The organism is Autumnicola aciditolerans, from assembly GCF_041679265.1.
In the GTDB taxonomy this organism is placed as follows: Bacteria; Bacteroidota; Bacteroidia; order Flavobacteriales; family Flavobacteriaceae; genus Autumnicola.
Map to the genome: position 1 here is coordinate 288,067 of NZ_JBGFSM010000002.1, position 57,671 is coordinate 345,737.

The window sequence follows — 57,671 nt, forward strand, 5'->3', positions numbered from 1 at the left end:
ATCTGAAATTGTTGGAGAGGGAAAAGGTATTTTAATAGAAAAAAATGAAGAAGAACTATTTTCCGAAGCAATTCAAAAGTCTATTAAATCCCCTGAAGAATTAGGTATAGACAAGGCTTACCATATGGTTACAAATAATTATATGAATTCGGAAATAGCGTTAAAATTCGTTAATTCTTACAGAAAAATTGCCACCGCCCCGGAATAGCTTAAATTTGCCGCTAATCTTTTCACATTAAAAAAGAAAATTCTTTCAACGCTCATTATGGATAGAATAAAAATCCTTCATATCATAAAGTCTTTGGGTAGAGGAGGAGCAGAGGTTTTACTACCGGAAACCCTTAAATTACATCATCAGGAAAAATTTGAGTTTCATTATATTTATTTCCTGCCTTGGAAAGATCAAATGGTGCAATCTATTGAAGAGGCAGGGGGTATAGTAACATGTATTAAAGCCTCTAACAACTTAAGTTTACTGGGCAAATCTAAAGAAGTGATCCATTACTGTAAAGAGAATAATATAGATATTATACATTGCCATTTACCCTGGTCTGGATTTTTGGGTAGGATTGTAAGCCTTAGAACCACTATTCCGGTTATATATACAGAGCATAATATACAGGAACGTTACCATATAGCCACTAAAATTCTGAATAAGCTGAGTTTTAATTTTCAGAGCATGGCAATTGGAGTTTCTGAAGATTCCTCAAGATCTGTACTAGAAAATATAAAACCAAAGATTCCCGTAAATACTGTATTAAATGGAGTGAATACGGAGTACTTCAGGAGAAATTCAGATAAAAGCGAGAGAATAAGAAAACAGCATAAAATTCCTGAAGATGCATGTGTAATTGGCAATATTGCCGTATTCCGGGAACAAAAGGCTATTCCAGACTGGATAAAAGCCTTTAAGGAAATAAATTTAAAACATCCTGAGGTCTATGGGCTTTTGGTTGGGGCAGGTCCTAAAGAAGATGAAATTAAGGCTTTGGTAAAAGAGCATAAATTGGAGGATAAACTTATCCTTCCCGGCCTTCAAACCGACACTGCAGCTTATTTTTCGGCTATAGATATTTTTATGATGAGTTCTGCATTTGAAGGCTTGCCCATTGCACTTTTAGAAGCTATGAGCATGGAGTGTTGCGTGGTCTCTACAAAGGCCGGGGGAGTGGTTGAAGTAGTCCGGGATGGAGAAAATGGCTCTTTATGCGAGGTAGGGGATTATAGGTGTCTGGCCGGAAAAGCTTCCGCATTAATAGAAGATCCTGTAAAAAGAAAAGAATATCAGGTGGCAGCCAGGAAACGCGTAGTTAATAATTTCAGTTTAAAAAGAATGGTAGACGAACTGGAAGGTATATATTTTGATTTTATGAAAGGTGATCATGGCAATAACAAATAGCCTGCTGCTGTATTTCGCATTCCCGAATTAATTTAGTTAACCTACAGGTTTAAGCATGGCATCTTCATGAAAATTTAATACTTTCTAAAAGTAAAACTTTCTACAATAAATGAACATAAGAAAAGCTACAGAAGAGGATATCCCTGAAATTGTAAGTGTTTTAAAAGCCAGCCTTGGAGAAAAAGAACTGTCCTTGTCTGAGGAGATTTGGAGATATAAGCATGTATTTAATCCTTTTGGAAAGTCTGTTGTTTTAATAGCTGAGGAAGAAGATAAAATTGTAGGGGTTAGGGCATTTATGCGCTGGAAATGGCAGAGCAATAATAAAACATATTCGGCTTTTAGAGCTGTAGATACGGCTACTCATCCTAAGCATCAGGGAAAAGGAATCTTTAAGAGGCTAACTTTGGCAGCAGTAGAACGTGTGAAAAATGAAGGAGATCATTTTATTTTTAACACTCCTAATGAAATGAGCCGTCCCGGTTATCTAAAAATGGGATGGGAGCCGGTGGGTAAAATCTATATAGGCATAAAACCTTCTTTAGGCTTTCTTAATCTAAGAAAGAAGAGTGTGTTCCCAGCAATACAAAAAAATACAACGGCTCAAAAAATCGATGTACTTTGCCACCACTGGAACCACAATCTTCAGAAATCAAAATCGAGTTTTACTCCCAAATCTGCTGACTTTCTGGAGTGGCGGTACGAAAAAAATCCCTTACAGGAATATACCGTAATTGCGGAAGATTTTTACTATTTGGCAGTCTATATAAAAAAAAGAGGAAAATTAAAAGAACTGCGTGTAGCTGAATTTCTTTATAATGAAGATGAATTTAATAGGGAAGAGCGCAAGAAGCTATTAAAGAACATTGAAAAAAAATTTTCAGCGCATTTAATAAGCTTTTCTCCGCAGTTTCTTGAACTGTTTGGTAAAAAGGGTTATTTAGGTCCTCTTCTTGTATTAAATGATCTAAATTTAACCCCAGAAGAAAGGCTTCTATTTAAAGATATTACCAAGTGGTATAACAGTATAGGGGATCTGGAATTATTTTAATTTATGTTAGGGGTTCTCATTTTAATTATATTATTTGCCGGTGTAAATCAAATCATTTTTGGTTTTTATCAAAAAAAACATTCTTTTTTTGATAAAAGGCTTATGAACCTTTTATACCTGTACCACACAATATTCTTTGGGGTCTACTTATGGTACGCGTATAACAACCCCTCCGATTCAAAAGGATATTATAGCTTTTACATAGATAATCCCAATGTAGGCTGGTTTGAGACTTTTGGCACAGATACCAATTTTATTAATTTCTTAGGATATCCCTTCCATTTCCTGGGGTTTTCCTATGAAATGCTTATGCTAACCTTTTCCTGGATGGGATTTGTAGGCTTTATCTATTCTTATTTGTTCTTCCGGGAAAAAATTCCAGTAAAAGTAAAGATATTCAAGTCATTTGATCTTTTAACGCTCCTGCTTTTTCTGCCTAATATGCATTTCTGGACCGCTTCTCTAGGTAAAGGAGCGCCTATTTTTATGGGAGTAATGATATTTGCCTATTCCATTCTTTATCCTAAATCCCGTTTATATACCTTAATTTTAGGATCGCTTATCGTGTTTTACATCAGGCCACATGTATTTCTGTTTTTGGCAGTGGGAGCTGTTGCAGGGTATATTACAGGTAGGGATAAAATTTCATTTGGGAGGAAATTTTTGGTGGTTGCAGGTATGTTGGCAGGATTACTTCTTGTACAGGATCAAATTTTAGCGGTTGTTGATTTGCAAGGTTCAGACAACCTAATTGAAGATTTTGAAGATTTTACCGGTGACAGGGCTGAGAACCTTAGTAAAAAAGCAGGATCTGGGGTAGATATGTCTTCGTATAGTTTACCGTTTAAATTATTCACCTTCTGGTTTAGACCTCTCTTTGTAGATGCGCCAAATGCGTTGGGGTTAATTATTTCTTTTGAAAATCTGATATATCTTCTGCTTTTTCTAAAAATTATCAGAAAGGACTTTTTTCATTTCATTAAGCGGTCCCCCTCTTATGTGAAAATGAGTATGGTTATATTTCTTTTAACCTCTTTTGCCATGACTTTTGTAATGTCTAATCTTGGGATTATAATGAGACAAAAACAAATGGTCATGTATTTTATTTTCTTTGTAATTTATTACTATCTAGCAGAAAAAAAATACAAAAAGGTGAAGCGTAGGCGCAAGTTGAAACTTTCAGGAAATTAAAATGGTAAAAGAAAATATGATAGTAGAAGATCCTGTCTCGGGAACTGTAAAAAATACTTCCATGAGGAATAAAAAGGTGGGGGTGGTTATTCTTACCTACAATCGCCTGCACTTCCTTAAGATTTGTTTGTGTAAAGTACTTGCACAAACCTATGACAAGATGGAAGTTGTGGTGGTAGATAACAATTCTAAAGATGGTACCAGGGAATACCTTAATGAACAGGAAGGAGTTCAAAAGATATTTCTTAAAGAAAATTCTGGTCCTGCAGGAGGATTTTATGCAGGTATTAAATATGTTACAGAAGAACTAGATGTAGATTACTTGTGGTTGATGGATGATGACTTTTTTCCCTTTAATTCCTGCTTAGAAAACCTGATAAAAAATGTTAATGAAGACATGATGGTTTTTCCGTACGTAAGGGAAAAAAATTTTGCCACCCAAAGGAAGCCCGGATGGTGGGGAGTACTGCTTCCTACCCAGATCATAAAAAAGGTTGGATATCCCAGGATGGACCTTTTCTTCTGGTCTGAGGATACCGAATACCTCCAGGCAAGAATTATTCAGAAATTTAAATTTAGGCAAAAATGGGTTGCTTCTGCCAAAGGAGTCCACTTTACAGTAAGAAAAACAAATTACAGGCAACCCTGGCGTTACTATTACGAGATTCGAAATACCATTTATTCCCGACTGTATATTAAAGAGACTACTGGATTACGCATCTACAAACTTTTTAAGACCTGGGTTAAACTTTTTGGTAACATCTTATTGAAGGAAAATGAAAAGATGGAAAAGATGCTTTGGTTTTTCCGGGGTACCAATGATGGAATTTTTAAAAAATTAGGAAAGAGGAAAGAACTTCATAAAGAATAAAAAAGCATTTAGGGAAGTTTCATTCTTTCTGAATAAAACTTCCCCAAAATTTTTAGATAACTTATGGCTTATAAGGAAAGCGGACATTTTGTGATTTCCCTGGATTTTGAATTATTATGGGGGGTTTTTGATTTAGTAGATATTGAAGAAAAAAGAAACTATTTTGAAAAGACACGTCTGGTAATACCAAAAATTCTACATGCTTTTGAACAAAATAATATTCATGCCACCTGGGCAGTTGTGGGAATGCTCTTCAATAAAAACTGGCAGGAATGGGAAAAAAACATTCCCGAAAGTTTGCCCTTATATAACAATCCCAAACTTTCAGCTTATCGTTACGCTAAGAACCTAGGAGCCACTGGGCATGAAGCATTGGTTTTTGCTCCTGAAATTATTAAGGAAATTATCAATGTTAATGGGCAGGAAGTGGGTACCCATACCTATTCCCACTATTACTGTCTTGAACAGGGACAAACCCCGGTGCAATTCAAGGCAGATCTGGAACAGGCTGTGAAACTGGCCAGAGAATTGAATATTACTTTAAGGTCCCTGGTTTTTCCAAGAAATCAGCTTAAACAAGAGTATCTGGAAATTTGCTTTCAGCTTGGGATCCGTAATGTAAGGTCAAATCCTTCATCCTGGTACTGGCAGGATACCCAATCTACTTCTATTTTCACTAAAACTTCTCGTTCTGGAGACGCTTATTTTCCATTAGGTAATAAAACGTATCCCTTTTCAGGGCTTAAAAAAAAGCCGGGAATGCCAGTGGAGCAGAAGGCCAGCAGGTTCTTCAGGCCTGTAGAGGAAAATTCTTTTTTGAGAAATCTAAAACTAAAGCGAATAAAAAGGGAGATGGCATATGCTGCAAAAAATAATAAAATTTACCACTTATGGTGGCACCCTCATAATTTTGGAGATAGGCCTGAAGAGAGTATTCAGGATTTAAAACTGGTCTTGGAGCATTTTAGTATGTTGCAAAAAAAATACAATTTCCAATCTTCTAACATGGAGGAAATTGGGATCTTATAAGTAAGCTAATAATTAATAAAATCTGGCTCCCCACATGCAAAAATTAATACGAGTTACTACGGTGCCTTTATCATTAAACATCCTGCTAAAGGGCCAGCTTTCCTTCTTAAATAAATACTATGAAGTCCTTGCCATATCGGGGAATGGTAAAGATCTGGAAGAAGTTCAGCAAAGGGAAAAGGTTCCCACTGTTGCCATAGAAATGGAAAGGGGCATAAGCGTCTTCAAAGACTTAAAATCCTTTTGGAAACTCTACACATGTTTTAGAAGAGAAAAGCCAAAAATTGTACACTCTATAACACCAAAAGCAGGCCTGTTAAGTATGGCCGCGGCCTATTTTGCCCGCGTGCCTATAAGAATGCACACTTTTACAGGGTTGGTGTTTCCTTCGAAAACCGGCATGTTACAAAACTTATTGATCAATATGGACCGGTGTTTATGTTTTTTTGCCACCCAAATATATCCCGAAGGACAAGGGGTGAAAAGGGATTTAATTAAATATAAAATTACGAAAAAGCCATTGAAGGTACTGGCGAATGGCAATGTTAATGGAATAGACATCTCCCACTTTAATCCAGATGTTTTTAGCCAAGAAGAAAAAGAACAGCTGCGCCATGATTTTGGTCTCCAGCCTGAAGATTTTGTTTTCGTTTTTGTTGGGCGCCTAGTAGGAGATAAAGGTATAAATGAGATGGTGGCCGCTTTTAAAAAACTTGATTCCTGTAGAGGTAAAGCAGATTCCAGAAAGGGAAAAAGTCTTAAGCTCCTTTTAGTGGGGCCATTTGAAGCTGAACTTGATCCATTAATGCCAGACACTCTGGAAGAAATGCAATCTAATCCTAATATTTTGAGTGTAGGTTTTCAGCCTGATGTAAGACCTTATTTTGCTATTAGTGATATTTTGGTTTTTCCCAGTTATCGTGAAGGATTTCCAAACGTCGTGTTACAGGCGGGTGCTATGGGATTAGCTTCTATTGTCACAAATATTAATGGCTCTAATGAGATTATTGAAGAAGGAATTAATGGCATAATTATACCTGTTCAGGATTCTGAAGCTTTGTTTGAAGCCATGAAAAAAATGATTCTTGAGGAAGAATTTCGGAACAAGCTTAGCAAAAATTCCCGCCGAATTATTAAAGATAAGTACGAAAATAAGGAAATCTGGAAAGCGCTTTTGGCCGAGTATAAACAGCTGGAGGAAAATTTAGGTAAAGCATAAAGTGAAAAGTTTGTTTAAAAGGCTTTTCAATAAAAATTGACTAAAGGGTTTGTTGCTATTTGGTCCTGAGGAGGAGCAACCAGGTATTAAGTAAAAACATGATCGCAAAATTGCTCTTACTACTTAATTAGCACCAGTACCACAACTTTCACGCAATATAGAAGCAGCGAAAGGAAAATTCTTTTAGCGTTAATATTAGTACATTTGAGCTGGGACACCTTTAAAATGAACGAAAATCCGCTAATAAAATATTTTTTTAAATATTTCAGTTTCTTCTATAAGTATCTGAATTACCGGATTTTTGTGGCCATTGCTTTGAGCCTGCTGGTTGGGATATTAGATGGCATCGGAATTGCTTTTTTTATTCCCCTGTTCCAGCTAATATCAACAGGGGGAGGAGCAGATGCTTTTGGGAGTACTGCTGGGGAAAGTGATGTTGTGACTAATTTCTTTCTGGATATTCTGCAAATTCAGCCTACCCTGCTCAATATCTTTTTTCTGATTTTTTTATTTTTCAGCCTTAAAGGTATTGCCAGGTTTTTCGAAACCTACGTAAGGATAATTTATCAGCAATATTTTATGCGCAAAATCAGGATTTCCAACATTAACCTGTTTAGCAAGTTTGATTTTGAGCAATTCCTGAAAGCAGATACGGGAAGAATTCAGAATACTTTTAGCGCAGAAGTACAGAGGGTTAATGTGGCCTACAAGCACTATTTAAAATCTATCCAAACCGGTGCCTTGGTCTTTGTTTATGTAAGCCTGGCGCTGAGTTCTGACTGGAAATTTACTTTCCTGGTGCTGTTTGGATCTTTCTTTTTAAATATTCTCTTTCGGTTTTTTTATAAACGAACAAAATATTATTCCCGGCGATATACCAAAAAAGCACACCGGTTTCAAAATTTGCTAATTCAAAAAGTTCATCTGTTTCAATATTTAAAAGCCACGGGCTTAAATGATATTTATGCGGGGAAGTTAAAGGAGAATATTATTGAAGTGGAAGCTGTTCAGAAAAGACAGGGTGTAATAGATTCTATTCTGGCTGGTTTAAGGGAGCCGTTGGTAATTTTTGTGATTTTTCTGGCCATCTTTATCAATATATATTTATTTGAAGAAACACTGGGAACAATTTTACTAAGTTTATTGTTGCTTTACCGGGCAATAACCTTTTTTATAGGCATGCAGGAACAGTGGAATTCTTTTCTAACCGTTTCAGGGTCCTTGGACAATATGGCTCTTTTTACGGCTGAACTGGAAAAAGGTCAGGAGAAAAACGGGGACATCTCTTTTTCAGGATTGAAGAATGGGTTGAGTTTTCAGGATATGACTTTCGGTTTTGGTGAAGGCGCTATTCTTAAAAATATCAATTTAAAAATTGATAAAAATGAAACTGTGGCCATAGTGGGAGAAAGCGGGGCGGGAAAATCTACTTTGCTGAATATTATGTGCGGACTTTTAAAACCTGATGGTGGTTCCTATAAAATAGATGATCAAAATATTGCAGATTTAGACCTGAAAAGTTTTAAAAGAAGAATAGGTTACATAGTGCAGGATGCTGCAGTGTTTAATGACAGCATCTACAATAATGTCACTTTTTGGGCACCCAAGACCGAAGAAAACTTCCGCAGGTTTTTAAAAGCGGTCAATCAGGCTGCAATTGCAGACTTCATCATGGATTTACCAGCTAAAGAAGATACGATCTTAGGTTCTAACGGAATAAATATTAGCGGTGGCCAGAAGCAAAGACTTGCCATAGCCAGGGAACTTTTTAAAAATGTGGACATTCTATTTATGGATGAAGCCACCTCTGCCTTAGATGGGGAGACCGAAGCAGCGGTACAGCAAAATATTCAGCAGCTTCATGGGCAATACACCATTATAATTATTGCTCACCGGCTGGCTACTGTAAAAAATGTTGATCGCATTATTTTGATGCAGAATGGAGAAATTCTATCTACCGGCAACTTTGATGATTTATACAAAAAGTCTGCAGTGTTCAGGGAAATGGTCGAGCTTCAAAATTTATAACTGGCCTTGTAATGGAAAATGAAAAGTTTGCTGCTTTTGTTATCACTTTTGAGCGACCTGTGATTCTGCTGGAAACCCTTTCTATTTTAAAAAAGCAAACATTTCCCCCTCAACATATTTTAATTATAGATAATAGTATTAGTGATAGAACTGAAATTGCTCTTAAAGAACACATTTCAGACTCCCTGGAGTACTACAGAGTGGGCTACAACAGTGGACCCGCCGGAGGAGCCAGGATTGGCCTTGAAAAACTGGCAAATCTGGGTTATGATTGGATTTATTGGGGAGATGATAATAATCCGCCGCGCGACTACAATGTTTTTCAAGAGACTTTCAAAGCTCTAAGGGAATATGTTAATGATGCTCAAATGCCGGGAATATTTGGCGGGAAAGGTGGTAAACTAAACAAGACTACAGGTAGGGTGAGGTCTCTGTCTAATAAAATGCTTAGAGCAAATAAATTTGCTGAAGTAGATGTAATCCCTGGTGGCCACACTATGCTGGTGAATTCCGGGGTGGTTACCGCTGGTTGCCTGCCGGACGAGAAATTATTCTTTGGCTTTGAAGAAATGGATTTTTGCCTAAGCGTAAAAAAAGCCGGTTTTAAGTTAATTGTTGATTCTGAAACCTGGTTGAAGGTGAGAAGAAGGGATAATCATTTAAAAGAAAACTATCGGTGGCAAGATGCTTCTTTTGGCAGGGAGGAAATATTGAACAGGGACTATTACAGCACCAGGAACCTGCTGTATATATTTTTGAAGAATAAGTTATATTCAGCTTTTATTGTGCTTCTTCTTAAGTCGGTTGCAAAAATCTTACTGGGATTTAAATATGGCTGGAAGTATGGTAAAGCTATGGCCGGGGTACAATTTTCAGCATTAGGAGATTTCTTTTCTGGCAAATTTGGAAAACAGCGGGATTTGTAGATTCTGTTTTGCCCCTTTAAATAGTTACCTTTATAAAAATTTTTTTATGCTGAATTTTGGTCAGAAACAGGTCCAGCTTCTTGATTGCACGCTGCGTGACGGGGGCTACTATACCCGCTGGGATTTTGATGAAAAGCTGGTGGAACAGTATTTTCAAACTATGAATAAGCTTCCTGTTGAATATATCGAGATCGGGTACAGGTCTAAGCAGAAAGAGAAATATCAGGGCGCATTTTATTACCTGCCGGAACAAATTCTTAAAAAGTGCGAGAAATTAAGTGCGAAGAAATTAGCGGTAATTTTAAATGAAAAAGAACTGCAGAGTGAAGAAGTTGAAGAAATTCTTTCACCCTGTGTGGGAATAGTAGACATGGTGCGGCTGGCCGTGGCACCAGATAGGTTGGCAAATGCGCTAAAGATTGCTGAAGCAGTTAAAAAGATGGACTTTTTGGTTTCTTTAAACCTGATGTATGCAAGTAAATGGGAGGAGCAGCTATATGCTTCAGAAGATTTGAAACGCCTGGACAACGTGCTGGATTATTTTTACGTGGTAGATTCTTATGGCGGGATGCTTCCTTCAGAAATAAAAAAAACTTTCACCCGGCTAAAAGAAGTGCTTTCTGTAAAATTGTGTTTTCACGGCCACAATAATATAGAAATGGCCCTTGTTAATTCATTAACTGCAATAGAATCCGGAGCAGTAATTATAGATGCAACAGTGTGTGGGATGGGCCGTGGTGCCGGAAATCTAAAAACCGAACTTTTTTTAAGCCTTCTGCATAAAAAGCATAAAATCCCGGTAGATTTTGATATTCTTAATGATCTTGTGGAAAATTTTTTAAGGCTGAAAGGAGAGTACAAATGGGGGACTAATCTGCCTTATATGCTTTCCGGCGCATTCTCTTTACCTCAAAATACGGTGATGGGCCGTGTTAAAAAAAGATTTTTTTCGCTGAATGCTATAGTAAAGGAAGTTTCTGAAACCAATGAGCATTTAGATAATCCCGATTTTCCTTCTTTCACTCCAGATAAGATGCATTGGGAAGCCATTATTGTTGGAGGTGGAAATACACCTCAAAAATATGCAGTCGCTTTAAGGGAATATCTTAAAAAGAACCCTGAAACTTGTGTTATTCATTCCAGTTCAAAAAATGTAAATGCATTTATGGATTTGCCAAATGACCAGTTTCACTGTCTTTCAGGAAAAGAAATAATCAGATTAGAGGAAAAACTGCCTTTACAGGAGGAGGATAAAAGATTTCTACTCATTTCTTCCAGATCAGGAGTGGTAGTTCCAGAGAAATTTTCCTCCAGATTTAAGAAATTGCTAAAAGTTCTTGAAAAAGGGACTTTTCAGGAAAAATTTGAATTATCTACCACAGCAATGGCTATTGATATAGCGCGATTGTTGAATGTTCAGCAGTTACTTTTTACAGGCTACGATGGTTACGCAGGAGGAGTTACTAAGGAGCAGCTTGAGCTTTTTGAAGAAAATCAGGAAATTTTTGAAGAGGCAAAAAAGATAGGGTTTGTGCTTTTTTCACTTACGCCAACCCTGTATATGATCAATTCAAAATCAATATTTTCATTATTGTAAGATGGCAATTTCAGTATTTCTACCGGTACGTAAAGGAAGCGAACGCATTAAGAATAAAAACACAAGAAAATTCTCTGTTTTTGAAGGTGGACTCCTGGAATTAAAACTTTTACAATTAAAGGAAGTAGAAGGAATAGAGGAAATTATTTTATCAACAAACGATGAAGATTGCTGGGAAGTAGGCGAGCGTTTTAAAAATAGTATTCCCAGGCTACGTATTGAGCAGCGTCCAGATGATTTAGGCAGGGCAGAAACTAACCTTCAGGACCTTATAAAACATGCAGGAGAATTGTCAAATTCAGAAGATATTTTGTGGACACATGTCACTTCTCCGCTTTTTAATGCTGCTAATTATGAAAATGCTGTTAAAAAATACGCTAATATCCAGAAACCAGGATATGATTCTTTAATTTCGGGCACAAAGTATCGGGATTTTCTTATCGATAAGGATACGGGAGTTCTGGTAAATAATCACGGCAGATTAGAATGGCCTAGAACCCAGGATCTTGCAGACTGGTTTGAGGTTGATAATGCAGTGTTTATTACCTCGGCAAGCAATTTTAGGAATGGCAAAAGAACTGGTAAAAACCCTTATCTGTTTGAGAATAATAGAATAAATGCCATTGATGTAGATTATGAGGAGGATTTTTTAATAGCTGAAGCTGTTTATGAAAGAATTTATAGGTAAAAAAATAATACTTTGGGATTTTGACGGAGTGATAGTTGATTCTATGGCGGTGAGGGAAAAAGGCTTTTGGGAGACTTTAAGCAATTTTCCGAAAGAACAGGTTGATAAATTAATTACCTACCATAAAAAGAACGGCGGGTTGTCCCGGTATGTCAAGTTCAGGTATTTCTTTGAAGAAATAAGAAAAGAGAAGGCAGATGAAAAAGAAGTAGATAAACTCTCTGCTGAGTTTTCTGAAATTATGCGGAAGCGTTTAGTTGATAAAAACATACTTATAGATGAGGTTGTGAATTTTATCAGGAACAATCATGAAAATTTTAAAATGCATATCGTTTCGGGTTCTGATGGGGAAGAACTAAGGTTTTTGTGCAGGGAACTGGGTATTTCTTCTTATTTTATTTCCATAGAAGGCTCTCCCACTCCTAAAATTGAATTAGTGGAAAACCTTCTCATTAAGTACAAGTATAAGAAGGAAGAGGCGTGTTTAATTGGCGATTCGATTAATGATAAGGAAGCGGCTGAGCGCAATGAAATAGATTTTGTTGGCTATAATAATACAGAATTAGAAAATGAAAATGGCTATATCAAATCTTTCCGATGAGGTTAAAAAAAGATATTAAAGCCTTTTCTTTAATGGCAACTTCTTTAAAAACCTTTAAACCTGAAGAAGAATTTAAAGGAAAAAGAGTAGCCGTAGTTGGTGCTGCAGATTCTGTTTTTAAGGAAAGGAAAGGAGATTTTATTGATGACCATGACGTGGTGGTGCGTATAAATAAAAGTCCGCATACCTGGACCGCAGAGCAATCACCGTTTATAGGGTCTAAATTCACCATTCTATTTCATAGTTTTTTTGAAAATGAAAATAGTGGTGGCGGAAAGATTGACTGGGAAATATTCAGAGAAAAAGGAATATTAAAGGTCATTAATCCCAATCCTACAAGCGCCGGTTTGCTGGCACATTTTAATTATTATAAAAGGCATAATTCCGCCGAGAAAACCTATTTATTGAAAAGGAAAAACTATAATTTTTTTAAAAAGAACCTTAAAGGCTTTACGCCAACTGTGGGATATGCAGCATTAAGTTCTGTATTGCAGGCCGAATGTAAAGAGGTCTATATTACCGGTTTCACCTTTTTTAAAACCCCCTATGCCTCAGGATACCGGCCAAAATTGGAAAAAATGGATGCTAATAGGGAACATATAAAAAATCAGGGGCTTCATAATCCAGATCTTGAACTGGAATCTTTTAGGCATGACTTTGCGCAAACAAGGTGTGAAAATGTGCTTTTGGATAAAGAGTTGGTAAAAGTAATGGAAGGAGAAACGGGATGAGATTTTTATACTACAGCACTTCTTATTATGCCAACCATGGAGGGAGCATTCAATCTATTGAGTTTTATAAAAGTCTCGATGATATTAAATCAATAGATGAAAAATTTATTTTTCCCGAAAAAGGCGGTGGAGAGAATTATAATGGTAAATTCAGAAATCTACTGCGAAGTTTTCTAAGAAAGATTCCCTGGTTACAGGTATTACTATTTTATAGAAGAAATAATTTTCATCTCAAAGGATTAAAAAATAAAATAAGGGAAATTAATCCGGATGTGCTTTTTATACAAATTGATTCCAATTTTCTTCAGATTAAGAGAATTAAAGAAAGTTTTCCAAATCTTTTAATTTGCACACAGGTAAATGGGTCTCCTTTTGACGAACCGTTTAAAAATATTGGTCAGAAGAAAAAATTTTTAAAAATTCAGAGAAATAGTTATGAGTTAACAGATTTGAACATCTTTATCTCAGATTTTTCAAGAAGGCGTATTATGGGAAAATCTTTAAATAAAGCTCGGGATAAGGTTATTCATAATGGCACAAATACAGATAAATTTTATCCCATCCTCAATAAGCAAAGCCTGCGCAGCAAAATGGGATACCCCAATAAATTCAATATCGGTTATTTAGGTACTTTAGATTTCCATAAACAGCTATTAATTCTTATAGAGGTGTTTTATGATTTAAAACAAAAGTATCCAGATTTAAGACTTATAATTATAGGAGATGGCCCTGCTTACTCAAAAATAAGGGAGAAAGTAAAGCAGTATCAACTGGAGGAGTTCGTAGAACTTAAAGGCTGGATTAAACATGATGAAATTAATGATCACATAAATTGTTTTGATGTTGCCGTACATCATTATGCGAACAACTATATGAATCCTTTAAAGGTCTTTGAGTATTTAGCGGCTGGATTACCCGTTTTGGCCCCAGACATTCCTTCAGTTAGAGAGGCTTTTAAAGACGGAGTAGATCTTATAATTACAGGAAGCTCCAAAGAAGAGATTTTAGAAAATCTGGAGGCTTTAATTATTAACCGGCAACTTAGGGAGAGACTCTCACAGAACCAGCATCTAATAAAAAAAATTGCTGAAAATTATACCTGGAAAAGATATAGTGAGCGTATAGTAAATCAAATAGAAACTTTAAGATCGTAATGATGTTCAAATTATTAATTTTCCAAAAAAGCCTTTTATAGAGGGCAACACAATAAGTAAAGCAACAAAATGATAAATAAAAGATCAGGGATCTACAGATGAATATTTACAAAAACTTCTTTAAACCTGTTATAGATGTTGTTATTGCCTTACTGGCATTAATTGTGTTAAGTCCGTTATTAATAATCGTCTTTCTGTTATTAGCTTTGGCCAATAATGGTAAACCACTATTTTTTCAGAAGAGGCCGGGTAAAGATGGTAAAATATACAACATCGTGAAGTTTCGTACCATGAATGAAAAGAGAGATAAAAATCAGGAACTTCTACCAGATGCTGAAAGATTGACAAAGACAGGAAAAATAGTTCGAAAAACATCTATAGATGAAATTCCTCAACTCTGGAATGTTCTTACTGGAGATATGAGTTTAATTGGTCCAAGACCACTTTTGCCCGAATATTTAGCACTTTATGATGAATTCCAGAAAAGGCGACATGAAGTAAAACCTGGGATTACGGGTTGGGCACAGGTAAATGGAAGAAATACGATTACCTGGGAACAAAAGTTTAAGTTGGATGTGTGGTATGTAGACCATATTTCTTTTTTTCTTGACCTAAAAATTATTTTTAAAACCATAAATAAAGTATTGGTTTCAGATGGCATAAATACACAGGGAATGGCAACAACACAACCATTTAAAGGAAGTAAGAAGGCATGAATATTTACGGAGCAAGCGGGCATGCCAGGGTAATCTTAGATATTTTGAAATCTACAAATACCGAGGTTCATTATATTTTTGATGATGATAAGGACATCTGCAAGATTGGGGGTTATCCTGTAGCACATGAGTGGAGTAGTAAAATGCTGAAGCATCCTACCCTTATTGCAATTGGTGAAAATCAGGTAAGGAAAAAGGTGGTAAATAATTTTAAAGGTGAAATTGCCCCGCCCTTAGCTCATCGCTCCTCCATAATTTCAGATTCCGCTGTTTTAAAAGCTGGAACAGTGGTCATGGCCAACGCCGTAATTAATTCTGAAGCACACATCGGGAAACATTGTATAGTGAATACAGCAGCAGTTATTGAGCATGAAGTTGTATTAGGAAACTACGTACATATTTCACCGGGAGCAATTCTTACAGGAAATGTAAAAATTGGAGAGGGCGCTCATATTGGTGCCGGAGTCTCTGTAATTCCTGGAGTCCACATTGGGAAATGGGCGATTATAGGTGCCGGGGCAGTAGTTATAAATGATATTCCGGATTTTGCAGTAGTGGTTGGAAATCCTGGAAGAATAATAAAAAACAGAAGAGTATAATGAAAGAAAAAATATGGCTTTCTTCCCCGCATATGGGAGGAAACGAGCAAAACTACATTAATGAAGCCTTTCAGGAAAACTGGATAGCACCGCTTGGCCCCAATGTTAGTGGATTGGAAAATGACCTTCAAAAATATCTCACTCAGGAGGGTACCGGCAATATTGAAGTTGCAGCTTTAAGTTCTGGTACAGCTGCCCTTCATCTTGCACTCATTTTGTTAGGAGTTGAACGGGGTGACGAGGTAATATGCCAGAGCATGACATTTGCAGCTTCTGCAAATCCAATTGCATATCTTGGAGCAACCCCTGTGTTTATTGATAGCGAGGAAGACACACTTAATTTAAGTCCAGCTTATTTAGAAGAAGCTATAAAGGACAGGATGGCTAAAGGAAAAAAACCTAAAGCCATAATTGCAGTGCATTTATACGGAATGCCCTATAAGGTAGATGAAATCCATAGTATTGCTGGAAAATACGAAATTCCTGTAATTGAAGATAGTGCGGAGGCCCTGGGAAGTTCTTATAAAGGCCGTAAATGTGGTACCTTTGGAGAAATAGCAATATTATCTTTTAATGGGAATAAAATAATCACTACCTCTGGAGGAGGCGCTTTAGTATCTAGGAATGAAGCCATAAAAAAGAAAGCAGTTTTCCTGGCCACCCAGGCAAGAGATGATGCACCACATTATCAGCATAGCGAAATTGGCTATAATTACAGGATGAGTAATATTTGTGCGGGCATAGGCAGAGGGCAGATGGAGGTTCTGGATCAGCGGGTGCAGCAACGTAGAAGCATGAATGCTTTTTATAATCAATTATTTAGTGATTTTGAGGGCTTAACTGTTCATAATGAACCTAATAATAACTATTTTTGTAATCATTGGCTTACAGTAATAAGCTTTGATGCGAATTCTGGTAAATTTTCAGGAGAAGGCTTGCGTAAACATATGGAAAAAGAAAATATTGAAAGTCGGCCGTTGTGGAAACCTATGCATATGCAACCGGTTTTTTCTAATGCACCTTTTTATGGCAGATTAACAGCTGAAAATTTGTTTGAAAATGGTCTCTGTCTCCCTTCCGGATCAAATTTATCTGAAGAAGATAAAGGCCGGATCACAGAATCAATTCAACAATATTTTAAATAGATATCTTTTTATTTAATGTGGAATAAAATACATAATACTTTCAGGAAATTTACCACCGGGCCAGATAATTCGCTAGATCTACGAAATATAAAATACCTCCCAAGATGGGTGGTTTTTTTAATTGACATAGGTCTGGTGACCATTTCTTCTATATGTACTGCTTTTATATTGCTTGATCTCACTTCTAATGTGTACGGCTTAATAGATATGGCGGATAAAGGTGTTATTATCCTGCTCATCAACATTTTCTTCTTTTATGTCTTTAAGACCTATGCCGGTATTATTAGATATTCTTCAAATATTGATGCTTTAAAGTTGCTTCTGGCAACGCTGAGCTCCTTTTTTACGCTTCTTATCATTAACCTGATTACCTCTCTAATTATTAATGAGAAAATCTTTCTGTTTGGTGCGCTGCTTATAAATCTATGGATCTCTTTTTCTCTGCTTTTCCTTTTTAGACTGGCCGTAAAGCAGATTTACGAGTATTTCAAGTTTGTTCAAAAAGATGAAAAATTAATAAAGGCTGTTATCCTGGGAGCAGATGAAAACGCCATCTCTATTGCAGGTGCACTAGACCTGGAGCATCCCCGGCGGTTTAAGATAGTAGGCTTTCTTACAAATGAAAGGCATAATAAAAGCATAAGGCTTCTGGATAAGCCTGTTTTAAGATATGGTCAATATGTTCATGAAGAGGTACAGTCTCTCAAGGCAGATGCTGTGGTTTTTTCAGAAAGTAAATTTTCTGCAGAAGAGAAATTTAGAATTGTGGAAAATTGTCTTGAACATGGAGTAAGTGTTTATAATGCGCCACTTGTTTCTACCTGGGGAGAAGATAAACCTATAGCTCAAAAAGTGCAAAGTCTTCAGATTGAAGATCTTCTGGATAGGGAACCTATTCAGCTTGATGTTCAGAATAAAATAGACCAGCTAACGGGGAAAACGATACTGGTAACAGGAGGCGCTGGCTCTATAGGAAGCGAAATCGTAAGACAGGTGGCAGGTTATAATCCTAAAAGATTAATTATTCTCGATCAGGCAGAAACTCCTTTGCACAACGTTCAATTAGAAATAGAAGCAAAATTTCCTGACTTAGATTACAAATGTATTATCTGTGATGTAGGAAACTTAAAGCGTCTTGAACTTATGTTCATTAATAATAGTATTGATGTAATATATCATGCTGCCGCATATAAGCACGTACCTCTAATGGAGCAAAATCCACATGAAGCGGTATTTGTAAATATTGCCGGGACTAAAAACCTTGCAGATCTTGCTTTAAAATATAATACGGGTCATTTTGTAATGGTTTCTACAGACAAAGCGGTAAACCCCAGTAATGTGATGGGAGCTTCTAAAAGGGCTGCAGAGATGTATGTTCAATCCCTTTACCACAGTCAGCTGTCTAAAGGTATAGAGACAACAAAATTTATTACCACTCGTTTCGGTAATGTCCTGGGCTCAAATGGTTCAGTAGTGCCACTTTTCAAGAAGCAGATTGAAAAGGGAGGCCCTGTTACCATTACTCATCCCGGAATAATCAGGTACTTTATGACGATTCCTGAGGCCTGCCAGCTCGTTTTAGAAGCTGGAGCTATGGGAAAAGGAGGGGAGATATTTGTATTTGACATGGGAGAACCTGTTAAAATTATGGACTTGGCTATAAAGATGATTAAACTAGCCGGGTATGAGCCAAATAAGCATATTAATATTCGTATAACCGGTTTGCGTCCCGGAGAAAAATTATACGAAGAACTTTTAAATGATGAATGTAAAACATTGCCTACCCATCATAAGAAAATTATGATAGGCCAGGATGTGGCAAGAGATTTTGATTTAATAAGTACCAAGATAAAGGAGATAATAAAATCTGCAAATAAGTTGAAGAGCGATAAAGTTGTAGCTAAATTAAAGGAGCTTATTCCTGAATTTATAAGCAATAATTCTTCTTTTCAAAAATTGGATAAAGTAGAGAGTAATTCGAAAACAGATTAGATATTAACAATAATTTACTTTCATTTGCTTACGTATAATTTATATCCTTATATATTTGCATTTTTTGAATATACACCATGAAAAAACTCCTCTTTTTAATTTTTAGCACCATATTTTTATCAAGTTGTTCAACCCGGGATGAAATTGTTTATTTTCAGAATTCTGAGAAACTAGAAGGTATGGAAAACTTATTAGATTATCAGGCAGTTATTCAACCTAATGATGTGCTTTATATAAGGGTTTCTTCACAAATTCCGGAGGTAGTGGAGCCTTTCCAAAGAACTATGGGAAACCAACAAGGTGGAGGAGGCCAAAATATTTCTCTTTCAGGATATTTAGTAGATCCTGAAGGATTTATTCAATATCCGGTTTTAGGGCAGGTACATGTGGCCCAGCTTACCAGGGGAGAGCTGGAGCAGATGCTACAGCAAAAAATAAGAAAATACGTTACTGATGCAGTGGTTAATGTGAGATTTTTAAATTACACCGTCACGGTGTTGGGAGAAGTTAATGCGCGCGTTCCGGTACAGGATGGTCGTATTTCCATGCCACAGTTACTGGCAGAAGCTGGTGGAATTCCTTATACGGGACAACGTGAAAATATTAAAATTATAAGAGAGGTAAATGGCGTTAAATCTGTTGGATATATAGATATGACAGATTCAGATCTTTTTAATAGCCCTTACTATTACCTAAGGCAAAATGATATTGTTTATATTGAACCAACCTACAGGCAGGTAAAATCTGCCGGTTTTTTTACCAGTTATCAGGGTATAATTTCTATAGGGACTACAATTATTAGTCTTTACCTACTTATAAATAGTCTTTAGAATTAATGGAGGAACTAGAGGATTATCAGGAAAATAATCAGCAGGAATCGAGCTTTGATCTTAAGGCCGAGCTTTTTAAATATCTGACTCATTGGAAGTGGTTGTTATTTGGGCTTTTAATGGGCGGCTTAATAGCTTACCTATACAACCGCTATACTATCCCGGAATATTATTCTGAATCTTCCATGATGATCGTAAAAGATCAGGATAAAAGAGTAATGAGTGCTATCCCTTCTGGCGGTAACTCTATACTTTCACTTGAAACTTCAAGTCTGGCCAACCAAATTGTAACCCTTAAATCCAAACAACTTGTTGAAGGAGTGGTAGACGAGTTGGATCATAACATTTCCTATTATGTGGAGGGAAATGTTATTACTGTGGAAGCTTATAAAAGTAGCCCCATAGTATTTAGTTTTCAAACCCCCGACTCCATACTTAATTATGTTTCCAGAAGCTTTTTGGTTAGTCCAAGACAGGGAAACCAGTTTTTGCTGCAGGAAGAAGCAACAGGCTATTCCAAATTGCATGAATTAAATGAAGATATCATAGTTGGCGGGCTTAATTTTTCAGTACAAAGAAGAGGTACAGGTAATGCTCCTGTGGAATGGAACAATCCTGTAATTGTGAAGATTACACCCATTAATGAGGTGGTAAGCAACTACATTAATGAACTCATTATTGGGCAAAAAGGAAAGGCTGAAGATGTACTGGCTTTAGGAGTAATACAGGAATCTCCATTAAAATCTGAGGACTTTCTAAATAAGTTGATGGAGAATTTTAATGAAGAAGGGGTGGCAGATAAACGTGAGGTGGCAGAAAATACGACCGCCTTTATACAAGAGCGCCTGGAAATTATTACTGAAGAACTTGATTCTGTAGAAGGAGGTATGGCCGATTTTAAGCGGGAGAATCAGGTTATGGATGTTTCCAGCGGTGCTCAGGAATTCCGTTCGCGCTACTCTTCTGCTGAACAGGAAATATTTGGATTGGAAACCCAGCTCGAACTTGTGAATTCTGTACAAAACAGGTTACAACGGCAGGAGGAATATTCCCTGCTTCCTTCTGATGTGGGAATTTCAGAAAGTGGTATCTCCAGCCAAATCGAGAATTATAATACTCTTGTCCTTCAACGGAACGACTTATTAAGTACTTCCACAACAGAAAATCCTGTTATTCAAAGGATAGATGATCAATTGGGTTCTATTCGAAATAACCTGCTTAACAATATAGAGAATACAAAAGAATCTTTACGACTAAAAAGAAGTGAATTGCTTAAAAGGGAAAGTACTGCACAAGGACAGTTCAGTAGTTTTCCCGGCCTGGAACGTGGTATAAGAAGTATTGAACGCCAACAGCAAATAAAAGAGCAGCTCTATCTATTTTTACTACAGCGCCGGGAAGAAGCGGCGATATCTTTTGCATCAACTTCTGCCGTAGCCAGGGTAGTAGATCCTGCTTTTACCTATGCAGATCCCGTAGACCCAAAACCAGGTTTAATTTTGGCAGGTGGTTTTCTTATAGGATTATTAATTCCAATATTAGTTATTTTTATAAAGAATTTCCTGGATACTAAAGTCCATCATAAGGGAGATCTGCAAAGCCTCACAAAAAGTGTTCCTTTTATAGGAGAGGTTCCCCGGGTAAATACAGGCCATCACGATGTCATTGAAGTTAATGACCGTTCGCCCCTGGCGGAGTCCTTCAGGATTTTAAGGACAAATATGGCATACCTTATTAATAGGAAGAATAAAGAAAAAGGCGAGATAATATTTGTTACTTCTACTATTAAGGGAGAAGGTAAAACCTTTATTTCATACAATCTTGCACGAACTTTCGCAAGCACCAAAAAGAAAGTTCTGTTAATAGGTGCAGATATAAGAAATCCAAAACTTCACAGGTACACTTCCAGTACGGTGGCAGATAAAGGACTGTCAGATTATTTGTATGACTATGAGATTACAGAAGACGATATAATTGTATCTTCTAAGGAAGATGATATTAAGGTAGATTTAATCCTTTCTGGGGCTATTCCCCCAAACCCGGCAGAACTTTTCATGAATGACAGGATGAAGAAACTTTTAGATGATGCTTCAATTAAATATGATTATGTAATAGTGGATACTGCACCTACTATGATTGTTACAGATACTTTACTTATTAGCCCCCTTGCAGATACCACTATTTATGTAACCAGAGCCGAGTTTACAGAAAAGAAGTTATTGGAATTTCCTAAAGAATTGAAAAAGCAGGGTAAATTAAAAGGCCTTGCTGTTCTTTTAAATGATGTAGATTACTCTAAATTCTCGTATGGTGCAAAATACGGCTATGCCTATGGGTATGGTTATGGATATGGAAAAGATGAAGAAAGCAAGATTAAAAAAATTTTTAAAAATCCTTTCTCCAAGGCTAAAAACAAATAAACTACTGCATTTTTGCAGGTCATTTTCAAACGCTCTTTAGATGGGAATGTTAATGTTACCCCAACCAATTTCCTTAAACTGACATATACTTCGTATTGTTTTAAAAGGTGGATTGATCTTCCTGGTTTAGATTATATATTTAAATGAAGAGGGATTTGCAGTTTGCAATAACCGGTTTTAATAATTCTATTCTTTTTTTTGATAATTTCAGGTGCTGTATCTTGATGAGATGTTCCAGCCTGTGGCAGTCGCTGCTTATAAAATCTATAAATCCATTTTCCAGTAAAGTGTAAGCCATTTTTTCAATTCCTTTACCATAATGGCCGGATAAGGATAGAATATTTATCTGGAATTTGCATCCCCTGGACTTTAGATCTTCATATTTTTTCAATTGCCTGGAATGAAGATAGGGATATCTTTCCGGATGCGCCAGAATAGGTTTGAGGCCTTTATTCTGAATTTTAAAGAGAATTTCATTCAGATTGATGGGAGGTTGAAAAAAGGACATCTCTACCAGGATGTAGGATTGATTTAAAGTAAGAATATCATTAGCTTCTAAAATTTCCACAAAATGCTGATCCATCATATATTCAGCGGCTGCACGTACCTTAATTTCTTCCGGGAGTTCTTTTTTTAGTTGCTTAAGTGCACTGTTTATGGTGCTTGGTGTGTTGGGATAATATTCTCCCATTACATGTGGAGTAGCTACAAAGGAACTAATTCCAATTTCTCGGAATTTTTCTATAAGTTCAAGGCTTTCAGCTATAGAAGAAGCACCATCATCTATTCCCGGAAGAAGATGGTTATGAAAATCTGTAAATCCATCCAGGTAATTTGTGAGATACTCTTTTTTTTGAAAAATTGAAAGCATAGGTTCTTTATTACTGCACAAAATTACATAATTTTGATCGCAACCTATTCCGTATAACGGACTTTTCATTTATTCTATGAAGTTTCATAAAATTGCCCTGAATCTCTTTTTTTCTTTTTTCATATTCCTGGCCTCTGGTCAGGATTTAGAATATGACTTAAGTTTAAATGGTTTTGGGAACGCATACTCAGGTGAAGAATCACCGTTTTGGTTGCATACAAACAAAAGAGGGCGTTTAGATGAAACTGCAAATTTTGCTACCTGGGTTAATGGTATTGCCAGAAACTACTTTAATAATGAGGCTTTTCTGGAAGTAGGGATGGGCTTTTTATTCCAGGATGGATATGTAGACAGGCTGCGGTTTGATGAATCTTATATTCGTTTCCAAAATTCCTGGTTAAAAGCTACTGCTGGAAGAAAACAGGAAGAGGAATTATATCGTGGGCTCAGCGCAACCAATAAAAATATGGCATGGTCCCTGAATTCCAGGCCACTCCTTGGAATTAGCATTGAGACTGCCAGGCCAATATTTATAGCAAATAATAGAGGTCTGGGATTTACAGCTTCTTATGCAGAATATATTATGGACGATGACCGGTTTGTAAAAGATACCAGGGTTCATCATAAAAGTTTCAATTTAATTTATAAATTTTCTGGTAATTTTAAACTTTCTGCCGGTTTACAGCAGTATGTACAATGGGCCGGTACCTCTCCGGAATATGGAAAACTTAACTCCAGCTTTAAAGATTACATAAACGTATTCTTAGGCTTAAAGGACGATGTGGAAGGGCGGGAGGAAAACGCTGCGGGCAACCAAATAGGAGTATATGAAGTAAAACTGGACACCGAAATTGATGAATATCAAATAAAATTAGTCTACAATCATCTTTTTGAAGATGGCTCAGGAAGAATGCTTTACAATACCCCCGATGGCAGGTACGGCGTGTATATTGAAGACACTTATAAACTATCTGAAAAAGCCTGGGTAAAGGCCATTATGTATGAGCTATATTATACTTTAGACCAAAGCAGGGGCAGTGGTACCACGGATGGAGAAGATAATTATTTTGTTCATAACCTTTATAAGTCTGGTTGGACTTACGAGCACAAGGTTATTGGTGTACCCTATATTACAATGAATGAAGAAAGGACAAGGGTTTATAATAATACCCTGGTTGCTCATCATTTAGCCTTAACAGGAATGGCTTTTAATGAATATTTATATAAGCTAGTGATGAGTTACCGTCTCAATTACGGGTATAAAGGAAATCAAGAACTGGATAATACCATCTTCTCAACTTTTCTGGATGCTGAAGTCTATAACTTCAATAACTTTATTATAGATGTGCAGTTGGGAGCCGATTTTATTTCCGATGCTCCCGCAAACATAGGGGCGGGAGTGAAGCTTTCCAAAAAACTTTATTAAACCGCCTTTTCTCGCGGATTGGCATCTTCAATTTTCTCTTCAGCCCATTCTTTTTCCTCTTCTTCAGCCTCAGGTTCTTCCTGGATAAGCTCAGCCCGCGGTTCATAGTTTAGTTTTATGTACATAGGGAAATGATCAGAGCCTATGTTGCGTTCACTGGCAATATCGATTAAAGTAAAATCGTTGCTATGAAAAACATGGTCCAGGGGCCAACGCAACAATTTATAATTAGCATTAAAAGTATTAAAAAAGCCTCTCCCTACCCTTGGATCCAGTAATCGGCTCAATTTCTTAAACAATCTGGTGGTTCGGGACCAGGCGACATCATTTAAATCACCAAAGACCACCACCGGTTCCTTATCTACCCTAATATCCCTTCCAAGCATAAGCAATTCGGCATCCCGGTTGGTAGAGGTATCAGCTTCTGTTGGGCTGGGGGGCATGGGGTGCAGACAGTGAAAGCGTATCCTGCGCTTATTCCTGAGCCTTAAGTAGCCGTCAATAGAAGGGATGTCATCCTGAACAATAAACCTTACCCGCTCTTCTTCAAGCTTTAATTTTGAATACAAATGCATTCCATAGAGGTTATCCTGTGGTACTTTAACCGTATATGGATAATCTTTTTCCAAAACAGCCAGCTCCTTTTCCCATTTTTTGTCAGTTTCAAGGGTGAGCAAAATATCAGGATCCCTTTCTCTTACTAACTTTAAAAGTTCTGAATACTTTTTATTTGGAGTTAGCACATTGCTCACCAAAATAGAGAGGGTGGCATCGGGATCGTCTCCCGCAAATTCCAAAACATCCTTTTTTGCCATTGGGGTAAATGGAAAGATTTTCTTCAGTTGATAAAAAAGGCTGAGAACTAAAATGCCAACAGCTATGAAATGCCAGGTTTCCTCAAAAGAGTAAGAGAATATTGAGAAAACTATTACTATTAATATTAAAAAGCTTATTTGTACCCTGGGAAAATCGAATCCCCGGATCCACCATTGATCAAATCTGGTTAAGGAAGCCAGGCTCGGGATAATCATTAAAAAAGAAAAGAATAATAGGATTATTTCTGTTATTCTCATAGGGGAGATCTTTTTAAAACCGGTATGAAATGCCGAGGCCTCTGGAGTTCATTCCGGAACCATTAATATTAAATTGAACTGTTGGATATACTTCCAAATTTTTATTTTCCTTTTTATGCAGTTGAGGAATAAGAATTCCGCAGGCGGCACCTATTCCTAATCCTATCAAATTATCGGTAAGAAAATGTTTCCCTGCATCTATTCTTAGATATCCAACAAATGCAGGAATAGCTGCTGCACCAGTCCAAATATATGGCAATGCAGCAGAATCAGGATTAAAGTCCTGAAAAACTTTTGCCGCAAAAAAAGTGGCTGCCGCTGTGGCAGCTGTATGCCCGGCAAAAAATGAACGTTGAGCATCACTATCTAACCTGTCTTCTTCAGAAAGCCCTTTGTTATATACCAGTGGGCGGCTTTTTTCTACCAGCGCAGCTGTTATGGTAAACATTGCGCCGGTAGTTGCCATAGTTTCTATAAAAAGTACTGAGATCTGTCCAAAATTGTTCCTTTCATTCCTACTGCTTAAAAACAAAAGGGGAAGGGCAAAGGAACCATAGAATGGAATATAACTAAGTTCATCTGCACTTTTAGAATAATTTCCGGCAGCCCACCGGTCTACAGCCCAAATATCCTCCCTGTTAAGTGCTTCAAGATCAGCCGTGGAAAGATTATCTTTATTCTGAATCATAAGAACTCCCAGGACATTTAATCCAACTCCCCCGGTTACCCATGCTCCATCCTTCCAGAAATCTGTTTTATATGGAGAAGTTCCATTTTGAGCACTTAAGGAAAAACATATAAAGAATACAAGAAGAACGGTTAAATATCTATGCATAAAGATTAATTTTTTCAAATTTCCCTTTAATACTTAAATTTTTAAAGCTTTTAAGAAAATAATAACGTAGGTCCCTCCAGGCCAAATGATAAATTTCTCCTTCTTTAAATTGTAACCGCTTGTTCCGGTTCCATTTGAATAATTTACTATGTTCTACTTCGTTTTTAAAAATAAAGGATTTTCTAAAATATTTTTACTTACTGGTCTTTTTTTTTAAGGATCTTCTGAAATTGTTATGAGAAGAAATCCGATTTTGGGATTAACAAAAAATTAAATCCTGTTCATGAGAATTGTATTTCATCTTCTGTTCAAAATACATTACTTTTAAGACATGAAGAAGAAAAACGAAATGGAAAGGAGAGGGTTCGTTTTCAAAAAATTTGAAGAACCTTCAAAAACCCCTTTTGAAAAGCTTTTTGAGATTTTCAAGGAATTAATCACCCATACTTCGGGAGATTTAGATGAGGCTTTGGACTGGCTTGAACAACTGGACAAGGAGTATAAGCTTACAGATGAGGACTACACCCTGGATGATTTTATAGAAGACCTTAAGAAAAAAGGCTACATAAGGGAAGAAATAGATCCTGATGAAGGAGGCGGCATGGTAATTACTGCCAAAACCGAAAGAGCGATAAGGCAGCAGGCCCTGGATCAGATTTTTGGAAAACTCAAAAAAGGAACCTCTGGAAATCACCGTACAAATCGTACAGGAAGGGGAGATGAGCATACCGGCGACTATAGAGGATACCAGTTTGGCGATTCTCTGGACAGTATTTCTATGACTGAAAGTTTGCGGAATGCCCAGATTAATAATGGCGCCGGAGACTTCAATATGACCCAGGATGATCTTGTGGTTGAAGAAACTCACTATAAATCCCAGATGAGCACCGTGCTCATGATCGATATTAGCCACAGTATGATCCTGTATGGGGAAGACAGAATTACTCCCGCAAAAAAAGTCGCTATGGCTTTAGCTGAACTTATTACTACTAGGTATCCCAAAGATACCCTGGATATTCTGGTTTTTGGGAATGATGCCTGGCCAATATCAATTGCAGATTTGCCTTATTTAAAAGTTGGCCCTTATCATACCAATACCGTGGCTGGCTTGCAGCTGGCTATGGACTTGCTTAGGCGAAAAAGAAATACCAATAAGCAAATTTTTATGATTACCGATGGGAAACCAAGCTGTATAAGGGAAAGAGATGGTTCTTATTATAAAAACAGTATGGGGCTTGATCCTTATATTGTAGACAAGTGTTATAATGCAGCAAGGCAGGCGAGAAAATTGCACGTTCCCATTACCACTTTTATGATTGCCCAGGATCCATATCTTACGCAATTTGTGCGGGAATTTACCCAGGCAAACCAGGGAAAAGCCTTCTATACCGGATTAAAAGGCCTTGGTGAAATGATCTTTGAAGATTATGAGGCAAACCGAAAAAAAAGAATCAGAGGATAAAAAAGAAAAAGCATGAATATTGAAAATATAAAAACACTCGGCGCATTAAAAGATGCCGGATACAAGAGTAAAAGCATAAAAGAAGAACTCAGGCAGAATCTTATTTCAAAAATTAAAAATGATGAATCTGCTTTTGAAGGAATCCATGGCTATACCAATACCGTAATTCCTGAACTGGAGCGCGCAATCCTCTCAAAGCACAATATCAATCTATTGGGCTTGCGCGGCCAGGCTAAAACCCGTCTTGCCAGATTAATGGTAAACCTGCTGGATGAGTACATTCCGGTGGTGGAAGGTTCTGAAATTAATGACGATCCGTTAAACCCCGTGTCGCGCTATTCCAAAGAGCTCATTAAAGAAAAAGGAGCAGATACTCCTGTTTCATGGATACATAGGGAAGAACGATTTTATGAAAAACTGGCCACCCCAGACGTTACGGTAGCCGATCTTATAGGGGACGTAGACCCCATAAAAGCGGCAAATTTAAAGCTTAGTTATGCTGATGACCGGGTAATCCACTTCGGAATGATCCCAAGGGCTAACCGAAGTATTTTTGTAATTAATGAGCTGCCAGATTTGCAGGCACGCATCCAGGTGGCCTTGTTTAATATTCTGCAGGAAGGGGATATCCAGATTAGGGGATTTAAGTTAAGGCTTCCACTGGACCTTCAATTTGTTTTTACGGCGAATCCTGAAGATTATACCAACAGGGGAAGCATTGTGACGCCGTTAAAAGACAGGATTGGTTCCCAGATTCTCACTCATTATCCTGAAACTATTGAAATTGCGAAAACCATCACCCAGCAGGAAGCAAAACTGGATAGCCGGCAGGCAGAGCTGGTGTACGTTCCGGAACTTGCAAAAGACTTGCTGGAACAAATAAGCTTTGAAGCTCGTGACAGCGAATTTATAGACGAGAAAAGTGGGATAAGTGCGCGTATGAGTATTACTGCTTATGAAAATTTGCTAAGCGCGGCGGAAAGACGCAGCCTGAAAGCTGAAGATGATAAAACACTACTTAGGTTTGGCGATTTCCTTGGAGTAATTCCATCTATTACCGGTAAAGTAGAACTGGTTTATGAGGGAGAACAGGAAGGAGCTGCCGCTGTAGCGATGGAACTTATAGGAGATGCGGTGAAAACCCTCTTTCCAAATTATTTTCCGAAGATCGAAAAGCTTCAAAAAGCAGAAGATAAGAGTCCTTACGATGATTTAGTAGAATGGTTTTTTGAACAGAGCGGTTTTGAACTGCCAGATGATCTTCCCGATGAGGAATACAAGGAAAAACTTGATTCTATCAGGCCACTTAATGATTTAATGAAAAAGTATCAGCCGGAAATTAGCAAAGAAGATAGTTACTTCTATAAAGAATTTTTGCTTTGGGGGCTTGTGGAGTACAAAAAGCTTAGCAAACACAGGTTTTCACAGGGCGTACAATTTAAAGATCTCTACGGAAGCTATATTAGTGGCCTTTAATATCTTATTCCGAATAAATTACAGAATACCTGATCTCGTTGCAGATCAGGTATTTTTTTTTGCTCATAATGAGAAAATCATAATAATGAATCAAATTATTTAATTTTGTTTTTTTTACATCTAAAATTATATACTTTTATCAGCAGTTTAGCCAAAATAATGCGAACCATAAAAGCACATAGTATTCTTTCTATTTTCACCGCAATCTCTGCACACGGTATTTTTACTATGATTATTATTACTGGCATTACCCCTTTGGGGTAATTGTATATAAACTTCCGTCCGTACCTGTACCTGGTAAATTAAAATTCATTTTTCAAAATAAATACATATTCAAAAAATATGAATATCTTAAAATTTGGAGGTTCTTCTTTAGCATCTCCCGAGCGTATTAAATTAGTAGCTGAGACTGTTCAGGAACATTTAAAAAAAGATTCAACAATTGCCGTTTTCTCTGCTTTTGGAGGCGTAACAAATGATCTTTTGTTAATGGCTGAACTGGCTTCTGTAGAAGACGATTCTTATAAAGAAATCCTTTCAAAAAACGAAAAAAGACATCTGGATGCGGTAAAGGAATTAATTCCCGTACAAGCTCAAAGCGCTATTTTGAGCAGGGTAAAAACCGAGTTTAACCGCCTGGAAACACTTTATGAAGGCGTTTATCTGCTAAATGAACTTTCCAATAAAACCCGGCATGTGGTTTCTGGATTTGGAGAAATTCTTTCTTCTCTTATTATAACAGAATACTTTAAAAGTCTCAATATAAATGTGGGGTTTGTAGATTCGAGAGAGATTATTGTTTGCAGGAATGTGAACGAAAAGGTGCAGGTGAATTATGAAGAGACTTACGCTAATATTAAGGCTTTCTTTAAAGAGGCAAGTAATGAGCTTTATGTGGTGCCTGGTTTTGTGGCAAAGACAAGTCAGGGGGTTCCAAGCACTTTAGGCCGCGGCGGATCAGATTTTACGGCTGCTATTTTTGCCGGTGCCCTGGAAGCAGATGAGGTTTTAATCTATACCGATGTAAACGGGATGTACACGGCCAATCCAAGTCTGGTTCCGCAGGCATACCCGCTAAAAAATATCTCCTACGAAGAAGCCATGGAGCTTTCGCATTTTGGTGCCAAGGTTTTATACCCGCCTACTTTGCAGCCACTGCTGGATAAGCAAATTAAGATCCACATAAAAAATACTTTCAAACCTAAAGAAGAGGGGACTGTTATTTCCAGGTCCAGCAAAGAAAATTTTCGGTGGGTAACGGGCATCACTCATATAGATTCTATCAAATTGCTGAATATAGAAGGCTCTGGAATGGTTGGTATTCCCGGTTTTTCCAAGCGCTTTTTTGAAGTTTTGTTCCAGGAAAATATAAACGTGGTATTAATCACCCAGGCTTCTTCAGAACATAGTATTTGTATAGCGGTAAAAGATGACGAAGCTGAAGCTGCCAAAGAAGCGCTTGATGCCGCTTTTGAAGCTGAAATTGAACATAAAAAGATCAAACCAGTCCAAATTGAAGAGAACGTGGCCATTGTTGCCCTTGTAGGGGACAGCATGAAAAGCCACCACGGCCTTAGCGGTAAAATGTTCAGTGCTTTAGGGAACAATAATATTAATATTCGTGCGATCGCTCAGGGTTCTTCAGAAAGGAATATTTCAGCCGTTATTGCTAAAAAAGATGTCAAAAAAGCATTAAACACCTTGCATGAGCAATTTTTTGAGGTGCCTTCAAAAGAGCTCAACCTTTTTGTTACAGGTGTGGGAAATGTGGGAAGTAAATTACTCGCCCAGCTTAAAAAACAGGAAAATTACCTGTTGGAAAAACTCCGGCTGAAGGTGCGGGTACTGGGACTTTCCAATTCTCGAAAAATGTATTTTGATGAAGAAGGTATAGATTTGGAAAAATGGCAGGAACTGCTGGAAAATGGAGAAAAAGCCAACAAGCAGGAATTTTTTGATAAAATAAATACCCTGAATTTGCGTAACAGCATTTTTGTGGACAATACTGCTAGTGCCGAGATTGCCGGATGGTACAAAGAATATCTTGGCAATTCCATTTCTGTGGTAACCTGCAATAAAATTGCCTGTGCCGATGATTTTGTGAATTATCAGCAACTGCAAAACCTGGCCAGGGAATATGGCGCCTCTTTTTTATACGAAACCAACGTGGGCGCGGGATTACCCATTATCGACACCCTCAAAAATCTGATGGCTTCAGGAGACCAGATTCAAAAGATACAGGCAGTGCTTTCGGGCAGTCTCAACTTTGTGTTCAACACCTATAAGGCGAAAGATCCTTTTTATAAAACTGTGGAAATGGCCATGGAAGAAGGTTATACAGAACCTGATCCTAAAATTGACCTGAGCGGGGTAGATGTAGCCAGGAAAATACTGATCCTTGCCCGGGAAAGCGGACTCAAAATGGAACTTGAAGATATAGAACGCGAAGATTTTCTTTCTGAAGAAAGCCTGAATTCTGAAAGTAACGAAGCCTTTTTTAAACTGTTGAAGCAGGACGAACCTAAATTTCAGGAAATATTCAAAAATGCAGAAGAAAATAATGCCCAGTTAAAGTATGTGGCCCAACTGGAAAATGGAAAAGCTAAAGTAGGACTGCAGCAGGTAAGAGCCGACCATCCATTTTACAATCTTAGCGGGAGTGACAATATCGTGCTGTTTTTTACAGACAGGTATAGTGAGCAACCATTAATTGTTAAAGGAGCCGGTGCCGGGGCAGAGGTTACTGCATCTGGAATCTTTGCCGATGTAATAAGAATAGGAAAAAAATAACTTTATGGGCCAGATAAAAATTTTTTCCCCTGCAACTGTGGCAAATTTGTCCTGTGGCTTTGATGTATTGGGATGTTGCCTGGATAATGTGGGGGATATAATGACTATTCGGGAAAATGATGTTCAGGAAATAAGAATTACAAAAATTATCGGACAGAATTTACCCATGGAAACCGGTAAAAATGTGGCCGGAGTGGCTGCTAAATCAATTCTTTCCACGTTAAAAAGCTCACAAGGCTTTGATATTGAAATTGAAAAAAAAATAAAGGCGGGCAGCGGGATTGGCAGTAGTGCCGCCAGTGCTGCCGGGGCGGTTTTTGCTGTAAATAAACTTATGGGAGACCCCTTTACCGCGTCCCAATTAATTCCTTTTGCCATGGAAGGTGAAAAGCTGGCCAGTGGCAATGCGCATGCAGATAATGTTGCGCCGGCGCTTTTAGGAGGTTTTAGCCTTGTAAAAAGCTACGAACCCCTGGAAGTGATAAGCCTGCCCACCCCGGAAGAGCTGCGTGTGGTGGTGCTTCATCCTCTAATTGAAATTAAAACCAGAGATTCCCGCTCTATCCTCAGGCAAAGCGTTAGCTTAGAAAAGGCAATTAAGCAGTGGGGAAATTTAGGAGCCTTAATAAGCGCCCTTTATACCAGGGATTATGAGCTTTTTGGCCGAAGCCTTCAGGATGAAATTGTAGAACCGGTACGTTCCATTCTCATTCCTTATTTTGATGAGCTGAAGAAAATAGCTGCTGAAAACGGCGCGCTGGGATTTGGGATTTCAGGTTCCGGGCCTTCGGTTTATGCCATGTGCAGGGGAGATGAAGTTGCTGAAAAAGTAAAATCTTCAATTAAGGAATTTTATAAATCCAAGGCCATAGATTTTGAGTTGCATCTTTCTGAAATCAATCCCCACGGAATAAAAATATTATCATGAATTACTTCAGTTTAAATAACAGGGAACACCAGACGAATTTTGAAAATGCCGTGGTAAGAGGGCTGGCGCCTGATAAAGGCCTCTATTTTCCGCAGAAAATAAATAAGTTGCCACCGCGCTTTTTCGAGGAAATCCAGGTTCTGGATAAAACAGAAATCGGGTTTGAAGCCATAAAAGATTATGTGGGAGAGGAAATTCCGGAAAACAGGCTTAAAGAAATTATATCCGAAACCCTGGATTTTGATTTTCCGGTAGTGCCGGTAGAGGAGAACATTGGCAGCCTGGAACTTTTCCATGGTCCCACACTTGCCTTTAAAGATGTGGGGGCCAGGTTTATGGCGGGCAGTCTTGGATACTTTGTGGAAAAAGGCAAAATTGATAAACTCACGGTTCTTGTGGCAACTTCTGGCGATACCGGCGGCGCGGTAGCTAACGGATTTCTTGGAGTTGACGGGATAGATGTGGTGATTCTCTATCCCAAAGGAAAAGTGAGCGAAATCCAGGAAAAACAATTGACGACCTTAGGGCAGAACGTTACCGCGCTGGAAGTAGATGGCGCTTTTGACCAGTGCCAGGATATGGTTAAAAAAGCCTTTCTGGATGATGAAATTCAGCAGAAAAGGCAGCTGACTTCTGCAAATTCGATTAACGTGGCCAGATGGCTTCCGCAGATGTTTTATTATTTCTTGGCATATAAGCAGCTAAAAGAGCAGAAAAGAAAACTGGTCTTTTCAGTGCCCAGCGGGAATTTCGGGAATATTTGCGCCGGGATGCTGGCTCGGGAAATGGGATTGCCAATAGCCCATTTTGTGGCTTCAAATAATGCCAACAATGTGGTAACGCGATACCTTGAACATGGAAAATATGAGCCAAAGGATAGCGTCCAAACCATATCCAATGCGATGGATGTCGGGAACCCGAGCAATTTTGTAAGGGTTTTGGAACTGTTCGAAAATAAATTCGGAAACCTTAAAAAGTACCTTTCTTCTTATAGTTTTGATGATCTTGCCACGAAAATGGCCATTAATGAAGTGTATGAAAAAACCGGCTATGTTATGGACCCTCATGGGGCGGTAGGATATTTAGGCTTAAAGATGTTTCTGAAAGATCATAAAAATTACCACGGGACCTTTCTTGAAACCGCTCATCCGGTTAAATTCCTGGAGACTGTGGAAGAGGTAATAGATAAAAAAGTTGAAATTCCAGCTGCTATTGAAGGTATCCTGAATAAAAGGAAAAAAGCCCATCAAATAAGTGATTATGATGAGCTTAAGAATTATCTTCTGAAGTGATGATTTTAACCTCACAGGTGTTCCAAACCTGTGAGGTTTTAAGATCAAAATTCAGCATTTTTAGAGGTGCATCTTTTTTGGGCCGGGAATCTGGCTTATGCTATGAAGATTCAGTAACACGATTTAAGATTAATTCACCTACACAAAATTCTAAAGGCCCGCAAGGATCAAAATCAAAAAGCAATTCTTCGCCATCAACTGAAAAATCAAAGCTCCATTCTACCTCTTCCTGCATTAAGCTCAGGTCATCAAGGCTTATAAATTGCGAGGCTTCAGTGTTAGAATTCCATTGATCATAAATTAAATTCATGCGATTACCTTCAGTATTAAAATTCCCTTTCATTTGTATATTATAACCTTCAATAACATTGGTACTTGTCCCAGGGATGTACCGGTCCAAACATGAAATACTTTAAATCTGTTTTAAAATTGAGCTCTTCCCGTAAATAATGATTAATGGCCGGAGTGAAAGAATGTAACCAGGAGGTAAGCTCGGCATTATAATCAGGAGAATCGCCAGCCTCTTTTTCATCCAAACCTAAATATCTCGAATCCAGCCTTCCAATAGTGTAACCAGATTTATTGCGGAGCAGCTCCTTCCAGAAGTACCGTATGGGCACTTCAAGATTATTCTGAAGGATAACCTCTTCTGAAATTCCCGAATAATAGGCCATTTTTTCAGCGATTTCCTCCCGCCTGGATTCTTCTGCAAATCCTCCTTTTACCAGTACCGGTAAAACTTCATTAACAGCATATTTTTCCACTTCAGGCAATAATTCTTCCAGCTCTTTTTGCTGAAGTTCGGCAGGCAAAGCTTTATGATACCAGGCTGCAGCGGCAAAATAAGGGAGACGATTGGCTATTTCTACAGGGCCTTCACGTTCTATACCCAGTTCTGTGGGAGATACCAGTATCACCCCGTTAAGATACATCCACTGGCTGCTCTGCAGTTCCAGTGCCAGCCCGGAAACCCTGGTGGTTCCGTAACTTTCTCCAATAAGGTATTTTGGAGATAGCCAGCGGCTGTTTCGGGTAACAAAAGTATTTATCCATTCTGCCAGGTAGGCAATATCAGCATTAACGCCAAAGAATTTCTCACGGTCCACTTTGCCCTCAGCATCTGGAATAGGCCGCGAAAACCCGGTGTTAACGGGATTTACGTATACAATGTCTGCCACGTCCAGAATAGAATATGGGTTTTCTTTAATTCCGTAAGGCTGTATGGGAAATCCTTCGTCATCAATTTTCAACAATCTTGGCCCGGTGTAGGCAATATGCATCCAGGCCGAAGCAGAGCCGGGGCCTCCATTAAAAGAAATAACTAGAGGTCGGTTTTCAGTATTTTTGATATCGCTTCTTTTATAGTAAGTGTAATAAAGGCTGGCAATTGGCTCTCCGTCTTCATTCCAAACCGGCTGCATTCCCGTAGTGGCGGAATAGTTAATATTCTGGCCTTTAATTTTAACCGAATGTTGGGTAACCACTGTGGTGTCCAGGGGAATTTTTATCGCCTGAGCGAAAGTTGTAATTGAAAATAGCAGAATAAAAAGCTTGGCGAAGTACTTCATTAGTTCGATTTTTAAATTTGAGCCGAAAAATACTTCTAATGGAACAAAACCACAAGGCCAAGGCAGGATTTGATCTTGCGTTTTCCTGATTCTAGCTATTTCCTGTTGTTTAAATTTTCATCTTTAAAGATGATGATATAACTTAAAATGATGCCACCTGCAGCAGCCAGTAAAAACAGAAGAATGGCAAGGCCGGGATATCCAAAAATGGTAAAACTGGATGGTACCTGCATCAGCATGGCTGCACCAATAATGGTGGCGGCAATAATGAGCCCCAATGTAATGCGGTTAGCTACTTTCTGGAAGCCGTCTGTTACCCGTTTTTCATCAATAGCGTCTATTTGTATTTTCAGCTCATTGTTTGCCAGGTTTTCAGAGATCTTATTCAGGCGTTCCGGCATATTTTCAGCAAGCTTTTTAGATTCCAGCAACATGGAAAAGAAGTTTTCGGGCTTCAGCTCTTCATAAGCTTTTTTGCGCATAATCTTTTGCACATGCTTTTGTATGGCTTTTTTCAGGTCAAAATCTGGATCAAGAATGGCGACCAGCTGGTCCATATTCAGCAAAATTTTCCCCAGAATATTAATTTCCACAGGAAGGTGAATGCTACATTCGGCCGCCAGCCTGTTCAGCTGAATGAGCAGGCGTCCCGTCTGCATATCCTTGGCGGTACTGTGCTCGCTATCCATTATAAGATCACTAATGGTTTTTTTAAAAAGCTCCACGTTGGCCAGATCGTTATATTTGCTCATCCTAAGCAGGATTTTTGCAGTTTCAGTACCATTGCTGGTGCTTATGGAAATAAGCAACTGCAGGATATATTCCTGTAGCTGGGGCGTAAATTTGGCAACCATTCCAAGATCTATAAGCGCAATTTTATCATCACTGGTAAACTGCACGTTCCCGGGGTGCGGATCTGCATGTACAAACCCGTCATTGATGATTTGCTGCAGGTAAGCCTGGACCAGTTCATCTGCTAAGGGGCTATAATCTACCTCCAGTTGTTTGAGAGGGGAAAGTTTGGTAATTTTCTTTCCCTGGATAAATTCCATAGTCAAAATTTTGCCGGAGCAATAGTCATTAACCGGCTGTGGCACGATAAGATGTTCATATTTCCGAAGGTTTTCACCCAGGGTCTCCAGGTTCTTCGCTTCCCGGGTATAATCCAGTTCCTGCAGCAAGATGTGCCTCAATTCTTCCAGTACCTGTTCAAAAGAATATTTCTTGGCAGTTTCGGTATGTTTTACGGCAAGATGCGCCAGTTCTTTTAATGTATCAAGGTCTTCCAGGAATTTCAGGCGAATGCCCGGCCGCTGGACTTTAACTGCTACCGGTTGGCCGGAGCGTAAAGTAGCATGATGTACCTGCCCTATGGAAGCACTGGCTAAAGGTTTTTCTTCAAAAGTATTAAATGCTTTGGAAATGCGGGTTCCCAGCTCTTCTTCAACTATCCGGTGTACTTCTTCATAGGGGATAGGCGGTACGTTATCCTGTAGGCTGGCTAATTGCTGAAGATAGGCATCGGGCAACAGGTCTGGCCTTGTGGAAAGCAGCTGGCCGAGTTTGATATAAGTTGGCCCCATTTTTTTAAGGTCTTCCACAAGCTCTTCCGGGCTTTGATCAAAATGGTTTTCCTGCTTTTCGCTCCTGTTTTCCGTCATTTGTGATGCTGTACTGCGGAAGAGGTCGCTGTGCCAGTACTTTAGCATGAAACTGAAGAATTTTTGGTAACGCAGCATAGCGCTAGGTAGAACAGACATTGTTGTAAATTTAATTAAGGGCTGGTGTATTTAAAACAATATACAAATTAGCCCCATTACCGGAGGGACAAGCCCCTTAAATTTTAACAATTGTTTAGATTAATAAGACAGCATTTTGTTGATGTGGTTGATATTCCCCGGGTTGCCAAACAGGTAAAGCAGGTCATCCTGCATAATTATAGTAGATGGTGAAATCTCGGTAAGATATTTGTTTTGTCTTTTTATAGCCAGTACTGTGACCCGGTAATTTTTGCCCATTCCCGACTCCTCAATACTTTTCCCCACAATATTTTTATTGTTTTGCTTTACACTTAGCGTGGCAATCTCTTTGTTGGGAATATTGAGGTGCTGTAAATTGGGATTGTGTGGTTTGCCTTTTATGGCAGTAAGCATGGCATAATCTGAAGAGCGAATACTGTCTGTAAACTCCTGGATTTCATCAAAAGGCACAAGATATTTTTTAAGCACCCTGGTAAAGATTTCGATGGAAGTTTCAAACTCTTCCGGAATAACTTCATCTGCGCCCAGCCGTATATTTTCTTCAATTTCTTTTACGTAGCGCGTTCTTACAATAATAAACGCGGTTTGAGTGAAAAGTCTTATACTGCTTACAATTTTCTTGGTGGCATTGGGATCTGAAATGGCAATTACCACCACCCGTGCTTCCTGGATATGAATATGTTTTAAAATGGTGGGATTAGTGGCATCACCAAAAACTACCGGCTCTCCTTTTGCTTTGGCCTTGTCAAAAGATTCCGGTTCCATATCTACAATAAGGTAAGGGATATTTGCGTTTTTTGCCGCCTTGGCAATATTGCCGCCATTTATGCCATAACCTATAATCACAAGATGGTCCTGCAGGTTCTCCTGTGGAACTTCATCTTTTTCTGCCGTTTTTCGCATGGCGTTCAATCTTTTTCTTACTGCGGAAGAAATGGGCGCCTGTAATAAAGCGTAGGTTAATTTTGTGGAATAGGAAATTAAAAAAGGAGTCAATCCCATTGTAATTATAGAAATTGCCAGAAAATACTGGTAAATGCCCTGCGGAATTATTCCGTTATCCCGTCCTACTCCTGAAAGCAATAAAGAAAATTCCCCCACCTGGAACAAGCTGAAAACGGTCATAAAAATTGTGCGCGGCTTGTATTTCAAAATAAATGTGGTAATTCCCACCACGATCATCTTCAGCAAAACCACGCCCAGCACCAGCAACAAAATGTATAAAATGTTCTGGAAAAAGAAATTCAGGTCTAAAAGCGTTCCTACCGATATAAAGAAAAAGCTGATAAAAATTTCCCTGAAGGGCAAAACATTGGCCGTAGCCTGGTGGCTGTAGTCACTTTCAGAAATAATAAGCCCCGCGAAAAAGGCTCCCAGGGCAAGGGACAATCCCACCGAAGAGGTTAGCCAGGCAATGGCAAAACAAAAAACCACCACCGTTAAAATAAACAACTCCTGGTTTTTTGTTTTTACCACCCATTTAAAAACCCTTGGCACTACGTATTTTGCCAGAAGGAAAATTACAATCCCCACTAAAATTACCTTTCCGGTGAGAATTCCCACGGTTTCTAAGATATTACTTGTTTTTCCTGCCAGTAAAGGCGTAAAAAGCATCATTGGCACCACTACAATATCCTGGAAAATTAGGATGGCCACAGCAATCCTGCCGTGTGGCGCGGTAATTTCTCCTTTTTCCTGTAGTAATTTAAGCACGATTGCGGTACTACTCAGAGAAAACAGGAATCCCAGGAAGATGGAAGAATTTAGAGGAAGGCCAAAAAACATCGCCACCAGGGTGGTAAACAAAATGGTTCCTGCCACCTGCAAACCACCTCCTAAGATCACGGTTCTTTTAATGGAGGCGAGCCCTTTTAAAGAAAGCTCAATTCCAATAACAAAAAGCAGGAAAATAATGCCAATTTCTGATAGCAGTTCTACCTCGTGGCTTGAACTTATTAAATTAAAAGCATGGGGGCCGGCGATAATTCCCGCTAATAGAAATCCCAGGATAGAAGGAACTTTTATCTTTTGGAAAGCAAGGATTATCAGGATCGATAATCCCAGAATTACAACAATATCCTGTAAAATAGGAATTTCCATCGGGCGGCGTAAGGTCTAAAGTGAGTTAGTAAAAATCTTCAATTTAGGAGAAATACATTGATAAATAAAATAAAAAAGCGATAGTGACTACTACCGCTTTTTAGAAAATTTTAATCCGTTATTCTAAGATTTTAACCAGGCATGGCGCAGTTCAATCTGTTCGCTGCTGGCATTAGGAATTTCAGTAAGGCGCATTCCAGGCGCCTTAGCGGCTACAACAGGGCCTTCAAGAACAACGTCTTCCCCGTTTCTGGTTACTTTAACCTTGATCTGATCCCCTTCAGCCCAGTCCTGCGAAGCCATAATGAGATCATAAATATTTTCACGGGTATAAGCCACTCCGTTAATTTCCCTTATTACATCACCACCCTGTAGCCCTAAATCAGTAAAAAAGGTGTTCAGTTCAATATCATTTCTTACCAGGATATTTCCGGAAGCATTTACGGTGATGTATGGAGTAGATTGATCTTTTAGCAGGTAATCTACCGGCACCTGATCTTCCCTTAGTGCCAGCCCTACTTTTTCAAAAAACTGTTCGTAAGGGATGGGAGTGGTGCCGCTAACGTAGGTATCAAAAAACTCCTGAATTTCAGGATAGGTAAGTTCTACAATTACCGGAATTAATTCCTCGTCTTCAAAAGGCTTATTCTTACCATACCGTTCAGTGAGCTTTTTCATTAAATCCAGCACGCCCATGCGGCCTTCGCTTAATTCCCGAAGCCTTATATCCAAAGCCATTCCTATTAACGCGCCTTTCTGGTACACGTTATAATAACTGTCCTGGTAAGGATCTTCCAGGATGTTTTCGCTCATTACGGTAAAAGACATGGTATCATCAAACCTTTTGGCGGTATTGATCTTTTCATTCATCCTGTCATAGAAATCCTGATTATCTATAAGCCCCTGGTTTACCTGGAAAAGATTGGCAAAATACTCGGTCACGCCTTCATACATCCACAAGTGTTCAGACATCTTGGGATTGTTGTAATCAAAATAGTGTATCTCATTGGAGTGCACTCCTAGCGGAGTGATAATATGGAAAAATTCATGGGAAACGATATCGGTCATACTTTTGTTAAGCGCCTGCTGCTCCATAGTTTCAGGCATCACCACTACAGTTGAAGTATGATGTTCCAGCGCTCCAAAATTTCCGGCATCATTTTGTCCAGGGGTGGCAGAGAGATATACAATAATGGCATATTTATCGGTATTATTTATATCGCCAAGGAAATCTTTCTGTGCCCTGATCATTTTCTCCATTGCGGGTTTAAGGCTTTGCGCCGAATGTTTATTATTAGGAGAATATACATCGATTAATACCTTCATATTACCTGCCATAAAGCTGGTAGTATCTGGCGCGGCATACATTATGGGATTATCGGTCACCTCAAAGTACCTGTTGAGGTTATAGACATCTGTTTTGGCATTGGAGACCTCGGCATCTAAAGTTTCGTCTACATTTAAAGCACTTCCTGCAATAAGGTCTGAAGGCCTTAAAATTTCGAGACGGTATTTATCCTCTTCCATATTTTCAAAATAACCTACAAAGCCATGTAAATTCAGAAGAAAATTTTTATCTTCGAGAATATTGGTTCCGGCCATGGAATAAATTCCGCCTTCTCCCTGTATATCAAAAGTATCATTAATAAGATAGGTGACTTTTTCCAGCTTTTTGGCATTCGGGATTCTCCAGCTGTTTTCATCAATTTTAATTACTTCCATTTCATTGCCTTTTTCATCAAGGGCCTCGAAATCTTCAGCATATTTTCCATAATTGGAGGTGGAGTAGGTGCCGGGTACGGTTTTGGGAATGTAAAAAACGGTTTCTTCCGTAGTTATTTCAGGAGGATCTACGCTTACCATTACGCGGTCATTGTTAACATGTACCAGGTCCAGATTTGCGACAACAGGTGGTTCTTCTGTAATTGTGTTTTGTGTGGTTTTACAGCCATATAACGCAAGAGAAAACGCGACGGCATAGAAAATTTTTTTCATCATTTAAATTGATTTTTTATGTAAGTCAGGATTTTGGGTGAAAAGTTACAATCTCTTTAGAAAAGGAATTACGTTACCCTCTGTTAACATGCTGTTAATAAAAAGGTAAAGAGGAAAATAGATTATTGTTGTTTCTTGCAGGCAATAAAAATCATGTTATGAAACAAAAATTACAATTTTGGGGCATTTTCTTATGCTTCAGCTTTTTTATGAATTTTGCCGCGGCACAGTCCGTTTTTATAAATGAAATTCATTATGATAATGATGGCGGTGATACCGGGGAAGCGGTAGAAGTGGCCGGTCCCGCCGGGACAGATCTCACCGGGTGGAGCATCGTTCTTTACAACGGGAGCGATTCAGAAACCTATGGAGAGATTGCTTTAGGAGGAACTATTCCCGATTTGCAGGGAAGTTTTGGCACATTGGAATTTTCTGGCGGAAGCATTCAAAACGGAAGTCCAGACGGGCTTGCTTTAGTAGATAATGATGGTAATGTGATCCAGTTTTTAAGCTATGAAGGTACCATTACCGCTCTTAACGGCCCGGCTTCAGGCTTGGAAAGTGAAGATATAAGGGTAGAAGAAACCAGTTCTACTCCGGTTGGTTTCTCCCTGCAATTAGGTGGAGAAGGGAAGGAGTACACGTCTTTTACCTGGCAGGAACCCCTGGAGAATACTTTTGGGGGTATTAACGCAAACCAGGACTTTGGGGGAGAAGTTACAGATCCAGATCCTGAACCAGAGCCAGAACCGGAACCATCTCCGGCAGAAGGTATCGTTTTTATAAATGAAATACATTATGATAATGTAAGTTCAGATTCCGGTGAAGGGGTGGAGCTTGCAGGTACGGCAGGAACAGATCTTGGGGGTTATACCTTACTACTTTATAATGGTTCTTCCAGTCAGCTTAAACCTTATGGAACAGTAAACCTTACCGGAACTTTTGCTAATCAGCAAAACGGTTACGGCACCCTGGAATTTGCAATAGAGGGCATCCAAAACGGAAGCCCCGATGGTTTCGCCCTGGTAAATCCGGAAGGAGATGTGATCCAATTTCTTAGCTATGAGGGTACTTTTACACCCGTAGAAGGTCCTGCTGCCGGCATGGAAAGTACCGATATAGGAGTGGAAGAGGGCAGTAGTACTCCTGAAGGTTATTCCCTTCAGCTTACCGGTGAAGGCAGCTATTATTCAGATTTTACCTGGGCTCCGGAAGCGGCCAACACTTTTGGGGAGGTAAATACCGGGCAAACTTTTATTTCTCCGGAACCTGTATTATTCATTAACGAACTGCATTATGACAATGTGAGTACAGATTCTAACGAAGGCGTCGAGATTGCAGGAACCGCGGGAACAGATCTTACTGGTTATAGTATAGTGCTTTATAATGGCTCCAGTAGTCAGTTAAAAGATTATGGAAGCCAGCCTTTAAGCGGTGTTATTCCAAATCTCGATAATGGCTTTGGTACGCTTGCTTTTTTTATTGAAGGTATTCAAAACGGAAGTCCGGACGGGCTTGCTTTAGTAGATTCTGAAGGAAATGTAATTCAGTTTTTAAGCTATGAAGGTACATTTACACCTTTAGAAGGGCCTGCAGCAGGAATGGAAAGTACAGATATTGGAGTAGAAGAAACAAGTTCTACCCCGGCAGGTTATTCTTTGCAATTGGAAGGAACAGGTACAAATTATGAAGATTTTACCTGGCAGGAAGCTATAGCAAGTACGTTTGGAGAAGTAAATACTAACCAGTCTTTTGGTTCCGGGCCGGTAGAGCCTGAGCCTGAACCAGAGCCGGAAATTACTGAGCCTATAGCTATTGCAGAAGCCAGGGCAACCAGTATTGGCACTAAAGTTATTGTGGAAGGAACGCTTACGGTTTCAGATCAATTGGGTAACACTGCCTACATCCAGGATGAAACCGGCGGAATCGCTATTTTTGGAGATTTGGTTACTGAAGAAGGCCTTTATGAAATAGGCGATAATTTAAGAGTAACCGGCGTTAGGGCAGTTTATAATGAGTTGATACAAATTTCAGATGTAGAGTCGGTTGAATATTTAGGTGTTACTGAAAATCCTGTAGAACCAGTAAGCATCACTCTTGCTGAAATGGAAAATTTTCGCGGGCAACTGGTAAAGATCACCGATATGATTTTTCCTGAACCGGGACAATTATTCTTCGGAAATGCCAATTACCAGGTTTCTGATGAAAGCGGTACAGGGGAATTACGTATTGACGGGGATGTGGATGAATTGGTTGGAAAAACCCAGCCTGAAATCTGCGCCGAGGTTGTTGGAGTGGTAGGAAGATATAATGATATCAATCAGTTACTTCCAAGAAATGAAGCAGACCTGCCTTGTGCCGAAGAATTTGACCCTTCATATCCAGGCTCAGATATTTCAAGAGATTTAACTTTTGATGCGGCTACCTGGAATATTGAGTGGTTTGGGGATGAAGCAAATTCTCCTGCTGCGGGCAGTGAAAATTCAGATGAAGTTCAAAAGGAAGCCGTAAAGGAAATCCTGCTGGGCCTTGACGCCGATGTGATCGCGGTTGAAGAAATTTCAGATGAAGCCCTTTTTGCTGAAATGGTTTCGGAAATGCCGGGCTACGATTTTATTCTTTCTGATGCTACTTCTTATCCTGATAGTCCCGGAGGTCAAAAAGTTGGTTTTGTTTACAAAACCGAAACTGTTTCTGTAAATTCCACAAGGGCCATGTTTACTTCGCTTCATCCGTTTTATGACGGGAGCGATGCCGATTTACTTGTAGATTACCCTGCAGAAACCGATCGTTTTTATGCCAGTGGGAGATTGCCATTTCTAATGAATGCCGATGTTACCATAAATGGTGCAACCAGTATTATCAACTTTATCGCGCTTCATGCCAGGGCCAATAGTAGTGATGGTGCCCTTAACCGGTATGAAATGAGAAAATATGATGTGGAGGTATTAAAAGATTCCCTGGATGCTCATTATGCTGATAAGAATGTAATGATCCTTGGGGATTATAATGATGATGTGGATGAAACTGTGGCCGATGTAAATACAACAGTTTCCACATATGTTGAATATGTTAATGATTCTGAAGATTATACGGTACTTACCGCTGTTTTAAGTGAACAGGGCTACCGGTCTTACGCCTTTAATAATGATGTGATAGACCATATTACGGTAAGCGATGAGCTGGATGAAAACTATATTCAGGGCTCTGCACGCGTTCATTATGAATTTTACAGCAGTGATTATACCTACACCGCTTCAGACCATTTTCCGGTTTCGGTGAGGCTTCAGTTAAAGCCGCTTTCCGTTTCTGTGGAAGGGCAGGGAAATATTTGTAACGGAGCTGAAAATGGTTCGCTCACCGCAAATGTGGAAGGTGGTATTGCCCCTTACACGTATAGCTGGAACAATGGTGCCACTACTCAAACAATCACAGGTTTAAGTGCCGGCACTTATACTGTAGAAGTAGAAGATGCTTTGGGGAGTATGGCTTCAGCAGAATTCACCATTGAAGAGTATGAGGCTATTGTTGTTGAAATGCCTGAAGACCAAACCTATTATAAGGGATATGATGAAGGACAAGTTCAATTAAAGCCGGAGACTATAATTGGAGGTTCAGGAAGTTATACTTATTCCTGGAGTACAGGTGAAACCAGCCTTGCTATTGAAGTCGCGCCGGAAGAAACCACGACTTATACTTTAGAAGTGACCGGTGAAAACGGATGCACAGCTACCGGTAGTGTGACTGTAAATGTAGAAGATGTTTCCTGCGGAAATAGTCGTATGAATGAAAAAGTGCAGGTTTGTTTTAATGGAAAATCCTTATGTATTGCCAAAGCTGCAGTTCCGGCATTTTTGAGAAAAGGGGGCTCTCTTGGGAGTTGTAATGAAGCTCCGGTCATTATACAGGAAGTAAAAGCAAATCCAAATCCAACAAAAGGGGCTGTAAACCTGGAAATTGTTGCAGCAAAAAAAGAAAAAGCTTCCGTAGAAGTTTATAATCTCTTTGGAAGACTGGTGTTAACTGAAAATATTAAACTTTCCGAAGGAAAAAACACGCATCACTTCGATATCGGGCGTGAAATGAGAGGAATTTATATTGTAGTGATCAGAGGGTCAGAATTTAAAAGTGAACCTGTGAAGATTATAAAATATTAAATATTTTATCTACCTAAATGGAAAAGGCTGTCCAAATCCGGCAGCCTTTTCTGATTTTATTCCTGAAAAGCTAACTTTTAAAACAAAAAAAGCCATCCAAACCGGATGGCTTTTTTTGTTTCAAAATTTAGGATTTTAAGCTCTTATGTGGCCTTCACCTAAAACATAATATTTATTGGTAACAAGCTGCTTCAGCCCAAGTGGCCCGCGATGGTGAAGCTTATCGGTACTAATGGCCAGTTCAGCCCCAACACCCATTTGGCCGCCATCGGTAAAACGGGTGGAGGCATTGTGATACACGGCAGCACTGTCTACCTGTTCCATGAATTTTACCGCTTCATCTTTATCCTTCGTAATTATAGAAGCGGAATGCCCGCCGGAATATTTATTGATCTTTTCAATTGCAGCGTCCAGGCCTTCAACACTACCAATAACCATTTTCATCGCCAGGAATTCTTCATACCAGGTATCTTCAGAAGGAACTTTAGACTGGGAAGTAGCAATTTTAGAGACTTCTTCATCTACCAGCACTTCCACTTTATGCTCTTCCATAAATTTAACAAGCTCCTTAATTCGCTCTTCATACTGCGGAAGGTTTTTATCCACCAATACTTTATCTAAGGCGTTACAACCGGAGATTTTATCGGTTTTCGCGTTAAGAATCACTTTTTTGGCAGTCTCAAAATCGGCATTTTCAGAAATATAAAGGAAGTTATTTCCCCTACCGCTAACCAGCACTGCTCCTGTGGCGTGTTCTTTTACAAAAGCGATAAGCCTTTCACCTCCACGCGGTACTATAAGGTCTAATTGCTCCGGCGGATTTTTAAGGAATTCCTGGGTCTCTGTTCTGCTCATATGCAGTAGTTTGATCCATTCTTTCCCTATATTGTTTTCCTCAAGCGCCTCATGCCAGCATTCTTCCAGGATTTTATTGGAGTTAATGGCTTCTTTCCCACCTTTCAGGTAAATCTTGTTGTTTGCTTTAAAGGCAAGTACAGAAGCTTCAATAGTTACATCTGGCCGGGATTCATATATAATCATGATGTTCCCAAAAGGAGCTGTTTTGTTGGTAATGTCCAGGCCGGTGTCCAGTTTCCTGTGTTCGATTACCTGTCCCACAGGGTCGTCCTGTTCCATCACTTCTTTAACCGACTGGATCATCCCGTTTACCTTTTTATCATCAACAATCAGCCTGTCGTACATGGCCTGATCATCTTTATTAAAAGCTTCCAGGTCTTTCTTGTTGGCTTCAATAATTTCGATTCGCCTTTTATCCAGGATTTGCATCATGGATTTCAGGACGTTATTTTTAATTTCTGTATTTAAAAGTTTCATCTTAATATTTTTAATTTTTTGATTCGTTTTTGCTACTCGGTGAATTTTGTGCCCACCGGTTTACCGTCCATAATATCTAAGATCACATTTTCATTTTTACCGTTAGCGATGTAAGTGGTGATATTTTTAGAGGCGGTACTTTTGGCAATTTTAATTTTAGACTCCATTCCGCCACGGCCTTCTCCTTCTCCTTTGCCGGATTCCTGCACATATTTCTCCACGTTCTGGTCTACTTTTACCTTATTCAGTTTTTCTGAATCTTCGTCATCTGGGTGGCCGGTATATAAACCATCAGTGTCACTAAGAATGATCAGGGAATCGGCACCAATAAGTTCTGCCACCAAGCTGGCCAGTTCATCGTTATCTGAAAACATAGACATGGTTACAGAAACCGCGTCATCTTCATTTGCAATAGGAATAATCCCTTCAGATAATAAAGATTCATAGCAATTAATCATATTTTCACGGTGAATCCCGGGGCTAAAATCCCTTTTTGTGGCCAGCACCTGTGCACAGCGCATTCCGTAATCGTGAAAAATGCTGTAATAATGGCGCATCATTCTTGGTTGTCCTACAGAAGAGAAAACCTGCCTTCTTTTGGACGGATCTTTAATAGCGATATCCCCAAGTATTTCTTTTCCTGCAATAGCAGAACCTGAAGACACAAGCACCACATGAATATCCTGTTCGTAAAGTGTGGCAATTTGCCTTACAAGGTTCTTAAGTACAGGACCAACAATCCTGTTGTCCTTGTTGGTCATTACATTGGTTCCAACCTTTACAACTATTCTTTTTTTATCCATTTTATTTGTTTTACAGATAATTTTTTATTCTTCTTTCCCAAGTTCCACAGCCCTGTCGAATGCTGCGTATGCTGCTTCCTTAATTAATTCCTTAACATTATTGTCTTCCATAGAATCCAGTGCGGCACGCGTAGTACCGCCTTTAGAGGCCACTCTTTCCATCCAGGTATTTGGTGAAAGATCAGATTGATTAAAAAGTTCCACTGCCCCTTCAAAGGTCTGGCTTACCAGAACTTTGGAATCATGCTGGGAAAAGCCCATTTTAAGGGCCGCTTCCAGCATAGACTGCATAAAGTAAAATACGTATGCCGGGCCGCTTCCTGAAATTCCCGTAGAGGCATCTATAAAGTTTTCATTTTTCACTTTTATAGATTCCCCGGTAGTATCCAGGAGATTTCTCACCATAAGCAGTTCCACGCGGGAAACTTCTTCTGAAGCGGTGTAAGAGGTAACACCCTTTCCTACCTGTGCGGGCAGGTTAGGCATAGAGCGTACTACCTTTTTAACCCCCAGGCCATTTTGTATTTTTTGAATGGTAACCCCTGCCATTAAAGAAACAAAGATCTGTTCCTTGTTTACAAGAGGTTTTATTTCTGAGAAAAGGTCATCGCTGTGATATGGTTTAACAGCTATAAATACCACATCGGCCTGCGGAAGGCAATCTTCAATTTTGTCAAAAACATCAAAATGATCAATACTGCTTAAAGTAGTTAAGACTTCTGCTGATTTATCAAAGATCATTAGATTTCTTCTGTTTAACATACTGGATTTTGCCATGCCCTCAGCATACGTGAGACCCATATTTCCTGCTCCGATAACTAGTACTTTCATTCTAAATAATTTGGTTAATTAATTTGAGGCTTTAAAGCCCTATTTATTTGCACCATAAAGTTCAAACATCGTGCGAGTATTCCAAAAACACCTGAATTTGCAGGAGTTTCCAAAGCTTTAAGATAAAATAAATCCTTGAAAACCGGAAAATTAATTGTTGCCATTACATAACAATCGCCATGCTTTAAAGGGATAAAGGAGTAGATTAAAAACAAGTAAAGCAGTGATAGTCCGCCGTTGGTAATGCTTCCCGGGTGGTTTTTAATCCGAAGAGAGAAAAATTCTTCTCACTTCATCATCTTATGGAGTTTTAAAAATTTTAGTCAGATTGAAAAAAGTTATTACAGATAGAGTTTTTAAATTCAACTTTAGGGCCTGCCAAAAACATGCTAATATGGCAGCCACCTGAAAAATTGTATGCTTAAAATTTTTATTGGATTGCGTTAAACTGAACTTTTCTGGCTTAATACGAGGCAAGATTCTTTTTAAAACCGGGAAATTTTTCCTCAAAAGCAATTTCAAAAAGTGTGGAACAGGAATATTAAATTTTTCATCTCCTCACCTGTTTTAACTAAATTTAATAGAATTTACCGTTTTGTTAAGATATTTTAAGAAAGCAAGGTGGTAAATTCCATTCTTCGCTGGGAAAAGGCGCAAAATTTGTTTGAAATAGAATCATAATAGTTTGCAAGCTGTTTTAAACACTTGGGTTTAACTATTAATTTTGATTTTTAATATTTATTTTATTCTCCTCCAAAAGGAGAATTATCCGCATGACACATGACCAAAAATGATAATATTCTTTCACAGGTTTCAAATTCAGAAAATGCTGTAGGTGACTTTAGGGTAATTGCAGTTGGAGCAAGTGCCGGAGGGCTGGAGGCTTTAAAGGCTTTTTTCAGCAATATTTCTGAGGAAGACACCAATTCTTATGTGGTGATACAACATCTTTCTCCTGATTATAAAAGTATGATGGGGGAAATTTTGTCAAAATCAGCAAAATTGCCAATTGAACAAATTGAGGATGGAAAAGAGATGGAACCGGGAAAGATTTATTTGATCCCACCTGTTAATAATTTGGTTCTGGAAGAGAGTAAATTCCGCCTGCTTAACAAGCCCAAGGATCAAAAATTAAATCTACCCATAGATATATTTCTGGAATCTCTTGCTCATTTTAAAGCAGAAAAAGCTATTGCCATTATTCTTAGCGGAACCGGTAGTGACGGGACCAGAGGCATACGCGCCATAAAGGAAAAAGACGGGATGGTGATGGTGCAGGATCCCGAGGAATCTAAATTTGACGGCATGCCCAAAAGTGCGATCAGCACGGGGCTTGTAGATTATGTGTTGCCTATAGAAGAAATGGGACAGGAGCTGCAGAATTTTATCAACGCGCCTTCTGTGGTAAAATATACTGAAGAGAATATTGAATATGATGAGCATTCCCTTAGTAAAATCCTGCACCTTATAGACCAGGAAACCCAGCTTGATTTTAGCGAGTATAAATACTCCACGCTTGCCAGGCGCGTGGCACGGAGGGTAAATGTATGCAAATGTAGTTCTCTGGATGAATACTACTACCTCTTAAAATCTGATCCTGAAGAAATTGATTGCCTTTACAGGGAATTTCTTATTGGAGTTACCAAATTTTTCAGGGATGCCCGGGTATGGGAAATAATGGAAGACGATGTTATTCCGGAGCTTATAAGTAGAAAAAAGGATGGTGATATTCTTAAAATATGGGATGTGGCCTGTAGCACCGGGGAAGAAGCATATTCCCTGGGGATGCTTATAAATGAAGAACTGGAGCGCCAGGAGAAAAATGTTGAAGTTAAAATTTTTGCTACAGACATTGCAGAAAAGCATCTTGAAATTGGAAGCAAGGGAATTTATCCTGAAAGTATTATTGCCGATATAGCGCCTAATCTTGCTGAAAAATATCTGGTGAATCGCATAGATGGCTACCAGGTGGTTGAAAAAATACGGCGGATGGTGATTTTCTCCAGGCATAATGTGATTAAGAATCCTCCGTTTAGCCGTATGGATCTTGTTTTATGCAGGAACTTACTTATTTACTTCCAGCCTTCAATACAGAAAAAAGCACTTAATGTACTGCATTACGGGCTAAAGGAGGACGGTTTCCTGGTTTTAGGAACCAGTGAAAGCGTACATACCCACCGGGAATTCTTTGATGATGTAAGCAGGAAATGGAAAATTTACCGCAACGTTTTTCCGCGAAAGCGATTGCAAAGCGAAACTTTACGCTCTTCATCTTCCAGGGTATCCCCTCAAAGGCCCGAAAAGAAAAAGACACAGAACACCTCAGGAGTGGAAGTAAATAGTAAATCAAAATTTATTAATGAATTAAGTGAAGCCATCCTGGATCAATTTGGTGGTGCAAGCGTTTATGTAGATTCAGATTATAATATTTTGCATGCCATTGGAGCATTCCGGAAATATGCGAACCTGCCGGTAAACGGTTTTTCTGTAAACCTCATAGATATGATGGGGGCAGAGGTAAAACATATTGTTTTAAGCACCATTAAACAAGCTAGAAAAGAAAACTCCAAAGCTATTTACAGGGACGCTGTGTACGGGCATCAGGGAGAAACTAAAAGCATGGATGTTATAGTTAAGCCTTTTATTCAGAAACATCTTGATGACGAGCTGAATTTTGTAGTGACCTTTGTTGAAAAAGAAGTGGATATTTCTGAAGTTAAGGAAGTAGAAAAATCTACCCCCGATAGCCGCACTGAAACCCATATTGCCGAGCTGGAAGATGAATTAAAGAAAACCAAAGAAGATTTACAGCAATCTCTGGAAGAAATTGAAAGCAGCAATGAAGAGTTGCAGGCAGCTAATGAAGAACTTCTTGCTTCTAATGAAGAACTGCAAAGCACCAATGAAGAACTACAGAGTGTAAATGAGGAGATTAATACGGTAAATGCAGAGAATATCCAAAAAATGGATGATCTGGCAGCATTGAATGCTGATATGAACAACCTGCTGGAAAGCACCCAGATAGGAACCATTTTCCTGGACAGGAATTTGAGGATAAGAAAGTTCACGCCCTCTATAAAAGAACATTTCAGCTTTATAAATTCAGATGAAGGACGGCCTATAGAGCATTTTACAGACAATATTGGAAAACGCAATTTGGTTGCCCGTTGTAAAATGGTCCTTAAAAATGGCAAAACTCTTGAGAAACAAATCACCTCTAAAGAGGGAAGAAATTTTCTCAGGAGAATCTCCCCATATAAAGATTCTTCTGGTAAAATAAGCGGGGTGGTGGTGACATTCATTGATATTGAAAACCTTGAAAAATCCCGTAAGAGATTGCTGGCCAGTGAGAAAAGGTTCAAATCTTTTTATGAAGAGGACCCTGTAATGCATTTTAGCATAGATCCATCTACTTCACTGGTAGTACAGTGCAACCAGGAGGCCGTGGAGAAACTCGGGTATGAAGATAAAGAAGAAATAGTGGGCAAGCCCTTTTTTGATCTGTATGAAGCCGAATCCCAGATAGAGGCCTTAAAGCTTAATGAGATCTTTAGAAAAAAAGGAGAACTTAAAAATATAGAGCAGGAGATGCTCACCAAATCCGGGGAAGTTATTCCGGTAATAATGAATTCAACCATTGAAGTAGATAGTGATGGTAATGGCGTAACCCACAGGTTTACCTGTGTGGATATTTCAGCACTTAAAAAGGCGCAGGAAGAATTAAAAGAGCAAAAAGCAGATTTGGAACGCGCCAATAATGATTTGGAGCAATTTGTTTCTATATGTTCTCATGATCTTCAGGAGCCTCTGAGTACCATTAAGTTTGGAAGCGACATCCTAGGGAAAATATATGCTGAAAAACTTGATGCCAAAGGGAAAGAATATATTTCTTACATAGATGAGGCTTCTAACCGGCTGGCAGATCAAATAAAAGCATTGCTGGAACATTCCAGGATTGGGCGCAATACCAAAAAGACGCTGGTGAATACCAAGGAGCTTGTAGAAGTGGTGAAATATGACCTTGGTAAAAGGATAAGGGACACCAGGGCAAGAGTTCATGTAGGCTCATTGCCTAAGGTAAAGGCTTATGAGGTGGAACTGCGGCTTCTTTTCCAGAACCTGCTTAGTAACGCCCTGAAATACAAAGCTAAAGACAGAGATCCCGAGATCAGGATTTCTGCCTATCAGGAGGGAAACTACTGGGTGTTCTCTGTTATGGATAACGGAATAGGAATTTCTGAAGAAGACCAGAAGGAAATATTTACCATATTTAATCGCGTTCCAACCGAGGAAAAATATGAAGGTACGGGAGTAGGACTTGCGCATGTTGAAAAAATCGTGCATCTGCATGAGGGGAGCCTTTGGGTGGACTCTCAGCCCGGAGTAGGAAGCACCTTCTACTTCAAGATTAAACGAAAATAACATGGCCGCAAATACGCTCTCTTATTCTGAAAAGGTTAATGTTACAAACTGCGACCGGGAACCTATCCATATTATCGCACGGGCCCAGGCTCATGGGGTAATTCTGGTATGCCATCCGGATTCTATGGAAATCACCCAATGCAGTGATAATGTTGGGAAAATCCTGGGCATCAGTTTAGATGAAGTCTTGTCTAAAAATCTGTCGGATATTTTACCTTCAGATCTTACGAAAAACCTTCAGAAAAAACTCAATTCCGGGGAAACCCTGCTTCCAGAAGAAGTTAAGTTCAGAAATAAGAATTTCTTTTTAATCCCGCATCTTTCAGGAGAAAACCTGGTAATAGATATAGAGCCTTTTGGAGAATCTATAGATCCTGTACTTTTTCAGGAACAGCTTACCAAGATCCTTAATGAGCTTGGGAATACCGGATCTGTAAAAGAAATGTGCCAGCAGGCAGTTTCCCTGGTAAAATACCTTTTTAACTACAACCGAGTAATGATGTACCGGTTTGATGAAGAATGGAATGGGGAAGTGGTGGCCGAAGTTAAGGAAGATGGAATGGAGAGCTGGCTGGGTTTACATTATCCCGCTACAGATATTCCCAAACCGGCACGGGAAATTTTTATGAAACAGGGGGTCCGCATTATCAGCGATGTTCAATATAAACCTTCCCCAATCCAGCCGGAACTTAGCCCCATTAACAATAAACCTTTAGATATTTCGGGTTCAGAATTAAGGGGAGTTTCTCCAATTCATATTGAATATTTGCAGAATATGAAGGTGGGAGCTTCCCTTACGGCAGCAATTATCCTGAATGGAAAACTCTGGGGGTTACTGGCCTGCCATCATAACAGCCCTAAATTTATAAATTATCATCAGCGCCAGTCCTGTAGATTTTTAACGCAGGTATTTTCCAATAAGCTGGCCCTTAAAACCACAAAAACTTTCCTGGAAAAATTACAGCAGTCTGAAAAAATTAGGAAAGAGCTCGTCATGCAAATGAATTCCATGGCAGATCTTTCTGCAGCTTTGGTGAAGTTTAAGCCAAAGTTTACAGACCTGGTGGCATGTAGCGGCGGGGCCATATATTACCAGGGTAAATTATGCCTTTCCGGCAGTACTCCTTCAGAAGAAGAGGTTATGAGCCTGCTGCACAATTTTCTTGCAGAAAGGAAAGAAAAAGTTTTTCAGACAAAAAGCCTTAAGAAATTCTATTCCCCGGCAGAGAATTTTAAAGATAAAGCTTCAGGAATTTTATGTATAGAAATAGGGGAAGAAAAGCAGGATTATTTAATATGGTTTAGAGCAGAGGCTACAAAGTCGGTAAGCTGGGGTGGAAATCCTGAAAAAAACGGATATGTAAAGGACGGGGTGGAATACCTGAGCCCGCGAAAATCTTTTGAAAGATGGACAGAAAAAGTTTCCGGTGCCGCCAAAGCCTGGGAAGCTTATGATTTTGAAGCTGCTCAGAACCTGCGGGAAAGTATTAGCCACGTTGTAGTAAAAAAACAGAAAGACGAAATTAATGAACTAAATAAAAACCTTTCTGAGGCCAATGCTGAACTGGAGACCTTTAGTTACAGCGTATCCCATGACTTAAGGGCACCGCTGCGGGGCATAGATGGCTATGCCCGTATATTACAGGAAAATTATAAGGAAAAACTGGACGAATATGGCCAAAATGCGCTGAACACCATTTTAGGATCAGCAGAAAAAATGGAAGAACTTATTGAGGATATTCTTTCTTATTCCAAAGTGGGGCAAACCAAATGCGTGCAACAGCTATTTTCCCTGCAAAATCTTGTAGAAGAAATTATAGCTTCCCAAAGCTTGAAGTCCCAGTTTCCAAATACAAAATTAAGCATAGGAAATCTGCCAAAGATAAATGGGGATCGCAGGATGATTAAGCAATTAATGGCGAACTTGCTGGAAAACGCTTTTAAATATTCTTCAGGGAAGCAACATCCAGAAGTAGTTATAGGTTGTAAATATGAAGATGAAAAGAACATCTACTTTGTAAAAGATAATGGCATAGGTTTTAATCCGGAACACCAGGATAAAATTTTTGACGTATTTTCGCGCCTGGCCGGGGAAGAATATTCCGGTACCGGAGTAGGATTGGCTATTGCAAAAAGAGTAGTAGAGAAACATAATGGCAGCATTTGGGTTGAAACTGCCCCCGGCAAAGGATCTTCTTTTTACTTCACGCTTAAAGAAGAAGAATAATTAGAGGCCGGGATTTAAACTAAAAGGAAGAATGATAAAAACAGCTTTACGCATATTACTGGTAGAAGATGTAAAAACAGATGCTGAACTTCTGGAGCATCATATTAAAAAAATTGTTGATACCCCTGAAATTAAGGTAGCCGATAATTTGGATGATATTGCAGCCCTATTGCATAGCTTTGCCCCAGATGTAGTTATTTCAGATTATAATCTTCCTACATGTAACGGCTTAGACGTTCTAAAATTGACTAAAGATTATGACCATGCTTTGCCGTTTATATTCGTCACCGGGACTATAGATGATGATGAACTGGCTGCCAATACCATATTATCTGGAGCTACCGGTTTTGTGCTTAAAAAGCACATGAAAAATATGGCAGAGAAATTAAAGCCTTTGCTTAAACAAGTTGTTTTTAACATGATCGAAAAAGAGGAGCTTCGTGAAAAAATCAGGAAAAACAGGATCAGTATCAATCAGATTTATAAATATCTTGATGAGATTAATGTAGATAATGAGGAGCAGCGCCAAAATGTGGTAAAAATCAAACAAAATATAGACAAAATAAGTAACCGGGAAGATGCTGAATGAATTAAGAATGGCTACGGCGGCGTTACATGAGCAACTGGAAAAGGAAAATTCTGCAAACCGTATCCTGGATCACAGTATTTCCCTGGAGCAGTATAAGGAGTTGCTTTATCAAAATTATGTTGCTTATTATATTACTGAAAAAGAAATTGCCGGTCAGCTACATGATTATCAGGATTTTAAATACAAAAGCCTTGAGAAGGATTTAACGGCACTTGATATTCCACTTGTTGTGCCAGATGCTGTTGCCGGTAATTTTATCTGTAATTCAAAAATTGAAGCTTTAGGAGCTGCCTATGTGGTAGAAGGTTCAGCAATGGGTGGAAGGTTAATTGCTAAAAATATTCCGGAATGCCCGCAGCTGCATCATATTAAGAATCATCATTTTTTTAGCGGGAAAAGGGATTCTGTTAAATCCTGGCGTTCCTTCACAAAAAAAATCCAGAAAAAGGCCTTTTCAGAAGGCGAAATACAAATAGCTCAAAAAAAAGCGCAGGAAACCTTTCTGGCTTTCTCTGCGGCCTTCAGCCAGCGCGTTCCCGTTTAATCATTTTTTTCTTGCAAAAATAGGGGTTAACCCCCATTCACTTTTCTTTAAGATATCTTTAGCTTAGTTCCATGAAACTAAGAGATCTTCCCTACCTGGATCTTTAGCTCATTTTCCTAATATGCCTCAAAAGTTTAAGTGTTCTAATCTCCTAAAGGAGTCATCCTGCTTTGTTTCAAATTCGAAAATTAATTTTTTTACTAACCAAATATTTTGAATTATGAAAAACTTTAGATTTTTTCTAATGAGTCTGTTAGCTTCAGGAATGCTTTTAACTTCCTGCAGTAAGGACGAACCCGGGATTAAAGAGGGGGTAGAACAACAGGATACGGCAACACTTACCTTTGGGGCTACCTTAAACAACCTTCTAAACCATCGTGCCATTACAAAACAACATTTTTCTGATGTTCCGGAATGTTCCGATGCTGCTCCAGCCACGGTGATGGTAGTCTTATCTGAAGGAGGAATTGAAATGGACCCAATTAACATTGATGTACTTTCCGATGACCTGGATAATGATGGTGACATGGAATATTATACCGATTATTCAGAAGATCTGGAATTGTTGCCAGGCACCTATGAGCTTGAGCAATTTATAGTTTACGATGCTTCTTCCAATCCTATTTGGATAGCACCTATAGATGCCGATAATAGCGGCGATTATGATGGCTACGTAATGGATGCACTGCCTATTACCATAAATCTTGGTGCCGGTGTAAAAAAATATGTAGATGTAGAAGTCCTGTGCTATGATGAAAGACAGGTTAATGAGTATGGTTACTTATTCTTTGATATTGTTCCAAACAGGGCAATTGAATTTTGCGTTTTTGGAAATTACTGTACCGATAACGGCAGACATTACCCTGCAGAATATTCTGTTAATCTTTGGTTAGGAACCGATGATACGGGAACAGTCCTTTATTCTGATGTGGCAAATACTGTAGAAATGGATAATAATGGGGATTACGCAGGTACTCCTTTATGCTTCGCCTTACCAGAT

At 38.8% G+C, this 57,671-nt stretch carries 42 protein-coding genes and 1 pseudogene (2 of these 43 only partly in view); 32 read left to right on the forward strand and 11 right to left on the reverse strand.

Annotation, left to right across the window (positions count from 1 at the left end):
* The 20 genes from AB8M93_RS03005 to AB8M93_RS03100 form a co-directional block, all read left to right on the forward strand.
* A protein-coding gene (locus tag AB8M93_RS03005; RefSeq protein WP_373056150.1) for a glycosyltransferase crosses the window boundary here: on the forward strand, positions 1-208 show its 3' end. It extends 875 nt beyond the left edge of the window; the window shows 208 of its 1,083 coding nt (coding positions 876-1,083); the start codon falls outside the window, past its left edge; its stop codon occupies positions 206-208.
* A 57-nt stretch (positions 209-265) separates the two neighbouring features.
* Positions 266-1,399 carry a glycosyltransferase gene (locus AB8M93_RS03010; RefSeq protein WP_373056151.1) on the forward strand — a complete coding sequence of 378 codons (1,134 nt, stop codon included), beginning with the start codon at positions 266-268 and terminating at the stop codon, positions 1,397-1,399.
* 109 nt (positions 1,400-1,508) lie between these two features.
* Positions 1,509-2,450 carry a GNAT family N-acetyltransferase gene (locus AB8M93_RS03015; protein WP_373056152.1) on the forward strand — a complete coding sequence of 314 codons (942 nt, stop codon included), beginning with the start codon at positions 1,509-1,511 and terminating at the stop codon, positions 2,448-2,450.
* Positions 2,451-2,552: 102 nt separating this feature from the next.
* Positions 2,553-3,641 carry a hypothetical protein gene (locus AB8M93_RS03020; RefSeq protein WP_373056153.1) on the forward strand — a complete coding sequence of 363 codons (1,089 nt, stop codon included), beginning with the start codon at positions 2,553-2,555 and terminating at the stop codon, positions 3,639-3,641.
* Between the two features lie 16 nt (positions 3,642-3,657).
* The gene (locus AB8M93_RS03025) at positions 3,658-4,512 is read left to right on the forward strand and encodes a glycosyltransferase family 2 protein (protein ID WP_373056154.1); all 855 of its coding nucleotides are present in this window, start codon (positions 3,658-3,660) and stop codon (positions 4,510-4,512) included.
* Between the two features lie 63 nt (positions 4,513-4,575).
* Entirely contained in the window at positions 4,576-5,541 is a 966-nt protein-coding gene (locus AB8M93_RS03030; protein WP_373056155.1) for a polysaccharide deacetylase family protein, read from the forward strand.
* A gap of 34 nt (positions 5,542-5,575) precedes the next feature.
* Positions 5,576-6,760: a glycosyltransferase family 4 protein gene (locus tag AB8M93_RS03035; RefSeq protein WP_373056156.1), complete on the forward strand. Its 1,185-nt coding sequence runs from the start codon at positions 5,576-5,578 to the stop codon at positions 6,758-6,760.
* Positions 6,761-6,964: 204 nt separating this feature from the next.
* On the forward strand, positions 6,965-8,788 hold the full coding sequence (locus AB8M93_RS03040) for an ABC transporter ATP-binding protein (protein WP_373056157.1): 1,824 nt from the start codon (positions 6,965-6,967) through the stop codon (positions 8,786-8,788).
* An 11-nt stretch (positions 8,789-8,799) separates the two neighbouring features.
* A complete protein-coding gene (locus AB8M93_RS03045) occupies positions 8,800-9,714 on the forward strand; it encodes a glycosyltransferase (protein WP_373056158.1) in 915 nt (304 codons plus the stop codon).
* A gap of 46 nt (positions 9,715-9,760) precedes the next feature.
* Positions 9,761-11,311 carry an aldolase catalytic domain-containing protein gene (locus tag AB8M93_RS03050; protein WP_373056159.1) on the forward strand — a complete coding sequence of 517 codons (1,551 nt, stop codon included), beginning with the start codon at positions 9,761-9,763 and terminating at the stop codon, positions 11,309-11,311.
* A gap of 1 nt (position 11,312) precedes the next feature.
* Positions 11,313-11,999: an acylneuraminate cytidylyltransferase family protein gene (locus AB8M93_RS03055; protein WP_373056160.1), complete on the forward strand. Its 687-nt coding sequence runs from the start codon at positions 11,313-11,315 to the stop codon at positions 11,997-11,999.
* Complete coding sequence (locus tag AB8M93_RS03060) at positions 11,980-12,600, forward strand: HAD family hydrolase (protein WP_373056161.1); 621 nt, start codon at positions 11,980-11,982, stop codon at positions 12,598-12,600. The genes AB8M93_RS03055 and AB8M93_RS03060 overlap by 20 nt, the downstream gene beginning before the upstream one ends.
* Positions 12,597-13,331, forward strand: a complete 735-nt coding sequence (locus AB8M93_RS03065; protein WP_373056162.1) for a glycosyltransferase family 29 protein — start codon at positions 12,597-12,599, stop codon at positions 13,329-13,331. The genes AB8M93_RS03060 and AB8M93_RS03065 overlap by 4 nt, the downstream gene beginning before the upstream one ends.
* Positions 13,328-14,485, forward strand: coding sequence for a glycosyltransferase family 4 protein (locus tag AB8M93_RS03070; protein ID WP_373056163.1), 1,158 nt, complete (start codon positions 13,328-13,330; stop codon positions 14,483-14,485). The genes AB8M93_RS03065 and AB8M93_RS03070 overlap by 4 nt, the downstream gene beginning before the upstream one ends.
* A gap of 104 nt (positions 14,486-14,589) precedes the next feature.
* Positions 14,590-15,201 (forward strand): sugar transferase, encoded by a 612-nt coding sequence (locus AB8M93_RS03075; RefSeq protein ID WP_373056215.1) that lies wholly within the window; start codon positions 14,590-14,592, stop codon positions 15,199-15,201.
* Positions 15,198-15,800 carry an acetyltransferase gene (locus AB8M93_RS03080; protein ID WP_373056164.1) on the forward strand — a complete coding sequence of 201 codons (603 nt, stop codon included), beginning with the start codon at positions 15,198-15,200 and terminating at the stop codon, positions 15,798-15,800. The genes AB8M93_RS03075 and AB8M93_RS03080 overlap by 4 nt, the downstream gene beginning before the upstream one ends.
* The gene (locus AB8M93_RS03085; RefSeq protein WP_373056165.1) at positions 15,800-16,945 is read left to right on the forward strand and encodes a DegT/DnrJ/EryC1/StrS family aminotransferase; all 1,146 of its coding nucleotides are present in this window, start codon (positions 15,800-15,802) and stop codon (positions 16,943-16,945) included. The genes AB8M93_RS03080 and AB8M93_RS03085 overlap by 1 nt, the downstream gene beginning before the upstream one ends.
* Positions 16,946-16,960: 15 nt before the next feature.
* Positions 16,961-18,937, forward strand: coding sequence for a polysaccharide biosynthesis protein (locus AB8M93_RS03090; protein ID WP_373056166.1), 1,977 nt, complete (start codon positions 16,961-16,963; stop codon positions 18,935-18,937).
* 179 nt (positions 18,938-19,116) lie between these two features.
* Positions 19,117-19,767: a polysaccharide biosynthesis/export family protein gene (locus AB8M93_RS03095; protein WP_373056167.1), complete on the forward strand. Its 651-nt coding sequence runs from the start codon at positions 19,117-19,119 to the stop codon at positions 19,765-19,767.
* A gap of 5 nt (positions 19,768-19,772) precedes the next feature.
* A complete protein-coding gene (locus AB8M93_RS03100; protein ID WP_373056168.1) occupies positions 19,773-22,187 on the forward strand; it encodes a GumC family protein in 2,415 nt (804 codons plus the stop codon).
* A gap of 139 nt (positions 22,188-22,326) precedes the next feature.
* Here the strand turns inward: AB8M93_RS03100 and AB8M93_RS03105 are convergent, their stop codons facing one another.
* Entirely contained in the window at positions 22,327-23,058 is a 732-nt protein-coding gene (locus tag AB8M93_RS03105) for a tyrosine-protein phosphatase (protein ID WP_373056169.1), read from the reverse strand.
* Between the two features lie 76 nt (positions 23,059-23,134).
* On the opposite strand from AB8M93_RS03105, the gene AB8M93_RS03110 reads away from it, so the two are divergent.
* Complete coding sequence (locus tag AB8M93_RS03110; RefSeq protein ID WP_373056170.1) at positions 23,135-24,484, forward strand: capsule assembly Wzi family protein; 1,350 nt, start codon at positions 23,135-23,137, stop codon at positions 24,482-24,484.
* Here the strand turns inward: AB8M93_RS03110 and AB8M93_RS03115 are convergent.
* Together AB8M93_RS03115 and AB8M93_RS03120 are read right to left on the reverse strand one after the other, a co-directional pair.
* Complete coding sequence (locus AB8M93_RS03115) at positions 24,481-25,299, reverse strand: endonuclease/exonuclease/phosphatase family protein (RefSeq protein WP_373056171.1); 819 nt, start codon at positions 25,297-25,299, stop codon at positions 24,481-24,483. The genes AB8M93_RS03110 and AB8M93_RS03115 overlap by 4 nt on opposite strands.
* A gap of 271 nt (positions 25,300-25,570) precedes the next feature.
* Positions 25,571-26,392, reverse strand: coding sequence for a phosphatase PAP2 family protein (locus AB8M93_RS03120; protein ID WP_373056172.1), 822 nt, complete (start codon positions 26,390-26,392; stop codon positions 25,571-25,573).
* Positions 26,393-26,723: 331 nt separating this feature from the next.
* Between AB8M93_RS03120 and AB8M93_RS03125 the strand changes: the two genes are divergently transcribed.
* The 5 genes from AB8M93_RS03125 to thrC all read left to right on the forward strand — a co-directional run bounded on the left by AB8M93_RS03125 (position 26,724) and on the right by thrC (position 34,340).
* Positions 26,724-27,854, forward strand: a complete 1,131-nt coding sequence (locus AB8M93_RS03125; protein ID WP_373056173.1) for a vWA domain-containing protein — start codon at positions 26,724-26,726, stop codon at positions 27,852-27,854.
* A gap of 12 nt (positions 27,855-27,866) precedes the next feature.
* The gene (locus AB8M93_RS03130; RefSeq protein ID WP_373056174.1) at positions 27,867-29,330 is read left to right on the forward strand and encodes a magnesium chelatase; all 1,464 of its coding nucleotides are present in this window, start codon (positions 27,867-27,869) and stop codon (positions 29,328-29,330) included.
* Positions 29,331-29,672: 342 nt separating this feature from the next.
* Positions 29,673-32,120: a bifunctional aspartate kinase/homoserine dehydrogenase I gene (gene thrA / locus AB8M93_RS03135; protein WP_373056175.1), complete on the forward strand. Its 2,448-nt coding sequence runs from the start codon at positions 29,673-29,675 to the stop codon at positions 32,118-32,120.
* A 4-nt stretch (positions 32,121-32,124) separates the two neighbouring features.
* Positions 32,125-33,048, forward strand: a complete 924-nt coding sequence (locus AB8M93_RS03140) for a homoserine kinase (protein ID WP_373056176.1) — start codon at positions 32,125-32,127, stop codon at positions 33,046-33,048.
* Entirely contained in the window at positions 33,045-34,340 is a 1,296-nt protein-coding gene (thrC, locus tag AB8M93_RS03145; RefSeq protein ID WP_373056177.1) for a threonine synthase, read from the forward strand. The genes AB8M93_RS03140 and thrC overlap by 4 nt, the downstream gene beginning before the upstream one ends.
* A gap of 100 nt (positions 34,341-34,440) precedes the next feature.
* Here thrC and AB8M93_RS03150 read toward each other — a convergent pair whose 3' ends face one another.
* The 5 genes and pseudogenes from AB8M93_RS03150 to AB8M93_RS03170 form a co-directional block, all read right to left on the reverse strand.
* Entirely contained in the window at positions 34,441-34,683 is a 243-nt protein-coding gene (locus tag AB8M93_RS03150) for a hypothetical protein (RefSeq protein ID WP_373056178.1), read from the reverse strand.
* Positions 34,684-34,714: 31 nt separating this feature from the next.
* Positions 34,715-35,908, reverse strand: a pseudogene (locus AB8M93_RS03155) (S10 family peptidase); the annotation flags it as partial.
* 95 nt (positions 35,909-36,003) lie between these two features.
* On the reverse strand, positions 36,004-37,668 hold the full coding sequence (locus tag AB8M93_RS03160; protein ID WP_373056179.1) for an ABC1 kinase family protein: 1,665 nt from the start codon (positions 37,666-37,668) through the stop codon (positions 36,004-36,006).
* Positions 37,669-37,767: 99 nt separating this feature from the next.
* The gene (locus AB8M93_RS03165; RefSeq protein ID WP_373056180.1) at positions 37,768-39,768 is read right to left on the reverse strand and encodes a monovalent cation:proton antiporter family protein; all 2,001 of its coding nucleotides are present in this window, start codon (positions 39,766-39,768) and stop codon (positions 37,768-37,770) included.
* 123 nt (positions 39,769-39,891) lie between these two features.
* A complete protein-coding gene (locus tag AB8M93_RS03170) occupies positions 39,892-41,763 on the reverse strand; it encodes a M61 family metallopeptidase (RefSeq protein WP_489671751.1) in 1,872 nt (623 codons plus the stop codon).
* 158 nt (positions 41,764-41,921) lie between these two features.
* On the opposite strand from AB8M93_RS03170, the gene AB8M93_RS03175 reads away from it, so the two are divergent.
* The gene (locus AB8M93_RS03175) at positions 41,922-45,920 is read left to right on the forward strand and encodes a T9SS type A sorting domain-containing protein (RefSeq protein ID WP_373056182.1); all 3,999 of its coding nucleotides are present in this window, start codon (positions 41,922-41,924) and stop codon (positions 45,918-45,920) included.
* A gap of 135 nt (positions 45,921-46,055) precedes the next feature.
* On the opposite strand, the gene AB8M93_RS03180 is transcribed toward AB8M93_RS03175, so the two are convergent.
* Genes AB8M93_RS03180 through proC form a run of 3 tightly spaced genes read right to left on the reverse strand, consistent with a single transcriptional unit; the run spans position 46,056 to position 48,889 of the window.
* Entirely contained in the window at positions 46,056-47,270 is a 1,215-nt protein-coding gene (locus AB8M93_RS03180) for a glutamate-5-semialdehyde dehydrogenase (protein ID WP_373056216.1), read from the reverse strand.
* Positions 47,271-47,287: 17 nt separating this feature from the next.
* Positions 47,288-48,058: a glutamate 5-kinase gene (proB, locus tag AB8M93_RS03185; protein ID WP_373056183.1), complete on the reverse strand. Its 771-nt coding sequence runs from the start codon at positions 48,056-48,058 to the stop codon at positions 47,288-47,290.
* A 24-nt stretch (positions 48,059-48,082) separates the two neighbouring features.
* Entirely contained in the window at positions 48,083-48,889 is an 807-nt protein-coding gene (gene proC / locus AB8M93_RS03190; RefSeq protein WP_373056184.1) for a pyrroline-5-carboxylate reductase, read from the reverse strand.
* Positions 48,890-49,669: 780 nt separating this feature from the next.
* On the opposite strand from proC, the gene AB8M93_RS03195 reads away from it, so the two are divergent.
* The 5 genes from AB8M93_RS03195 to AB8M93_RS03215 all read left to right on the forward strand — a co-directional run.
* A complete protein-coding gene (locus AB8M93_RS03195; protein ID WP_373056185.1) occupies positions 49,670-53,311 on the forward strand; it encodes a chemotaxis protein CheB in 3,642 nt (1,213 codons plus the stop codon).
* 1 nt (position 53,312) lies between these two features.
* On the forward strand, positions 53,313-55,538 hold the full coding sequence (locus tag AB8M93_RS03200; protein ID WP_373056186.1) for an ATP-binding protein: 2,226 nt from the start codon (positions 53,313-53,315) through the stop codon (positions 55,536-55,538).
* 31 nt (positions 55,539-55,569) lie between these two features.
* Positions 55,570-56,127 (forward strand): response regulator transcription factor, encoded by a 558-nt coding sequence (locus tag AB8M93_RS03205; RefSeq protein WP_373056187.1) that lies wholly within the window; start codon positions 55,570-55,572, stop codon positions 56,125-56,127.
* A complete protein-coding gene (locus AB8M93_RS03210) occupies positions 56,117-56,671 on the forward strand; it encodes a biliverdin-producing heme oxygenase (protein WP_373056188.1) in 555 nt (184 codons plus the stop codon). The genes AB8M93_RS03205 and AB8M93_RS03210 overlap by 11 nt, the downstream gene beginning before the upstream one ends.
* A gap of 220 nt (positions 56,672-56,891) precedes the next feature.
* Positions 56,892-57,671, forward strand: the 5' end (the start) of a protein-coding gene (locus AB8M93_RS03215; protein ID WP_373056189.1) for a hypothetical protein. Its footprint extends 786 nt past the window's final position; only the first 780 of its 1,566 coding nucleotides appear in the window; its start codon is at positions 56,892-56,894; its stop codon lies off the right edge, out of view.

What these genes read in the sequence shown, in the direction of transcription:
- AB8M93_RS03150 (WP_373056178.1), bottom strand. Translation starts at nt 34,683, where the DNA reads ATGAAAGGGAATTTTAATACTGAAGGTAATCGCATGAATTTAATTTAT.
- AB8M93_RS03160 (WP_373056179.1), bottom strand. Translation starts at nt 37,668, where the DNA reads ATGTCTGTTCTACCTAGCGCTATGCTGCGTTACCAAAAATTCTTCAGT.
- AB8M93_RS03045 (WP_373056158.1), top strand. Translation starts at nt 8,800, where the DNA reads ATGGAAAATGAAAAGTTTGCTGCTTTTGTTATCACTTTTGAGCGACCT.
- AB8M93_RS03010 (WP_373056151.1), top strand. Translation starts at nt 266, where the DNA reads ATGGATAGAATAAAAATCCTTCATATCATAAAGTCTTTGGGTAGAGGA.
- AB8M93_RS03070 (WP_373056163.1), top strand. Translation starts at nt 13,328, where the DNA reads ATGAGATTTTTATACTACAGCACTTCTTATTATGCCAACCATGGAGGG.
- AB8M93_RS03170 (WP_489671751.1), bottom strand. Translation starts at nt 41,763, where the DNA reads ATGAAAAAAATTTTCTATGCCGTCGCGTTTTCTCTTGCGTTATATGGC.
- AB8M93_RS03175 (WP_373056182.1), top strand. Translation starts at nt 41,922, where the DNA reads ATGAAACAAAAATTACAATTTTGGGGCATTTTCTTATGCTTCAGCTTT.
- AB8M93_RS03140 (WP_373056176.1), top strand. Translation starts at nt 32,125, where the DNA reads ATGGGCCAGATAAAAATTTTTTCCCCTGCAACTGTGGCAAATTTGTCC.
- AB8M93_RS03085 (WP_373056165.1), top strand. Translation starts at nt 15,800, where the DNA reads ATGAAAGAAAAAATATGGCTTTCTTCCCCGCATATGGGAGGAAACGAG.
- AB8M93_RS03210 (WP_373056188.1), top strand. Translation starts at nt 56,117, where the DNA reads ATGCTGAATGAATTAAGAATGGCTACGGCGGCGTTACATGAGCAACTG.
- AB8M93_RS03095 (WP_373056167.1), top strand. Translation starts at nt 19,117, where the DNA reads ATGGAAAACTTATTAGATTATCAGGCAGTTATTCAACCTAATGATGTG.
- AB8M93_RS03080 (WP_373056164.1), top strand. Translation starts at nt 15,198, where the DNA reads ATGAATATTTACGGAGCAAGCGGGCATGCCAGGGTAATCTTAGATATT.
- thrA (WP_373056175.1), top strand. Translation starts at nt 29,673, where the DNA reads ATGAATATCTTAAAATTTGGAGGTTCTTCTTTAGCATCTCCCGAGCGT.
- thrC (WP_373056177.1), top strand. Translation starts at nt 33,045, where the DNA reads ATGAATTACTTCAGTTTAAATAACAGGGAACACCAGACGAATTTTGAA.
- AB8M93_RS03130 (WP_373056174.1), top strand. Translation starts at nt 27,867, where the DNA reads ATGAATATTGAAAATATAAAAACACTCGGCGCATTAAAAGATGCCGGA.
- AB8M93_RS03030 (WP_373056155.1), top strand. Translation starts at nt 4,576, where the DNA reads ATGGCTTATAAGGAAAGCGGACATTTTGTGATTTCCCTGGATTTTGAA.
- AB8M93_RS03055 (WP_373056160.1), top strand. Translation starts at nt 11,313, where the DNA reads ATGGCAATTTCAGTATTTCTACCGGTACGTAAAGGAAGCGAACGCATT.
- AB8M93_RS03110 (WP_373056170.1), top strand. Translation starts at nt 23,135, where the DNA reads ATGAAGTTTCATAAAATTGCCCTGAATCTCTTTTTTTCTTTTTTCATA.
- AB8M93_RS03115 (WP_373056171.1), bottom strand. Translation starts at nt 25,299, where the DNA reads ATGGCAAAAAAGGATGTTTTGGAATTTGCGGGAGACGATCCCGATGCC.
- AB8M93_RS03050 (WP_373056159.1), top strand. Translation starts at nt 9,761, where the DNA reads ATGCTGAATTTTGGTCAGAAACAGGTCCAGCTTCTTGATTGCACGCTG.
- AB8M93_RS03100 (WP_373056168.1), top strand. Translation starts at nt 19,773, where the DNA reads ATGGAGGAACTAGAGGATTATCAGGAAAATAATCAGCAGGAATCGAGC.
- AB8M93_RS03015 (WP_373056152.1), top strand. Translation starts at nt 1,509, where the DNA reads ATGAACATAAGAAAAGCTACAGAAGAGGATATCCCTGAAATTGTAAGT.
- proC (WP_373056184.1), bottom strand. Translation starts at nt 48,889, where the DNA reads ATGAAAGTACTAGTTATCGGAGCAGGAAATATGGGTCTCACGTATGCT.
- AB8M93_RS03025 (WP_373056154.1), top strand. Translation starts at nt 3,658, where the DNA reads ATGATAGTAGAAGATCCTGTCTCGGGAACTGTAAAAAATACTTCCATG.
- AB8M93_RS03200 (WP_373056186.1), top strand. Translation starts at nt 53,313, where the DNA reads ATGGCCGCAAATACGCTCTCTTATTCTGAAAAGGTTAATGTTACAAAC.
- AB8M93_RS03195 (WP_373056185.1), top strand. Translation starts at nt 49,670, where the DNA reads ATGACCAAAAATGATAATATTCTTTCACAGGTTTCAAATTCAGAAAAT.
- AB8M93_RS03065 (WP_373056162.1), top strand. Translation starts at nt 12,597, where the DNA reads ATGAGGTTAAAAAAAGATATTAAAGCCTTTTCTTTAATGGCAACTTCT.
- AB8M93_RS03165 (WP_373056180.1), bottom strand. Translation starts at nt 39,768, where the DNA reads ATGGAAATTCCTATTTTACAGGATATTGTTGTAATTCTGGGATTATCG.
- AB8M93_RS03125 (WP_373056173.1), top strand. Translation starts at nt 26,724, where the DNA reads ATGAAGAAGAAAAACGAAATGGAAAGGAGAGGGTTCGTTTTCAAAAAA.
- AB8M93_RS03060 (WP_373056161.1), top strand. Translation starts at nt 11,980, where the DNA reads ATGAAAGAATTTATAGGTAAAAAAATAATACTTTGGGATTTTGACGGA.
- AB8M93_RS03120 (WP_373056172.1), bottom strand. Translation starts at nt 26,392, where the DNA reads ATGCATAGATATTTAACCGTTCTTCTTGTATTCTTTATATGTTTTTCC.
- AB8M93_RS03020 (WP_373056153.1), top strand. Translation starts at nt 2,553, where the DNA reads ATGAACCTTTTATACCTGTACCACACAATATTCTTTGGGGTCTACTTA.
- AB8M93_RS03105 (WP_373056169.1), bottom strand. Translation starts at nt 23,058, where the DNA reads ATGCTTTCAATTTTTCAAAAAAAAGAGTATCTCACAAATTACCTGGAT.
- AB8M93_RS03205 (WP_373056187.1), top strand. Translation starts at nt 55,570, where the DNA reads ATGATAAAAACAGCTTTACGCATATTACTGGTAGAAGATGTAAAAACA.
- proB (WP_373056183.1), bottom strand. Translation starts at nt 48,058, where the DNA reads ATGGATAAAAAAAGAATAGTTGTAAAGGTTGGAACCAATGTAATGACC.
- AB8M93_RS03090 (WP_373056166.1), top strand. Translation starts at nt 16,961, where the DNA reads ATGTGGAATAAAATACATAATACTTTCAGGAAATTTACCACCGGGCCA.
- AB8M93_RS03035 (WP_373056156.1), top strand. Translation starts at nt 5,576, where the DNA reads ATGCAAAAATTAATACGAGTTACTACGGTGCCTTTATCATTAAACATC.